Source organism: Nitrospira sp. ND1 (assembly GCF_900170025.1).
In the GTDB taxonomy this organism is placed as follows: Bacteria; Nitrospirota; Nitrospiria; order Nitrospirales; family Nitrospiraceae; genus Nitrospira_A.
Genome location: NZ_FWEX01000003.1, coordinates 1 through 45,972 on the forward strand (window position 1 = coordinate 1; position 45,972 = coordinate 45,972).

Below are 45,972 nucleotides of genomic sequence, written 5' to 3' on the forward strand. Positions count from 1 at the left end.
GTGTCAATCATCAGCCGAAGTTGACCCTTTTATTCTGATGTGAAATTGACCCCTCCCCCGAGTTGAATCTGCATGTGATGGCGCTATGACTCCGACTGGGCCGCGGCACCGACAGGGGACTTGAAGAGCCCCGCCTTCCGCTTCTCTCGCAATCGATAGCTCTCACCTTTAATATTGATCGTGATGGAATGGTGGAGGAGCCGGTCGAGAATCGCCGTGGCGATCACCGGATCGCCAAACACGTCGCCCCAGGCGCCGAGGCTCTGATTGCTGGTGAGCAGGATCGAGCCCTTCTCATAGCGCCGAGAGATGAGCTGGAAGAACAGATTGGCGCCTTGCCGATCAATGGGGATATACCCGATCTCATCAATGATCAAGAGCTGGGGCTGGGCCAGCACCTTGAGCCGGTCCTCCAGCCGGTTTTCGGAGAGCGCTTTGCCGAGCGTCGCGAGGAGCCCCATGGCGGTCGTAAACAAGACGCGGTGGCCCTGTTCACAGGCCGCGATGCCCAGGGCCACGGCCAGATGCGTTTTGCCGACGCCGGGCGGCCCGAGGAACAACGCATTCTCGCCCTGCTCCAGATAGCGCCCGGTGCCGAGTTCACGGATCAGTTTCACATCAATGGAGGGCTGGACCTTAAAGTCGAACGTCTCCAGCGTCTTCTGGAACGGGAACCGCGCCATCGCCAACCGCATCGCCAGATGCTTGTCGGTCTTGGCCTGCACCTCGCGCCGCAGTACCTCCTCTAAAAAGTCGGTATAGGAGCGTTCCGCCTTGGCCGCCTGCTCCAGTAAACTCGGCAGTTCGGCGGCAACTTGATAGAGGCGCAGGCGCTGACAGTGTGCCTGGAGTCGCTCCAGTTGGGGCGTGCTCATGAGGCACCGCCCGGTTCGGCCACGGCGGCATAGAGGGCCAGATCCCGGACCATCACCTCGCCGAGGTCCCCATACCCAGGATCCCACTGGGGCGGCCGGGGCGTGGGGGCGGGTCCGCCCGCGCGCAGCAGCCCGCGATAGTGCGCCCGATCCACGACCACCGCATGGCGCGGGGACTTGGCATGCCGCGCAATGCAGACCCCGCCATGGAAGATTTCATAGTGACGACTGCTCTCCTGCACGTGGACGGTCGTGCCGACATACTCCACCGGCACAGAATAGCGGGCGGCCGCGATGGCGACGAGCGCATCGGCCGGAACGCGGCGCAGACGCACCCGTTCATAGTGATAGGGGGACCGCGAGCCCAGCGGCGTGAGCGTCTCCCGGGCGAACCGCTCGATCGGCCGCTCATGCGTCGTCCCATGGACGCGCTGATCCGCGACCGTCACCGTCCACTCCTGCAGCCAGGCGTTCAAGGCGTCCCACGACGCAAACCGGCGGCCCGCGAGGGCATTGCGCTTCACATATTTCACGCCGCTTTCTACTTTGCCCTTGGTCTGTGCCCGATACGGCTGGCAGGCCCGCGGCGTAAACCCATAGCGCCGCGCAAAATCCTCCCAGACCGGATGCCAGAGCACGCGGCCCTCGCGCCGGCCCAGGACCAGGGTCCGGGGGTTATCGTACAGACACTCCAACGGCACGCCGCCAAAATGCTGGAAGGCCCGCTCATGCCCATCGAGGAGCGCACTGAGCCGTTCATGCGGATAAGCCGACGCCCACAGTCGGCGAGAGTACCCGAGGGTGAACACAAAGATGTGGATGACTTCCAGCCGGTCGCCAATCCAGAGACGGGTTTGGCCAAAATCCACTTGGGCTTGCTGGCCCGGAGTCGTCTCAAACCGCACAGTCGCCACGGTCGCCCAGGCGCGATCGACGCGGAGCGGCTGAATCGCCCGTTGCACTTGTTGGTAGGTCCCCGCGAATCCTAACGTCTGCAGTTCCCGATGGAGCACCCGGCCGTTCCAATTCACTTCGGGGCCGCGGCGTTCCACGAATAGCCGATAGGGATCGATCTGACTGGGGCGGGGTCCCGACGGCCGCGGGCGCCAGCCCCCCAGCCGTTGCCACCGCTTCACGGTATTGCGGGCCACGCCGAGATCCCGCGCAATGGCTTTGATACGCTCGCCGCGCTGTAGTCGCGCCAGCACCTCTCGCACGCCGTCTTCTCGCAGCATCCCATCCTCCTCCGTTCGAGCCGTCTCCCGAGAAGAAGGTAGTGGGGTGCGCACTGGTTCTGCTAGCTCCATGGGTGTCCTCTCCTGGTTGTGGGGGAGGGGTCCATTTCACATGATGACAGGGGTCAATTTGGCATGATTACTGACACAAAGGACTGTACGGTCAGGTCAAGAGCGTGACGGATCCCAATGGTCAAGTCACCCTGATGGAATACGATCGAGTAGGCCGGAAGACGAAAGTTACGGCACCTGACGGGGGCATCACGAGTTTAGCTTACAATTATGGAACTGGATTCAGTGTGGGAACACAGCACGTGATGACCACGCTCTCAGGAGCTGGACTTGTTAGCCCCCTTGCCAGTTGGAACTATTTTGACGGGCTGGGCCGGTCTGTTCGAAAGGAGGCAACCGCACCGGACAACAAAATAACCGTCACCGAAATCCAATATGAGAGCCGTGGAGCCATTCGTCAAAAAAGTTTGCCGTATTTTAAGACCCTTGAGTCAGCCGCAGGCCGCTGGAGCACGAGCAGTCACGATGCGTTGGGCCGTGTCATTCGCCTGGATAGCCCGGACGGCACCAGAAGCTTGGTCTGTTTCAACGATTGGGTCACCGGCACCATCGATGCGGCTGACCATCGCAAGCGCGTGACGAAGGACGCCTATGGGCGAACCGTTCGCGTGGATGAATATCAAGGAACCTTCAGCACATGCACGACAGATGTCGGATCGCCTTATGCGACGACAGTCTATCAATATGATAACCGAGACAATCTCATCGCGGTGACCGATGCCAAAGGCAACGTCACGACGCTCACCTATGATGAGCAGAGCCGAAAAAAGAACATGCGTGATCCAGATATGGGGTACTGGATTTACGGTTATGATGCCAACGGCAATCTCACCGACCAGACGGATGCGAAGGGACAGGTTACCTGGTTTCGTTATGACGCGCTCAACCGGCAGGTGCAAAAGGACTTCACGACCCAAAAGGCGCTTGGGTCGGGCGACATTCGCTACACCTATGACGGCACAACAAACAATCGCAAGGGGCGTCTCCAACAGATTTTGGATGCCTCGGGGACAGTTGTGTTCCAGTACGACAGCATGGGGCGCGTGTTGCGGAGCGACAGAACGCTCGACGGAGTCACCTATACGACCCAGAATACTTATGATGGATTAGGACGGCTCCTGACCGTGACCTATCCCGGCACACCGGTGAAGACCATCGGTTACGCTTACAATGGTCCCGTACTGGACAAGGTGTTCGAGGGCACCACCACCTATATTCAGTACACGAACTACAATCCGCTCGGGCAAGCCGGCACGACCACCTATGGTAACGGCGTCTCGACCACGACGACCTATGCCAATGCCAACAATACCGTCTGCGGCCAGCAAAATTTCCGGCTGTGTACCCTCAAGACCACCGGACCGGGTAGTGGGGGAGGCGGGGGTGGTGGAACCAGTACTACCTACAATGCCGTGGCCGATTTTTCAGGCACCCAAGGTTTCCACGGGTGGTACTATCTGAACTCCAACGGGGGTCAGCTGACCTGGAACGGCAATTTCTGGAGCGGGTCAGACGGGTACATCAGCCTCTGGGATGACGGCGGCCATCCCGGTGACAGTACCGATCTCGTGCGACGTTGGGTGGCCCCGCAAGCAGGCAGTGTGCAGATTACGGGCAACACTTTCGATGGCGACACCGCCTGCGGGGTGGATGGGGTGCAGGTGACCATCAAGAAGAACGGGACCATCCTGTGGCAACAGACCATTGCGGCGGGTGACACCACTGGCTATAGCTTTAATCTCTCCAACACGGTTGCGGTCAGCGACCAACTCGACTTCGTCACCAATAAACTCACCACCTCCTCCTGTGACAGCACGGTGTTGAACCCCACCATCGTGCTCACGACCGCTGGCGGTGGAGGTGGCGGCAGCGGCAGTAGTACGACCTACAGTGCCGTGACGGACTTCTCCGGGGTGCAGGGGCAGCACGGCTGGTACTACCTGAGCTCAACGGGAGCCCAGCTCACCTGGAACGGCAATTTTTGGAGCGGGTCAGATGGGTATATTGGCCTCTGGGATGATGGCGGTCATCCCGGCAACAGCACCGATGCTGTTCGTCGCTGGGTGGCCCCACAGGGGGGGAGCGTTCAAATCACCGGCAATACGTTTGATGGTGATACCTCCTGTGGCGTAGATGGGGTGCAAGTGACCATCAAGAAGAACGGGACCGTCCTCTGGCAACAGACCATTGCGGCGGGCGACACCACTGGCTATAGCTTCAATCTTTCCAACACGGTTGCGGTCAATGACCAACTCGACTTTGTCACCAATAAGCTCACGACATCCTCCTGCGACAACACGGTGTTCACCCCGACCATCGTGCTGACCGCAGGTGGCAGCGGCACGACCTACCAAGACCTGCGCTATGTGTATGCCGCGAACGGCAACGTCAGCGACATCTATGACAACCTGGTCGTGGCCGGAGCCGGCGATCAGCACCTCAGTTATGACAGCCTCGATCGGTTGACCTTGGCCAACGGTCCGTATGGCACCGCGGGGGCCAATGCGTCACTCACCTATACCTATGACGAACTCGGGAATCTCACCTTGAATTCCCAGGTGGGTACCTACACCTATCCCGTGAGTGGCTCAAACAGCGTCCGCCCCCATGCCGTGACGACGGCCGGGAGCAACACGTATAGCTATGACTCCAACGGCAATCTGACCGCCGGTGCGGGCCGGTCGCTCACCTACAATCTCGAAAACAAACCACTGACGATTGCGATTGCGGGTCAAACTACGACGTTCGTGTATGACGGAGATGGCAGGCGGGTGAAGAAAACGGCAGGATCCACTGTTACCCGTTACGTCAGTAAACTCTACGAGTGTGACAATGCCAGTTGCTCACGCATGGTCTTCGCGGAGGGTCAGCGCATTGCCACTGTGGGCGCGAGTGGTTCTGTTTACTACTACCATACTGATCATCTGGGTTCGTCAAGCGTCATGACGGACAGTGTCGGTGCAAAAGTTCAAACCGTCACCTACTTTCCCTACGGCGCTATCCGCATAAACAATTCGAGTGTCTCACCGGCTGTTGATGTCCCCTACAAATATACGGGACAGGAATTCGATGCAACTACCGGGCTCTATGATTACGGAGCCAGACAGTATGATGCATCCTTAGGTCGGTTCATATCGCCTGACAGTCTAGTGCCCGAGCCGGCGAACCCTCAGTCATTGAATCGATACAGCTACGTTAAGAACAATCCGTTCCGCTATATTGATCCGACGGGGCATGAGCCAGATGATATTGGTTGTTGGTGGTGTGCCTATCAATCTGGTCTTGGCTCCATTGGAGATCCAAGTCACTCTTCATCGCAGGCACTATCGACTCTTGGAAATATTTATGCCGATGCAATCGGTCCATCTATGCATGGTGATCTTTCAGGAACAAATTTCATCAATGACCGCTTACTCGGCCTTGAGCAGAATAGGGGCGAGATGCAATGGATCGATCGGATGTTTGCACCCTATGTGACTGCCGCAGATTTGAATGCAGGGGCAGTTCTCTTGTCATTGGGAGGCTCAGCAATCAAGTCTGTCTTCGAAGGAGGATGGAACTTTTTTAGTGGATTGCTCGGATTTGGAGAGCAGCCTGCAGCGGAGAGTCTTTATCACTACGGATTTAGCAGCGACGCTGAAAGCATCATAAAAAATGGATTGCGCCCGGGAATGGATGGCAAAATCTATCTCACTACCACAGACAATCTTAGCCCCTTACAGGCTCAAATAGATCTTGCTCTCGCTCCCAACGCAGGACTCCGTGATGCCGTATTCCAGGTAGATGTGAAGATGTTACGCTCCATGGGAGTTGACATTTCACAACCAGAGCTTGTACCGAGATTATTCAACATGCCTGGTGGTGGGATTCAACATACAATCCAAGGCGCCAATGTTCCGGCGACTGCTATCCAGAGGATCCGATGACCGCGATTGAGATGTTGGAGTGGCTTGAGGAAATGTGGAGTAACAGTCCCGCCCCTGATTCAGGCGAACAATCGTATCGCCATTTGCAATTCCACGTTGAACGGATTGTCAAAAGTCAACGAGAGCCTCTTGTGATTGCGCTACGAAAGTGGATATCACTGCGATCTGAGCCAAGGACGATGGTTGCGGCGGATCTGGCTGCAGATTTCCATTTATCTGAACTTCGACCAGACTTATTTGCGCTTCTTGACGATATCGAGGGAGGGCGGACAAAATTTTTGCCGGGGCTCAAATCACACTATGGAAATCTCGTTGCCGGATGCCTTTCCCGGATTTAATGGCAAAAAACAAATGGGTGATCGAAGGAGTCGAAGTAAGAGCGAGCATAAAATGATGCCCCTGGTTCCGCTTATGCTGCGGCAGAGAATTTTTCAGGTATGCCATGGACGCCCGGGCGTATTGCCATGGGATTCAGCTCGATTGTATTCGACCGAGCAAGCCCGTCGAGAACGGATTCATCGATGAGTGTCTAAACGTGGAAGTGCTCTTCACATTTGAAGATGCACGGGAGAAGTTAGCGCGATGGCAGGAGGACTACAATCATCTACGTCCCCCCAGCGCGTCATGGGGCCGCTCCTCGTTGTAACTCTGCAACCATTCCGCGGTGATCTCCCGGACCTGATCGAGTGACTCGAACACATAGGCATTGAGGACTTCGGTGCGGTATGTTCGATTGAACCGCTCGATGAAGGCATTCTGATCCGGTTTTCCGGGTTGGATGTACCGCAGCTCCATCCCGCGGTCGGCACACCAGGTCATAATGCGCTCTGCGATGAGTTCCGGGCCATTGTCGAGCCGAATGTTTGAACGAGCACTGGTTTCTGACGCTACAAGAAGCCCAGCTTGTGATTGAAGCCTGGCGACGAGAGTACAATGAAGAGCGGACGCACAGTGCCATCGGGAATCTGACACCTATGGAGTTCATCAACCACCATCACAACCAGCCCCAGCCTGCACAGGAGTCAACTTCGTTGGCCGTGGTGTAACAAACGGGGGAAGCAACTGTCTTTGATGTCAAGCATGTTGCACTAGTGGTTCCGCCCGCCATGGGGTCCGATGTTTCACCATCGCATTGAGTATCGTCACCAACTTGCGCATGCAGGCGGTCAACGCGACCTTCTTGGCTTTGCCTGCACGACACAGGCGGTGATAGAAGGCTTTGATCACCGAGTTATAGCGGGTGGCGACCAAGGCCCCCATGTACAGCACCGCCCGGACGTGCGCACGGCCACCCCAGACCGTACGTTTCCCGCGCAGGGTCCCACTATCCCGGTTAAGTGGCGCCACACCGGCCAGCGCGGCAATTTGCTTGCTGGTCAAGGCCCCGAGCTCTGGCAGTTTAGCCAACAAGGTCGTGGTCAACACGGGCCCCACGCCCGGCACACGCCGCAATAGGTCGTCTTTCTCACGCCAGACAGGACTGTTCTGAATGGCCTGTGTCAACTGGACATCCGTCTGTCCGAGTTCTCGTTTCAGCCAGGCGATGTGGGTTGTGAGGCTCTGACGGATCGCCGTCCGGGCTCCACCGAGGCGATTCTTTTCCGCCGTCAACATCTCGATGAGTTGCCGCCGCCGCGCCAGGATTGCCGCCAAGGCCACGCTCTGCTCGTCAGGCAACGGCCGTGGTGCCGGCCGCATCACCTCCGCAAAGCGTGCCAAGAGGTGGGCATCCAGCCTATCCGTCTTGGCCAGCTTCCCGGCGGCTTTCGCAAAATCTCGCACCTGACGGGGGGCACGACCACGACCGGCAAGCCCGCGGCAGCCAGGGCCCCGGTGAGCGGCAGTTCCAGTCCACCAGTCGCCTCCAGCACAATCAGCGTGGGCGCCAGGGGTTGCAGGTACTTAACGACCTGCACAATCCCCGTCTCATCATGTGGCAGCCCGAGGGATCCCTTGGGGCGTACGGCCACGTCCAACTGAGCCTTGGAGACATCAATACCAACACACACCAGTGGCTTCATGGGACTGTCCTCCCTTGTGGCCCGTCCTTGCATAATGCGGGCTCTGTGGCCCACGCAACTGTTCGGGCTCATGGATGGGCAGGGCGCGATGACCCCGCTTCCCCGCGGTCTTCATAAACCTTGGTCACGTCGGTCTATCGCGCCCCAGAGAACGATAAAAGACATCTTTGAGGAAACGGGAATAAGATACAAGGTCTCACCACGACCAGCGGTTGGCGCAGGCGAACCGGAAGCCGCTTCTTGGTCCACCGTGGCAAATTCAGCCGCAACTGACAGTACACCCGCCAGAGGCGCTTATGGTTCCAGGGACGCCCATCCAGCCGGAGTCGATCACAACATTTCCAGAACCCCCCACCGACTCTTGGCCGCGACCAGGGTCGTGAGGGCCGCGGTGACTGGCGCATCCCGCCGCGCCCAATCCACGAGCGGCCGATAGTATGTGGTTCGATTCAATCCCACGGCACGACAGGCCCGCTGAATCGGAAGGCCATTGACCGTCACCAGATGCGTGACGACCTCCCGCCGTTCAGCAGGCCTTAGAGCTTTTTTGCGATGACATCCTTCAGGGCCAGATTCTCTAACGACAGGTCGGCATACATCCGTTTGAGCCGACTGTTTTCGTGCTCCAGATCTTTGAGCCGCTTCACATCGGAGGCCTCCAGCCCACCGTACTTCGCTTTTCACTTGTAGTACGTGGCGGAGCTGATGCCGTAGTGCCGCCAGATCTCATGAACCGGGCGTCCGGCGTCGGCCTCTTTCAGAATCGACACAATCTGCGTTTCGGTGAACTTCGACTGGCGCATCGGAACCTCCTGGCTAGGGTGACGATTGTGCCAGAAAGTTCTCTTTACTGAGTGTCGTGATTTACGGGGAGCTTACATAGTACCCGCCCAACTCGGCCGCGAACTTCCTGTTCCCATCTTTTGAAAATCTTCACGGCGGCTCCTTCAGGGCCAATCTCCCTCCTTTTGAGTCCCTACCACTGGGGAGATTGTCGCCCGGACCTTCTCAGGGTACACATGACAGGGGCTTGCTGACACTGAGTCAGCCCATGCTGGTTGCGGTGAATGACAGCAAAATTATCGGTCCTATGGCTTGCAAAATGGCGTTTTTGGAGACCGCTGTATGCCTCTACCACCCTTGAAATCTTGGTCCGAAACTACGTCTCTGATTCTCGTGCTCACGCTGCTGGCCGGCTGTGCCTCACCCACCGTGCGACGCGCGGAACGCCTGGCCGAAGAGGGCGAGTGGGATAAAGCTGTGGTGGTCTACCGGGACGCCCTCAAAACCGACCCCTTCGATGAAGCGCTCAAAGAGAAACTCGAGGCTGCCAAGCAACAGGCGGCGGTCCCCCACTACACCAATGGGCGTCGAGCATTGGAGGAGCGTCGCATCGCCGATGCCCTGACCGAGTTTAAGGCCGCGCTGGGGCTTGATCCGACCAAAGTCGATCACCATACGGGCATGGCGGATGCGCTGCGGCTGAAGGAAGCGAACGACCAACTGCACACGGCCGATAAGCTGCTCAACCTAGGACGCTCCGAGGAGGCTCTCACGGCCTATGAACGAGCGGTCGAACTCGATCCGCATCTGACGCAGGCCCTGACCCACATTACCGAGATCACGGCACAACAGCGCTCCACGAAGATGTTTGGAGGATCCAGCCAGCCCATTTCGTTACGGTTCCAAAACGCCAAGCTGAAAGAGGTCTTCGAAATCGTTGCGAGGACGGCCGGCCTGAATGTGATCTTCGATAAGGAGGTTCGGGACGAACCGATCACAATCTTCCTCAAGGAGATGGCATTCGACGATGCCTTGAACCTCATCCTCAATACCAATGGCATGGTTGCCCAGCGCGTGGCGCCCGAGACGCTGTTGATCATGCCGAACAACAAGCAAAAGCAGGCGCAGTATCAGGATCTCCTGATGCGGACCTACTATCTCAATAACGCCAAGGCGAAAGACGCGGTGAATTTGCTCAGGACCATGCTGGAGAGCAAGCATATCTATGTTGATGAGAAGGTGAATGCGATCGTCGTGCGTGAGGAACCCGTGAAGTTGCAACTCGCTGAGAAATTACTCTTTGCGATCGATCGCCGGGAACCGGAGGTGGAGCTGGACGTCGAGGTGCTGGAGGTCAATCGCACGAAAAGTCTGAAGTACGGACTGAACTATGCCAAACAAGCCGGAACAGGACTGGTCCCGACGGGCGGATCGGGTGGGATCTCCACGGCCACGACGCAGTTTACGTATCAGCAGCTCACCTCCATTGGTCCACAAAGCTATCTGTTTACCTTGCCAGCGAGCGTCATCTTGGACTTTTTCAAACAAGAATCCGATGCCCAGACCCTGGCCTCTCCCAAGCTCCGAGTGATGAACAACAAGTCTGCCTCCATCAACGTCGGCGACAAGCAGCCGATCTTGTTATCCACGACGAACGTGTTGCCAGGCCAAGCCGCAACCGGGGCGGTGCCAACGACTTCGACCGTGACCTCCATTGAGTTCAAGGACGTGGGCGTCAAATTGACCGTCGAACCGACCATCAATTTGATGAACGAAGTGATGATGAAGATCAAGGTCGAGGTGACGCGGTTGGGCGATCAAGTGACCCTGCAGGCCGCGCCGGAGATCAAACAGTTTAAATTCGGTACGCGGACGGCAGAAACGGTCTTGATGTTGAAGGATGACGAAACGGTGGTGCTCGCCGGCCTCATTCAGGACGAAAAACGCAAGACCAAGTCCACGATTCCCCTCATTGGAGACATCCCGATTCTTGGCGACATCCTGACCTCCAAACAGGATGATCGAGTGTCCACGGAGGTCGTGTTGACGATTACGCCTCGCGTGGTTCGCAACATGGATCTCCCGTCCTCGGCCGCCCAGGCCTTTTGGTCGGGGACCGAAAATACCTTCGCGACATCGCAGCTCTATGCTCCGCAAGCGATCCCTGTCTCGCAGTCACCCGGTCAGAGTCAACGGCCGCATCCTGCTCCCAGTTCATTGGGATCGCGGCCAGATATGCCTGCTGTCCCACCGGGTAGCGGGGCCCCAGCAACCGATACGGGGTTGACTGCTGGAGCAGGATCGCTGCACGAGGCACTTCCGCCATCAGGTCTTCCCACCGTGCCAAACGGGCAGGGCACAGTTCCTGTGACCACTGGCTCAGCTGGAGATCTAGTCGCGCGGGCGACTGGATCGCTGGTGCTCCGGCCGTTGGATCTCTCCGCTGCCGTCGGGCAAGAGTTTCGAGTCGATCTGACGGCGTTGCATCTCGAACAGATCAGCGAGATCTCAGTCACTGTGACGTTTGATCCCAAGCTCTTGGAGTTCCATCGAGTGACACCCGGTATGGTGGCACTGGCGTCTCGCACGGCCGACGGCCAGATCATGCTGACGCTTCGCCGCGACGGTGCCGTGCCGTCAGGCGAAGGGCTCCTTGCCATGCTGTTTTTTCAGGCCAAAGCCCCAGGACAGATTCCTCTGGACCTCCAGATGTTGCCCGGGAAGGCCTCGACGGCAGGGACTGATGTTACGGGCACCAGCCGCGCCATCATTCGTGCGCGATGAGGCCAATAGTGATAGGCACACTCAGACAGGGCAACCGAGGCTTCACCCTCGTCGAACTGATGATGGTGGTGACGATTGTGGGGATTCTCGCGACGTTGGCGATTCCCTCCTTTCAGCGCTCGGTCATCAAGGCACGTGAGGGGACCCTCAAGTATGACTTGGCGACCATGCGTGACGTGCTGGACCAGTATCGGGCCGACAAGGGGGCCTATCCTTCAGCGCTGGGCGAGCTAGTGCAGGTGGGCTATCTCAAGCGGATTCCCGTCGATCCGTTTACCCATTCGGACCAAACCTGGCAGGTGATGGCCGATGAAGGGGAGAGCGGCGGGATCGCCGATATCCACAGTGGCAGTCCGCTCGTCGGACCAGAGGGTACGCCCTATAACACATGGTAGGTGGATGGACCGTCGTTTTCGGACCCTCACAGTTGCCGTCACGCTGATCGCCGGGGGCGTGATACCGGTGGGATGTGCGAGCCAGCGTCAGGACCACCTGACTTCCGTTGATACACGGGAGCAGGTTCTGGCGGTTGCACGGGAGCGCGAGGCGGAGCTCTCGACGCTCCGGTCTGAGATGGCCGCGACGCGGATCGCCGCGGCCAAAAAAGAAGCCGAATTGGTTGAGCTGCGGGCCCTGGTTGCTCAACTTCGACAAGAAAATGCAGACACTCATCAACGGCAGCTTGAACAGAGGCAATCAGTTGAGGTTCGCCAGGCCGAGATAAATGCCCTCAAAGCGGAGCGGGACCAATTGTTGCTTACGAAGAATGACCAGTCGCTCAAGGATCTCAAGGAGGGGCTGCTGGTGCTCACTAAGCAACTCGAAGACGTACGGCAGGACATCGGCCAGAAGGCTTCACGCACTTCGGAGAAAGCTTTTCTGGCGCCGATGGGAAAAAATTATGCACCATCGCGACCAGCGATGATTCCATCGTCCCTGCAAGGGACTCAAGCTCAATTCTTTGACGGTCCGGCTTCCATATCAGCCATCTCGGTGTTGGCCGTCAATACCACCCAGTCTCCATCAAATGTGCTTCGGGTTCGCGTGCAGCCAGGAGACTCCTTGTCGAGCCTGTCGCGTAAGTATCGCACCACCGTGTCAGCGATTCAGGAGCTCAATCATTTGCCGACAGATGTGATCGCCGTCGGTCGAGAATTGCTCGTGCCGGTTCCAAGCCCTTCATCCATTGAACGGGAGCGTTAAACGATGCCGACACTGGTTCGACAGGCGACCCTCCTCGATGTGCTGGTAGGCAGGGGCTCTCTCACGGTAGCCCAGGCCGAACAGGCCTCATCGGGGGTATCCGGCCCGGAACGTCAACTCCACGCGTCCTTAGTGGCCAACGGCGTGATTTCTGACGTGCAGCTGGCCCAAGCGCTGGCTGAGCAATGCGGGGTATCGTACCACTCGCTTCAGGAATTCCGCGTGGACTTTGAGGCCTTCTCATTCATCCCCATCGATGTCATGCGGCAGTTTGAATGTGTCCCGGTTGGAGAAGAAGAGGGAGAACTCCTTCTGGCGCTGGCGGATCCCACTGATGTGCGACGGCTTGATCAGATCGAACGGGCGGTTGGGCGAAGCTGTCGGATCCTCGTGGCGCCTCGTTCTGCCATCGCCGATTCGCTACGAGAGAGCACACGGAATAGCCAGGTGGTGGCCAAGATCAAAGATGAATTCCGTCCCGTTCTGGTCCGCGAAAACGATGACGGCGAAGAAGTGCTCTCTGTGGACAAGGTGCAGCGGGATCTGAGTCCGATTGTCCAACTCGTCGATACGATCATCCTGAACGCGCTGCAGAAGCGGGCCAGTGATATTCATCTCGAGCCTGCGGATGGCGTCACGGAGATTAAGTATCGCATCGACGGTGTGTTGTACCTGGCCATGGAGCCATTGGATCTGCGGTTCCACAATCCACTCGTCTCTCGCATCAAAGTCATGTCGGATCTCGATATTGCGGAGCGTCGGGTCCCGCAAGATGGGCGGTTTAAGCTCAGACTCGATAAACGCACCATCGATTTTCGTATCTCTGTGATTCCGAGCGCGTTCGGGGAATCGGTCGTCATTCGTATTCTCGCCAAGGAAGAATTCGCCGCGAAACGGAATGGCCTTCACCTCGACTCGTTGGGATTGAAGAAGGAAGATTTGGACCGCTTTCGCCGTGCCATCACGGCCTCCTATGGCATGGTGTTGGTGACCGGTCCGACCGGAAGTGGCAAGACGACGACGCTCTATGCCGCCCTGAACGAAGTGAACACGAAAGAAGACAAGATCATTACGATCGAAGATCCCGTCGAATATCAATTGGCGGGCGTCGTGCAAATTCCCGTGAATGAGAAGAAGGGGCTCACATTCGCCAAAGGGTTGCGATCGATTCTTCGTCATGATCCGGACAAGATCATGGTGGGGGAGATTCGTGATGCCGAGACGGCGCAAATTGCGATCCAGTCTGCCCTGACCGGCCACTTAGTCTTCTCAACCGTGCACGCCAATAATGCCTTTGATGTGATCGGCCGGTTCGTGAATATGGGGATCGAACCCTATAACTTTGTCTCCTCCCTCAACTGCATCATGGCCCAACGACTGGTCCGCACCATCTGTGAATTGTGTAAGTCCCCCCACACTGTGTCTCAGGCTCTGTGTGAACAACTGGGGTTTGATTTCGAACTCTTCAAGGACCGTCCCGTGTATGAAGGGAAAGGGTGCCTGGACTGTCATGGACTGGGGTATCGCGGTCGCCATGCCATTACAGAGTTTCTGCCCCTCACAGATCGAATCCGAGAACTGATGTTGGATCGGCGGCCGCCGTCTGAGATCAGGCGAGCGGCGGTCGAGCAGGGGATGACCGATTTGCGTCAAGCCGGCGTGGAGAAGGTACGACGAGGGGAGACCACCATGCGAGAAGTCAATCGGATGACATTTTTGGGATAGCCGTATGAGGCCCACACTCTTTCCCATCCGTCGTCCCCGTGTCGGCATCAGCGTGTCTGCATCCGCACTGAGTCTGGTTGCTCTGCGCCGGCCGTGGTTCCGCAGGCCAATCGTGAAACAGGTATTGGAGCGTCCTTTGCCCAGTGGCTTGCTGAAGGTCTCCGCAACCGAGCCGCACATCACCGATCTGGATGCCTTCGCGCAGGAACTGCGCGCGTTGACCGAAGGGCTCAGCGAGCGGACGATTGCCCTGAGTGTGCCCAATCGCGCGATGCATATGGGGGTGTTTGCGTTCGATCGGTTCCCTGACGATCCCGAAGAGCGAGCAGGCCTGATCAAGTGGCGGTTCCGCGAGGACCTCAACCTGACGATTGGCGACGCTCGGGTGATGATGCAGATCTTCCCCGCCGGGACACGCACCCAGGTGCTGGCTGTGGCGGTGCGTCAGACGATTCTGGATCAATATGAGGACGTCTGTGCACGGGCTGGGCTCATCCCTGTCTCAATGGGATTCTCGCACCTTCAACTCATCGGCCTCTATCGCCGTCTGATGAAGGGCGCTCGACGGCTGTGCGTGATGCACTGGGCAGGGGACGAGTTCATGCTGCTGCTGTTCGATCAGGGGCAGCCAGTGTTTCTTCGCACACGATCAATGACCGGCGGGACGCAGGATCTTCGACGCGAACTGGTCGGAACCCTGCAGTACATGGCGGATCAGGCGACGACTAGCCATGAAACGGGTGAGTCCTCGTTTCCTCTGTACTTGATCGGTAGTCAGTCGAACGCATCGATCACGCAGCTGCTCGGAGGGGAGGCGACGGTGAAGGTGCCGGGCCCTCAGGGTGGATGGCAGATCGAGGTCGTGCCACTGGGATGGGACAGTCTTCCAGCCCATCTCAACAACCAGACGGGATCCTTGAACGGACTCTCGGCGATGGCGGCGGTGGTCGGATGATGAGAAATCCGGTGGGCCTGGCGTGGTTTCCGTTCCTGCGCTCGCCGAGTGCGAGCAGTCCCGTGCCTCACGTCGTATTCTCGGTCACGCCGGCTGCCATTACCATCCTGCGTGTGATGCAGTGGATGGCCGTCGTCGTGTGCTGTACCTCATTGGCAGTGGCGTTCACGTGGTGGAACGACAGTGTGGTGATGGAGGAGACCGCCACACACCTCGATGGAGTGGTGCAGCGGTTGAATCAGGCCAATACCAGCCGTTCAGAGAGCATGACCCGTGATCGACTGACGTTGTCCCTGGATCAGATCGCGACCATCAAGCGCGATGTATTATTCGTCAATCGGCTCGCCGAGAAGCGGGCGTTCTCATGGTCCCGTTTGTTGGCAGATTTGGAGACCACCATTCCCCCACATATGGCCCTTCGTACCGTTCAATTACACTTTCAGGATTCGACGGTGGCGCTTCACGGATCGGCGGCTTCGCTGCAAGACATCCATGCGTTCATGACCAATTTGGAACACCATGCGGCGTTTTGGCATGCGGCGTTGGCCAGTCATCGCCTTGAGCATCAGGAGAGTCAGCAGGCCCGAGCGTCGCAGGCGAGCATGGCTACGCCGGATACCATGCAACCTGGACGAGGGGTAGACTTTCAGTTGACCGTAGGCTATCGACCGTCGTGGTAAGAGGAAGGTATGGCGAACTTGTTCAAACACCTGCAGTGGTCGGGGATGAGCCGATCGCTTCTCCTATCCTGCGTACCGCTCATGAGTGTCACGGTATTGGCTTGTGTGCTTGCCGCGACGAACTATTTTTACAGATTGAGCCCTGCGCAGGAGCATCTTGCTCAGGTCGAAGCGGCCTATCAGACCACCTTGCGGGCGCAGGCCGCACTGCAGGCCAAACGCAAGACACAGGAGGAGATGCGAACGGTCAAGCTGAAACTAGACGAGGTCTGGCGGGGCCTTCCGACCGAGACGGAGTTTGCCTCACTGGCGCTCGCCATTTCTGAACTGGGACGCAGCGAGCGAGTGACCATTCCCGGAATGCAATATGCGGTCGAGCGATCGCACGCCGATGGCATGCCGGTGAAGGCGTCGATCTCGTTTTCCGTGACCGGCGAGTATGCGGCGGTCTATCGGTTCATCCACCGATTGGAATCCGCTGATTCCTATGTGGTCATCGAAAGTCTCAACGCGAGTCGAACCGCGAAAAGTGAGAAGGGAGGGGCGTCTTCAGTGGTGTTTCATGTCACGGTCGCGACGTTCTTGCGGCCGAATCCAACGACGGGGAGTCTGTCATGAGAGTGCCTGGAAAAAACGTGATGCTTGGTGGGCTGATGGGACTGTGGGCGACGGTGGCCGCGGTGCAGGTCAGCAGTCTGCCGGAGTTGAGTGAGGTGCCACTGACCTATACCTCTGGGCAGCCTGTGGCGAAGGCGGCAACATCACATGTCGCGAAGGATGCCCTGGAGCTACGTCCGATGCGGATTGTGGCGGCGCACTTGCCGTCGACGCCGAAACGCAACATTTTCGAAGCAGCTGAGACACCGACATCGGACAAGCGCCTCGTCAGGGCAGCGGTGAACAAGAAAGAGGTGCCATCTCCGATCCCGGTGGTCGCGATGCCGGTGGTGCCACCCGCGCCACCGATGCCCTCTCCGGAAGAAGTGGCCGAACAGGCCGCGCGACTGGCGCGGGAGCGCGCCCGGCAGCAACTGCGTGAAGTGATGGCGCAGTACCGCTATCTTGGGTACCTGACCGGGCAGGGTGAGCAACAGGCGTTTCTCGGCAAGGGCCAGGAGATCTATATCATTCATCTTGGAGATACTCTCGACGGTCAATTTCAGGTGGCCTCCATCACTCCCACGACCGTCAAGATCCTCGCGGCACAAGCCGACGTCGAAACCACGATCCAGCTGAAGACCGAGTCCTCGATCGAACCTTCGTAATTCTTCACGGTCACTCAGGCGCACCGACGAACATCCGTTGCTCGGTCAGGCCTTGGTGGACCAGTCCCCGGGTGCACGAGATTCGCGCTAGGGCCGAACGGGCCTAGCGCGCCGCCACTCGTCCCGGGCCATTTTTGTGCCCTCCAAAAACACGAATCTGTTCGCCAGAAGCCAGATGCCGTGCTAGTTAAGGCTACGTACGCCCGCTCCTCGCGTGCTTCCCGCACCACCTGCTGCTGTTCACCGCTCACAAAGGATCGTCGATGACCCACGCGCGTGTTCGAACCGGCATGATGAATCGCATCATCGGGGCGGGGGGACTGGCTCTTCTGGGCGCCATCCTGCTCTCCGTCACCTCGGCCTTCGCACAATCCGCGACGATCACGCTCGATGCCTATCTCCATGGGAGCGGGGGGACCGCCAATCCCCCGACCTTGACGGCGGACCTCATTCCACCGCTCAGCCTGACAGCCAAGACCAAGGATTCCGCCGGCCTCGCATTCAGTGGCGGCAATCCCTGGGCGACGATCGGGTCCTGGACCCCGCCCGCGGGGATCAATGGCAAAGTCACCCTCACAGCGCTCACCAATGCACGTCTGTGGCTGGGCTTCAAAAGCAGTGGCGATGTCGGCGGCAAAATCGATGTGTTGGTGGACGTACTGGTGAATGGGCAAGTCCTGAGTTCCGGCCTCACGCGCTGCGTGAGTACCCTGACTGCCTCCGCCAGTACGGCCCAAGACATTAGCATCGCGCTGGGCAGCATCCCGACGACCCAACTTGATACGTTGACCCAAACCCTCGCAGTTCGGGTGTCGGCCCGCATGGGGACCACAGCCAGCAATGCTGCCTGCGGCACCAAGGCCAGCGTGACGGGGGTACGCGCCTTTTTCGATGCCCTCACTCGGGCCAGCCGCGTCGGCGTCACGATTGCCCTACCACCGCCGCAGCCGGTCGTACTGCTACCCAATCCCAAAACCATTCAGGCCGGATCGACCAGTCCGATCCTCGCCCTCTTGTTCCCGGTCCCGCTCCAGGCGACGACGCTGTCGGTGGTCAGCACCGCGACCAACGTGGCCACGGTGCCGAGTAGCGTCGCGGTCGGCATCGGCCAAGCGGTGGGCTCCATCCCGGTCACCGGCGTGAGCGCCGGGACGGCCCAGATCAAAGTCACCCTCAATGGTAAGACCATCACCGGCACCGTTCGGGTGGTGGGTGGGACCGCCACCATCAGTAGCCTGGCTCCATCCGCTCTCAGCATCACCCAAGGCGGCAGCGGACAACTGACCGTCTCGCTCAATGCCACTCAGGCGACGAATACGGTCGTCGCCCTCAGCAGTTCCGCCGGCAGTATCGCGGCGGTCCCGGCGACCGTCACGGTGCCGGCCGGTCAGGTGAGTGCCTCCTTCAACGTGGTGGCGAATACGGCGGGTCAAGCCGACATCACGGCGACCCTCAATGGGACCAGTGCGAGCAGCCATATTACGGTCACTCCGGCATTGCCCACCGTGGTCTCGCTCACGCCTCCGGCGAGCCAGCTCACGCTTGGCGCCACGAGTCCATTGACGGTGACGATCTCTGCGGCCCAAGTCGGCCCGACGGTGGTGACCCTGACCAGCACCCCCAGTGGCCTCGTGACGGTCCCGCCGTCCGTGATCATCCCGGCTGGTCAGACGACCGCGTCGTTCACCGTCACGTCAGTCGCGTTGGGCACGGCGATGGTTCGGGCGACCCTCGGCAGTTCATTGGCCGAAGCCGCCATCGATGTCGTGCCACCGGTGGTGGCCCTGGTGGACTTCCAGCCGGCGAGCCAGTCCCTCGTCGTCGGGGCCATCGGTACGTTGACCATCACCCTCAATGCGGCCCAAAGCAGCCCGACCGATATCGCCCTCTCGGTGGACCAACCGACGGTGCTCCAGATTCCCGTTACGCAAAGTGTGACCGTGCCGCCGAACCAGACGCAGGCGACCTTCACGGTCACGGCCTTGGCCACGGGCACCGCGCAGTTGACCGCGACCCTAGGCGCCATCAGTAAGCAGGCGACCGTGACGGTGACGCCGCAGCCGCCGCAAGTGCTCTCAGTCACGCCGAGTCCGCTGGCCGTGGTGCAGGGGGCGACCGGGATGCTCACCGTCACCCTCAATGCCGCGCAAGCCACCGATACGGTGGTCCCGATCACGACCAACAATGCCATGGTGGTGGGCGTGCCGGTCAGTGTGACCGTGCCGGCTGGGCTCACGACGGCGCCGGTCTCGGTGAGTGGTCTGACCATCGGGACGGCGACGGTCACCGCCACGTTGAATGGCACGGCGACGGCCAGCGTGAATATCGTCCCGCCTCCGCCGGTCGTCACCGCGCTTGGGCCGATTCCCCCTGTGACGGCTCCCCTCACCCTGGCTAAGGGCCGCACGGGCGTTTTGCAGGTCACGATCAATCGGGCCCCGACGGATCCGACCGTCATCACGCTTCAGAATAGTGCGACCTCGGTCGTGACGGTCCCGCCGAGCGTGACCGTCCCCGCCGGGCAATTGACGGCGTCATTCCCGGTCACGACCCAGACCGAAGGCCAGGCGACGATTACGGCCTCGTTCAACAGCACCAGCGCCACCGCCCAGGTGGTCGTCACGGCGCCTGAAGTGGAATCGCTCACGCTCGATCCCGCTGCCCCGACGGCCTTCGTCGAGGAGGCGATCGCCTTCACGGCCACCGGCTTGTTCACCGACGGCAGCAGCCAACCGCTGGCGAACGACATCGCCTGGAGCTCGACCAATCAGACGGTCGCGAGCATCAGTACCACCGGGATAGCGAGCGCGCTCGCGGTGGGGACGACGACGATCAAGGCCACCGTCACCACGTCGGTCGGCACGGTGACCGGCGAGACGACGCTCACGGTGCAGCCCGCGCCGGTATTGGTGGTGACGCCGTTGACGACGTCGCTGACGGTCGGCCAGAGCGCGCTGTTTACGGTTGGAACCTCTGTGGCTCCCGCTTCGGCCCTCACGGTCACGTTGGCCATTTCCGGCAGCGGCACGGCGCTCCTGAGCCCCGTCTCGGTAGTCATCTCGGCTGGACAAACCACCTCGCCCACGCCGGTGCAAGTCACCGCGACCGGGATCGGATCGGTGATCCTCACCGCCACCGCGCCGGTGCGGCAACCGGCCAGCAGCACACTCACGATTACCGCCGGCCTCCCGGTAATTACCAGCGTGAGTCCTGCCAGTGGTGTGGTCGGATCGGTGGTGACGCTGAGCGGGTCGAGCTTCAATCCCGTGGCGGTCAACAATCAGGTCCGGTTCGGTGGTGTCCTTGCGACGGTCCTCTCCGTCAGCACGACCGGGAGCTCGCTCACCACCGCCGTGCCCGCCGGGGCCCTCACGGGACCGGTGACGGTCACGACCCCGCTCGGCACCGCGACCAGTCCACTGCCGTTCACCCTCTTCAATAGTGCGCCCGTTCTCTCGCCCATCGGAAACAAGACCCTGTCGTTAGGCAGCACGCTGGCCTTTACGGTGTCCGGGGTCGATCCCAACGGACAACCTGTGACCTATAGTGCGCAGCAGGCCGCGCCCGCGTCGCCGACGTTGCCGGCACATATGACGTTCAATGGCCAGACGGGTGTCTTCACCTTCACGCCCGATGCGACGCAGGTGGGGACGTTTAACCTTGTCTTTGTGGCCTCTGACGGATCGGTCTCCTCGTCGGAAACCATCGCCCTCACCGTGACGGGGGCCGTCCCCGGCGCACCGACCAGCTTGTCTGGCCGAGTGGACGATAGCTCCGGCAATCCCGTCGTCGGCGTGGCTGTGTCCTTGCGCGATGTGCCGACGACGACCACGACGAACACAGCGGGCGAATTCACCCTCGCCTTTGCCGGCCATCCGGCGGGGCGTCAACTCCTCGTCGTGACTGGGCTGCCGGCCGGGTATGCGAACTTAGTGGCGCCGGTCGATCTGATCGCCAATACGGCGAATGTGTTGCCGACTCCCGTCACCACCCCGCCGTTGGATCTGGCGACGGCGGTCACGGTGAATCCAGTCGCGACGACGACACTGACGAGTGCGACCGCCCATGTGACGGTCGTGATTCCACCGGGCCGGGCGAAGAATGCCGATGGCACGCCCTTTACGGGGCAGCTGACGATCAGCCCTGTCCCGGAATACGGGCGCCCAGAATCGCGTCCCGTGGAATTGCGGCCAGGTCTCTCGGTGACGATTCAACCGGCGGGCGTCATCCTCGATCCGCCCGTCCCCATCACCTTTCCGAATGTGGACAACATGCCGCCGGGCAACGAGTTTGACCTGTGGTCGTTGTATCCGGACACCGGCACATTCCTCGTGGTTGGACGGATGCGGGTCAGTGCCGATGGGGCGACCGTGGAGATGATTCCCGGCACCGGAGGGGTTCGCAAGACGGCCTGGCATTTTGCCATGCCTCCGGAATCCAGAGGAGATGTCGCCGAAGTGCCGAGCAAGGACGGGGACTGTGTGGCCTGTCGGACGGGCTCGGAAGCGGACCTCACAGCCGGTGCTCTGGCCCTGGACGAAATCATCCCAGGGATTCGCACGCTGGGGGTGACGCGGGATCTGGCCCTCCACTATCGGTCGACCAATGCGGATGTGCAACGCATTGTCCCGATGAACGCGACGCTTCGAGTGCAGGCGGCCGTGCCGACGACCTTCTCGGCGCGCCTCTCAATCGGCGGGGTCCAGCTCGGACAGGATCGGTATTGGGATAGTCGCGCCTTACCGGAAAATGCGGATTCCGTCTCCCGTCTCGGTGTGCAATTCGACGGCAGTGCCTTGCCCACCGGCCTTTATCCCTCTGAGCTCCTCCTGTTTTCCAACTACCCGCAGTCGAGCATCGGCGGGGTGACCCGCAGTCAGGTCTTGCTCCGGAACGAACAGGCCAGCCCCTTCGGCGCCGGCTGGACCCTGACGGCATTGGATCGTCTCTACCCACAAGCGGACGGATCGGTGGTGTTGGCGAAGGGCACCGGCAGTACGCTGCTGTATGGCGCGGCGGGACGGCCACTGGTGGTGGAGAGTTTCGACCAGGCCCGCAGCCTCACGGTCAGCGGGGTCAACGCCAGTTTTGTCGCGGGGGCGATGCATGCGGCGGCACGCGCCGACCTCTTGAATACTGCCAACTTCGGTGCGCTCGGGACCGTTCGCAGACCGGTCACCTTCCGGAGTGGCCTCAACGTCGTCACCCTCCCGGCATTGGCGGGGGTGGATGTGTTTGTGGTGAATCTGCTGACGACGGAATTGACGGCGACGGAAGTGCAAGTGCTGGAGCAATTTGTGCGCGAAGGGGGGACCGTCCTGGAAATTCGGAATACGGCCGTGACCCGGCCGTTGCTCCTCGGGACCTTGCCCGCGCCGTTCATCGGCGACCTCACGGCGGACGTGACGCCGGAGGGCCTCACGTCGCCGCTGGGCAATGGGCCGTTCGGGACGATCATCAGTCCGCTGCTGACCGGTGGGAACGCGGGCTATGCGACCGCCGGGTTGGCGACCGTCCTGGCCCGGAATGATCTCGGCCCGAATGTCCTCCTGCTGCCGCCCGGGACGGTCTTCTCCGGCGCGGGCCGGGCGGTCTTGATCGGGGATGAAGAGATCGTGGCCTCCGGCTATACGGGTGGTGCGGGGTCGAACCGCTATACGGAAGGGTCGAATCGCACCTTCTTTTTGAACGCGATCGGCTACCTGGCTGGCGCTCCCGGCTATCGACCGGTACTCCCGGCGGGCCCGACCGCCATCACGCTGCAAGGTCCCCCGGATGAATATGCGGTCTTGGTGCGACAGGTGGATGGCACCTATACCCGAACCGCCAAAGACGGCACGGTATCCCAATTCAGCCCGCAGGGCCTGTGCACGAGTCTGCGTGATCGGAACGGGAACCAGACCACCTATGCCTATGACGGCAGCGGGCGACTGGTGACGATCACGGACCCGACCGGGCAGGTGACCACGCTCGCGTATAGTGGCACCACGGTGCAGAGCATCACGGACCCGGCGGGCCGCGTGACGCAATTGGAGTATGACGCGGCGGGCAACCTCCAGCGGCTTCGCGGCGCCGATGGGACGGCAGTGACGTTCGCCTATGATGCACAGCATCGGCTGATTCGTCGGACAGACGCCCGGAATCAGGTCACGCAATACACCTATGATGCCAGCGGTCGATTTGCCCAGGCGACCTCGCCGGACGGGGCGACTCGCGCGGTCACCCCCAGTCACACCATTGCGGTGCCCAATTTCGCTGCGGGGCAGGGAACGGCCGGCAACCCGGCGCCCGTGAGTGCCACGAGCGTCAACCGGGCGACGTTTACGGATGCCACCAATCACACCACGACCTTTGAACTGGACGCGCTGAGCCGTATCACTAAGCAGACCGATGCGTTGAACCGCGTGACCACCATCACGCGGGACGCCCGGGGCAATCCCACACAGATCGTCCGTCCCAATGGCGCGGTCACCGCCATGACCTACGACGCGAACGGTAATTTGCTCACGAGCACGGAGCAGGCCATTGCGGCGACGACGACCTTTACGTACGAGCCGACCTTCAACCAGGTGACCAGCATCCGCGACCCCAAAGGCAACCTGACGCAGATTGCGTACGATGCCAAGGGCAACCCGCTGACGATCACCGACGCGCTGAACCAGGTGACCACGTTCACGTACAATCCTCAGGGTCTCCTGCTCAACACCCAGGACGCGCTGAATCAGACCACCACCTTTACCTATGACGCGCTGGGCCGACTGCTGACCACGACCGATCCGCTGAATCGCACGACCACGCTGACCTACGATGCGGCGGGCAACGTCGCGACCTCGAAAGATGCGCTGAACCGCATCACGACGTTCGTGTACGATGCCAAGAACCGGCTCACCCAGGTCACCGATCCCAACACGGGTGTCACGGCCTATGCCTACGACGGCACCGGCAATCTGCTGACCGTCACGGATGCGAAGAACCAGATGACCACCTTTGCCTACGATAGCCGGAACCGGCTCCTCAGCACCACCGATCCCCTTGGCAAGATCGAGCGGTATACCTATGACGGGAACGACAATCTGCTCACGCGAATCACGCCCAAGAACGAGACCATCAGCTTCGCCTACGATGCCGTGAACCAATTGCTCAGTAAGACCCTGCCGGGCAGCCAGGTGACGAGCTACCTCTATGATCTCGCCGGCAACTTGACCAACGTGACCGATCCGGATAGCGTACTGGCCATGACCTACGACCTGGCCAATCGGTTGCTCAACGTCACCACCGCCGGTTCGCCCCATCAACCGACGGTCTCCCTCGGCTATGCCTATGATGCGAACGGCAATCGGCTGACCCTGGCCGACGGGATCAAGACAACCAGCTATCACTATGACGGGCTGAATCGCTTGACCGGATTGGGCGATGGCGTAACCCTGCCGCCGCCGACGGCGAGCTTGGTAGCCTGGTGGACAGGCGATGGCACGGCGGCCGATGCCCAAGGGACCAACTCCGGGATCTTGCGCAACGGGATGGCGTCGCGGCCGGCTTGGCCGGACAGGCCTTTCAGTTCGACGGGGTGGACGACGAGATCGGCTTCACCAGCACGGTGGGTCGATTCGGGTTTCAGGCCACGGTGGATCTGTGGATCAAGACCACCTCGACGCGCCGCGAGACCATCATGAGCGACCGGCTGACCTGTACCGTCACGTCTCCGGCCAACGCGGCCTCCTGGGAGCTGCAGCTCCAACCGAACGGCACGGCCAGCGTTGCCGTGGCCGGACCGGACGCGGGGGCGGGGACGACGTTGGTGAGCGTCAGCGTGGCGACGACGCAGCGGGTCAATGATGGGCAATGGCATCGGCTCGGGGTGGTCCGCAATGGCACCGAACTCCGGCTCTATCGCGACGGCCAGCTGGAAGGCTTTTGGAATTTTCTCAACGGGCCGCCGCTCTTGACGAGCCTGCCGGCGGGCGGCCTGCGCATCGGCACCGGCGGCTGTGGTACCAACCCATTCACCGGTCAGCTCGATGAGATCACCATGGCGGATCGGGCCTGGACGGTGGCCGAGCTCCAAGCGCCCCGGACGCAAGAGCAGCCCGTGGCAAGTTATGTCTATGACGCGCTCTCGCGCCGGATCGCCACGACCCTGTCGAATGGGACGCAGACGACCTACAGCTATGATCCGGCTTCACAGGTCACCCAGATCCTGCATCAGCTCACCGCCAGCAGCAGCCAGATCAATAAAGCCGATTACCTGTACAACGGCGTGGGGAATCGAACGAGTCTGACGGACAGAAGAGGCCCGCAGACCTTCGGCTACGATCCGCTGGATCGGTTGACGAGTGCCAGCCATCCGCTCCTCGCGACGCCGCAGAGCTTCGCGTACGATCCGGTGGGCAATCGCACGACGAACAACAGCACCGTCAACGCGGGGAACCAGCTCACGGCGGATGCGACGCATGCGTATCAGTACGACGACAATGGGAACCTCACGCGGAAAACCCTGCTCGCCACCGGCAACTACACGCAGTACACGTATGATGCCGAGAATCGGTTGACCAAGGTGGAAGACTTCGCCGCAGGGAATGCCACGCCCGCGTTCACGAGCACGTATCGGTATGACGGATTAGGCCGACGTATCGAGAAAATCGCCAATGGCCAGACGAAGCGGTATATCTACGATGGGGACGATATTCTGCTGGAGTACGACGGCAGTAACGTGTTGCAAGCCCGTTACAACCACGGCCCAGGCATCGATGAGCCGATTGCGGTCACGAAAGCAGGGAGCACGTTCTTCTATCATCAGGATGCGTTGGGTTCAGTCACGGATTTGACTGACAGTGCCGGAGTAACAGCCAAGAGCTACGCCTATGATGCGTATGGGAATATCTTAGATAGCCCGGGCACCGTGGAGCAGCCCTTCACGTACACGGGCCGGGAGTTCGATGCGGAAAGTGGGTTGTATTACTACAGAGCGAGAAACTACGATCCAATGACAGGACGGTTCTTGCAAGCAGATCCATTCGGAATTGCTGCCGGTGTGAACCTGTATTCTTATGTGAACAATGATCCTCTGAATCTCATCGACCCTAGCGGTCTATCGCCTGTTGGATGGATTGTGAAGCTGGGGGACAAGTGCATGAAGAAAGTAAAGGCATTATTCTCCGATGAGGAGATGCGTCAGGCCCGCAAACAAGGAGAAAACGTTTTGGTCAATGGCACCCGGCAGAAAGCACATCAGGTTGAAAACGGTGCAAGTAATGGTAGCACCATCGTGAAGCATTCAGGACATGATTTTGGAGGAGGGGCTAGGGGCCGCCCGCACTTTCAAACGCCTGGCCGTTCAGGACATACTTTCTGGTCTGGAGCCGCAGCTGCGATAGGGAGTCTGATTGATCCATTTGATGCATCGGCCACAGCTGGCCGAGAAGATGACATGATCATTCCAGCTTGCGACAAATGTGAAGTGGAGGACTAATGGCTGCATCAATATCCGTCTGTGATAACGATGAAGATCTTTAAGGTTCTTATCGAAGGTAGAAACTGTTGGGCCAACCTTGATGGAACATGCAGAAGACTGGGATTCGTGGCGATTAGAGCAGCCAAAGGTATTGATAGAGATCGGGCCACGGCTGTTGCCGTACAAGAGCTTAAAGAAGAGTTGCGTTCCATCCTCCTCAATAAACCGGAGGATATTCCAGAGTTCACTACTGGTGAAATTTCGGAAATAGATAAAGAAACTGCTCGTGAGATTCCTAGCACGGGGTGCACCTGGTATCCAGATGATTGCCCTTCCCCAAACTGAGAATTTCAAGGCCACCTTAACCTGCGACGAACTCGCAATGAGGTTACGCTATGATCCCGCGTCGCAGGTGACGAACATTCTCCACCAGCTCACCGCCAGCAGCACGCCGATCAACAAAGCCGACTATCTCTACAACGGCGTGGGGAATCGAACGAGCCTGACGGATCGCCGTGGCAGCCAGACCTTTGGCTACGACTCTCTGGACCGGCTCACGAGTGCGAGCCATCCGTTGCCGGGGACGCCGCAGAGCTTCGCCTACGATGCGGTGGGCAATCGCACGACGGCAGGGAATACGACGAATGCCGGGAATCAGCTCACCGCCGATGCGACGCGTAGCTACCAATACGACGACAACGGCAACCTGACGCGCAAGACGCTCCTCGCCACCGGCAACTACACGCAGTACACGTATGATGCCGAGAATCGGCTGACGAAGGTGGAAGACTTTGTGGCGGGCAATTCCACGCCCGCGTTCACGAGCACGTACCGGTATGATGGGCTTGGCCGTCGGATTGAGAAAGTCGCCAACGGCCAGACGAAGCGCTACATCTATGATGGCGAAGATATCCTGCTGGAGTACGATGGCAGCAATGTGCTTCAGGCGAGATATACCCATGGACCTGGGATTGGTGAGCCGATTGCGGTGACGAAGGGAGCCGACACGTTCTTCTATCATCAAGACGGCCTCGGTTCAGTCACGGACTTGACGGATTCAGCAGGCGTCACCACAAAAAGTTATGCCTATGATTCGTACGGAAATGTTTTAGAGAGTCCCGGCACGCCGGACCAGCTCTACAGCTATACGGGACGAGAATTCGATACGGAGAGCGGGTTGTACTACTTGCGTGCGCGTTATTATGACCCGACTACCGGAAGGTTTTTGCAAGAAGATCCAATTGGGTTTGCTGGTGGGGACATCAATGTGTACCGGTATGTGTATAACAATCCAAGCACCTATTTCGATCCTAATGGCTTGGGTCCCACGGGCGCTGCAGGGGGGGCGGCCATAGGGACCGCAGTCGGCGCCGTTGCTGGGGGGGCGTTTCTCGGAGGTGTTGGCGCTGCTGGCGGAACCTTAGCGCTCCCCGGTGGTGGAACAATTGGAGGTGCTGCAGCTGGTTTAAATGCTGGTGCTGCGCTTGGAGCTATAGCGGGTGCAGCGATCGGTGCTGCTATTGGTAGCACTGTCGAGGATTTGCTCCTTCAAATGTCTTCAGTTGGAAATGTGGGGGATACAGAAATTGAAGCAGATTGGGCAAAGGCTCAGAGCGACGCGCGCCTAAGAAACTGTCCAATCTCAGATCGTTGTAGTTGGTTAGAGGATCAGGCTAAGGCTGGAAAGTATTCACCAGAAAGAATTAAGCGTCAGGCGAAGAAGTGGGGGTGCAGAGGATCGCGTTTCTCTAAGGGAGGCAGGCCGAGGTAACCCGATGATAGATGACAAGGACGCCTCGGACTCAACGCTTAGATTAATCCTGTGGAAGGCGCTGATAAAATACAGCACCAAAAAGCTGTGCGCGCTGCTCTGCGATGAGGACGCTATTGTTAGAACCTCAGCAGCGAAGCAACTGCACCTTCGTGGAACTCAAGCAGTTTATGAGAAGGGAGCAGAATTATGTCAATGCCAGGAGGGTTATCTTCGAGAGATAGGCGTCTTTTTATTGGGGCAACTGGGCACTCCGAGGCGGCCGTTTCGCAAAAATTCGATTCCAATTGCGATTTACTTGTTAGCAAATGATGCTTCCCATGAAGTTAGAGCCGCCGCCGCTGCCGCCTTGGGACATCTTGGAGCATCAGAAGCAAGTAACGAATTGATAAAAGGTGCCGGAGACTCTAGCTCGGAGGTGAGAACCTGCGTTGCGTTCGCTCTGGGTGCCATGACACCTTCTCAAGAGGTCAAAGCAGCGTTGCATAAATTGACTAACGACAAGGATCAAGAAGTCAGAGACTGGGCGAAATTGAGCATGGAAATACTGCATGATAAGCCGACGAAGAAGCGACGGCGCCCCAAACCGCAGAGTTCGTCACGGGAATGAGAAGAACCGTCATGGAAGAGCGAATGGGTTCATTGCTTAACCGTGTACCACGCTCGACGGTGGGCTGGCGTGAAAGCAGGGCGCACCGTCTTCACGTTTGTAAACATCTCCGTTGCTGCTAGAATCCCATCCCATGCCTGCTAGTCTCTCTTCTTCGCCACGACGACGTGCAGATCAGGACCTGACCTTAACCTATGGCGGACTTGCCGAGGGCTTCAGGTATGATCCGGCTTCACAGGTCACCACCATCCTCCATCAGCTCACCGCGACGAATAGCCAAATCAACGAGGCGGATTATCTGTACAACGGGGTGGGGAATCGCACTCAACTGACGGACAGGAGAGGCGCCCAAACGTTTGGCTACGACACGCTGGATCGATTGACCTCCGCCAGCCATCCGCTGTTAGGAACGCCGCAAGCGTTCGCCTACGATGCGGTGGGCAATCGCACCACCGGCGGCAGCGTCGTCAACGCGGGCAACCAACTCACCGCCGAGGCGACGCATGCGTATCAGTACGACGACAACGGGAATCACACGCGGAAGACGTTGCTCGCCACCCGGAGGAAAAATGGGGTCAGGCATGAGTATGGACTTACGGCAACGGCAATCTGCTCACGGTGAAGGACGCCAAGAATCAGACCACCACCTTTGCCTACGACAGCCGGAACCGGCTCCTCAGCACCACCGATCCCCTTGGCAAGATCGAGCGGTACACCTATGACGGCAATGATAACTTGCTCACGCGAATCACGCCCAAGAACGAGACCATCAGCTTCGCCTACGATGCCGTGAACCAATTGCTCAGTAAGACCCTGCCGGGCAGCCAGGTGACGAGCTACCTCTATGATCTCGCCGGCAACTTGACCACCGTGATGGATCCGGATAGCGTGCTGACCATGACCTACGACCAGGCCAAGCGGTTGCTCAACGTCACCACCGCCGGTTCGCCCCATCAACCGACGGTCTCCCTCGGCTATGCCTATGATGCGAACGGCAATCGGCTGACCCTGGCCGACGGGATCAAGACAACCAGCTATCACTATGACGGGCTGAATCGCTTGACCGGATTGGGCGATGGCGTAACCCTGCCGCCGCCGACGGCGAGCTTGGTAGCCTGGTGGACAGGCGACGGCACGGCGGCCGATGCCCAAGGGACCAACTCCGGGATCTTGCGCAACGGGGTGGCGTTCGCGGCAGGCTTGGCGGGCCAAGCCTTTCAGTTCGACGGGGTGGACGACGAGATCGGCTTCACCAGCACGGTGGGTCGATTCGGGTTTCAGGCCACGGTGGATCTGTGGATCAAGACCACTTCGACGCGTCGTGAGACCATCATGAGCGACCGGCTCACCTGCACGGTCACGTCTCCGGCCAACGCGGCCTCCTGGGAGCTGCAGCTGCAACCGAACGGCACGGCCAGCGTTGCCGTGGCCGGACCCGACGCGGGGGCGGGGACGACGTTCGTGAGCGGCGGCGTGGCGACGACGCAGCGGGTCAACGATGGACAGTGGCATCGGCTCGGGGTGGTCCGCAATGGCACCGAACTCCGGCTCTATCGCGACGGCCAGCTGGAAGGCTTTTGGAACTTTCTCAACGGGCCGCCGCTCTTGACGAGCCTGCCGGCGGGCGGCCTGCGCATCGGCAGCGGGGGCTGTGGGACCAGTCCGTTCACTGGTCAGCTCGATGAGATCACGATGGCGGATCGGGCCTGGACGGTGGCCGAGCTCCAAGCGCCCCGGACGCAAGAGCAGCCGGTGGCAAGTTATGTCTATGATGCGCTCTCGCGCCGGATCGCCACGACCCTGTCGAATGGGACGCAGACGACCTACAGCTATGATCCCGCTTCGCAGGTCACGAATATCCTCCACCAACTCACAGCCACGAGTGCGCAGATTAACAAGGCGGACTACCTCTACAATGGGGTGGGGAATCGCACGAGTCTGACGGACCGGAGGGGAAGTCAGACGTTCGGCTACGACAACCTGGATCGGCTGACGAGTGCCTCGCATCCGTTACTGGGCACGCCGCAGAACTTCGCCTATGATCCGGTCGGCAATAGAACAACCGGTGGGACGGTGGTGAACGCCGGCAATCAGCTCACGGCAGATACGAACCATACCTATCAATATGACGACAACGGGAATCTCACGAGAAAGACCTTGCTCGCCACAGGGAACTATACTCAGTACACGTATGATGTGGAAAATCGGCTGACGCAGGTTCAAGAATTCGCCGCCGGCAATCCCACGGCTGTCACGACGTCAACGTACCGGTACGATGGCTTGGGCCGTCGGATTGAGAAGGTCGCCAACGGCCAGACGAAGCGGTACGTGTATGACGGCGAGGACATCTTGCTGGAGTACGACGGCGCGAACACCCTCCAAGCCAAATACACCCACGGGCCTGGGATTGATGCGCCGATCGCGGTGACGAAGGGAGCCGACACGTTCTTCTATCACCAAGATGGGCTGGGTTCCGTGACAGATCTCTCCGATGCTGCTGGTGCAACTGCGAAGTCGTATTCATATGACTCCTACGGGAACATTCTCGAATCGCCGGGCACGCTGGAGCAGCCCTATACGTTCACAGGAAGGGAGTTCGATGCAGAAAGCGGGCTCTCTTACTACAGAGCGAGATATTATGACCCGGCCAGTGGACGCTTCTTACAACAAGATCCTGGGTCGGCTGGAATAAACTCTGCTCGACTTCCGCGCCATCCGCTTGATCTGGTTTCGCAATATGTCTACGCGGCCGACAATCCGATTCAGCTGATTGATTCGTTCGGTAATGAACCACAAGAACCAGGTGGGGTGGGTGTCGAAGCGTGCAAATACTACGATGATGTAGCAAGAGTGAATAGGTGCAAGTATCATCCTTATGCGCGTGAGTATTGTGAGAATCCTAAGCAAAACCCGTGCATACGGTCTTTGGCCTCAGCAGGAACAATCAGCGTTATTCGTCAAGAGCTCATCATTGAAGATCAAAAAGCGCGCATCGATCGCTCAACGGAGGCATGTGACAGGCCGGGCTGTGCAACAGCTGAGGCCGTTACTGCGTATCACAAGAAAGTGTTTGCCGCGCATGGTATCCCTGAGTGGTGCTTCCCGTCTTGGTGGTTGTCAGCAAGAGGGACGGGAGATCGGTGAGAAAGCCGACAACGACTCATCTCGTGGCATGGGTGTGGCTACTCCTTGCTGTCGCCTTCGCAGCACAGGCAGGGCGTTATACATACCTGACATTTTATCAGGGAGGTCCCGATGAACTCTTGCGCAGCAAGATTATAGGTTTGGCAGACGGAATTCCTCTTGCGCTGCTCTGCCTCAGCAATTTCTTTTTGCAGAGAAAGACGGCACTTGAAAGTCTAGTTATACAGATTCTCATGACTGTAACGGTTGGTCTCGGACTGTGCTTTTTGGGGGTAGGCCTCTTTGACATTTTTGATTCGTGGCCAGATCCTGAAAAATCATTCCAGCCTGGCTCTCTTCTACTGATAACACTCGGTTTTGTCGGCTACCCGCTCGGGGTTGTGCTAGTTGCCCATCGCTACTGGAGACGTAGCGCCACAATGACGCTTCCTGGAGTGACGCTTCTGCCATTTTCGATCTGCATCGGTCTCCATATCTTGGAATTTCTTGTGTGGTGGTTTTGGCCATTCGGGTCGGCTTCTCTATATGGATCAGCCTCACTCGCTCTCTTTTTTGCTGCGACAAATTTCTCGCTCCTAACAAGTCCTACTGACCTACGACCATGAGATCCAAAGTGGGCTTATCATACGATCCCGCTTCGCAGGTCACCAGCATCCTGCATCAATTGACCGCGAATTCGACTCAAATCAACAAGGCCGACTATCTCTACAACGGGGTGGGGAATCGCACGAGTCTGACGGACCGGAGGGGAAGTCAGACGTTCGGCTACGACAACCTCGATCGCTTGACGAGCGCCTCCCATCCCATGTTAGCGACGCCGCAGAGCTTTGCATACGATCCGGTGGGCAATCGCACGACGAACAACAGCACCGTCAACGCCGGGAACCAGCTCACGGCGGACGCCACGCATAACTATGCGTATGATGACAATGGCAACCTCACGCGGAAGACCCTGCTGGCCACCGGCAATTACACACAATACACGTACGACGCCGAAAACAAATTGACCAAGGTCGAGGAGTTTGCGGCGGGGAATCCCACGGCGATCACGACGAGCAGCTATCGCTATGACGGCTTGGGTCGTCGAATTGAAAAGGTCGCCAATGGCCAGACCAAACGGTATGTCTACGACGGGGAGGATATTCTCTTCGAATATGACGGCAGCAATCTGCTCGAAGCGCGATATACGCACGGGCCTGGGATTGACGAACCGATTGCCGTCACCAAAGGCAGCTCCACGTACTTCTATCATCAAGATGGTCTCGGGAGCGTCACCGATCTGACCGACAGTGCTGGCGCGACGGCTAAAAGCTATGCCTACGATGCGTACGGAAATGTCCTCGAATCGCCGGGCACGATTGACCAGCCGTATACGTATACGGGGCGAGAGCTCGATCAAGAGACGGGGCTGTATTACTATCGGGCGAGATACTACGATTCGACGACGGGGAGGTTTTTGCAGAAGGATCCAGTGGGATTGAAAGCTGGCCCCAATGGGTATTGGTATGCCAATGCGAATCCAGTGTTCTTTGTAGACCCATTTGGGCTGATGAGCAGGGCTCAATGTGATGAGCTTCGGGCTCGAATTTTTCGGAAGGTTGGAGATCTCATCGATGACTTAATCAGGTATGACCCAGTCGCGGATGGGATTGGCGGTCATCCAACCCGCGGCGGTAAGAAAACGTCACCAGGTGGTCATCACAACGAGATCCAGCAGAGACAAAGAGGGATCGGTAAAGACCTTGCGAAGTACGCAAAGGAATGCACCAAACGTTGCAATGATGGGCCTCCGCCTCCGCCTCTTCCGGAGTGGGTTGAAGAGGTTGCCACCAGACCCATTCCCGATGTGGTGTATCCGGTCCCACAGGGCCCGATGCTCATGGGGCCGGTTGATTCCGTACCATTTCCTGAGCTGCCTGAGTTCATGGTGCGACCAACGTTCCCGCGGCCTCTAATAATACCTTGATGCGCGAGGGAGCTGAAGGATGAGCGTTGATAACGAGAAGGAGTCTGTAAGAAGCTTGCTACGACGTGCTTTTTTGTCTTGGCGTGGTGATTCGAACTCTCCGGCACTTGATCATGACGGATGCCTTGAAATGAGGGCAAAGCTTTTTACAGTTAGGCCCGAAGATATTGAGTACTTTCTTCCGCAAGTCTTAGAAGATCTGTTGGACACTCATACAAACAATGCGGGCGATTCGCAAGATGCTGAGACTGTCGTAGATTTTCTTGATGTTCCTACTCTAGAACTTGATGCAGAATTTATTCGAGAGAAATGGGGCAGAGAGACCCTCGCCAAATTTCGAAGTGATGCGAAGAATCTTCGCTCTGCAAAGCAGGCTGCGCTTGCCGGTGTGACTCGTGATCAAGCTCAGGCCATCTGCCAATGGCTCAAGTATGCTCGAACTTGGGGCGATCTGGAGTGGAACATGGACTCGGTCGAGTCCGCTCTGTCCTATTGGTCAAAACGCGTTGCGTCACATTTGTCCGTGTGAATCCACGGCTCAGCACCACCTTTGCCTACGATGGCCGCAACCGGCTGCTGAGCACCACCGATCCCCTCGGCAAGATCGAAACCTATACCTATGACGGCAACGACAATCTGCTCACGAGAATCACGCCCAAGAACGAGACCATCAGCTTCGCCTACGATGCCGTGAACCAATTGCTCAGTAAGACCCTGCCGGGCAGCCAGGTCACGAGCTACCTCTATGACCAAGTCGGCAACTTGACCACTGTGACGGATCCGGATAGCGTGCTGGCCATGACGTATGACCAGGCCAATCGTCTGACCACGGTCAAGACCGACGGCTCCCCGAATCAACCCGCCGTCACCCTGGCCTACAGCTATGACCCCACCGGAAACCGGCTGAGTTTGACCGATCCGGTCCAGGTGGCGCAGTACCACTACGATGCCTTGAATCGTCTGCAGTCCTTGACACAACCCAGCACGCCCGCGACCCAGTTGCCGAATCTGCTGGCCGCTTGGCCTGGTGACGGCAGCGCGGCCGATCCGGTTGGTGGGCAGAGCGGGACGCTGCAACTCGGCACGACCTTCAGGCCGGGGGTGCGACAACAGGCCTTTGCCTTCGATGGCGTGGATGACTATGTGAACATTCCGGATTCGCCCGTCCTCGATAACCTCAGCACCACTGCCACGCTGGAGGCCTGGATCAAGCCGGAGGTCCCCGTGGGAGCCGAAGCCTGGCTCTTCGCAAGACGAGATCCGTTTGTCAGCGAAGGGTTCTCGGTGGCGCTTTTGCAGGATGGCAAAATCCAACTGACCGTGCGGACGACCACCAGTCCCACCGGCTCGGTGTCCCGTCCGCCTGTCCGCCGTCTGGTTTTGTACCACGTGGTGCGGATTTTCCTTGTCAACGAGTCTCGTGCCCGTGCGTGAACGAGATTATTCTCTCGTTTGCTGACAGATTGTTCGTGGCTTCGACATGCTTGGCGGCTCGAGGCGCCTCTGCCGACAGACAGCAGGCACACTCCACCGGACACTCTCAGTTCACTCCATTGTGTTCTGCTCTGTTCTCGTCGCCTAGCTCGAACGTGCTTTCAACACATCGATTCCCGCCCAGACTTCAGCTGGCGTTCGGCCCTGCAGATGGTCGTGCGGGCGGTCGTGGTTGTACCACAGCCGTATGCTGGTGAGTTTCGCCTCGAAGTCCTTGTCGCTTGTCAGCGGTTCTTCCTTCAGCCCTCGCTTGACCGTCCCAATAAACCGTTCGACCGCGGCCGTTCTGCCACGGGCAGCCGGGTTCCGTTCGCTGATGACGGATACCCAGCAGGCGTAGTCCCCCTGTGAACCACCCTGATGTGAACACCGCCTCGTTGTCCGTGCGGAGGTATTGAGGCCTCCCGTACTGCTTCACAGCCTGACTCAGTTCCTGCAGCAGCCTCCACGATGACTTCTCCGAGAGCCGCTGCAATCGTAGGCAGGCGCGGGTGGCATGGTCCACGATGGCCAATCCAAGATGCATGGTACCCTGCTGATCTGCCCTCGTCAGCAAATCGCAGGCCCAGACACGATTGCGCGGCATCGGTTGCGGGACACGATGTTTGAGCTTCCGGCGTGCTTCGAGGACGAGGTACTGGTGCTTCCGCAGCGTCATCGCCACATAGCTTTTACCTACCGTTACCTGTCTTCTGCTTGCCCAGCGGCGATTGAAGTGATGGGCTACGGTGCGGCAGCCGGCGTGGGGCATGAGGGCTTTGAATCGGATCACTTCATTGCGCACCCATGTCGGCTTCGGTGGCGAAAAAACCTGGCCTTTCGCCTTGGGTTGGACTCGGGCTCGCTGGTGGGATCGTGCGGGAGACCATACCCACCATAGTAGCCAGCGGAATCTGTGAAGGCAGCGGTACAGCATTCGAATCAGCCAGTGTCGCATGGGGGGCCTCCTCAAGCGTGAACGTGCGCCCGTGTTATCGAGGACTGAGGAGGGGCGGGGCACATCGTGTTTGGCGATGGTGAAACTTCCGTGTTCGTGTGCGATCCGGTGCTGTGGTTTCTTGGAGCGTCGTGCGATGCCCCGGCTACACAGTGGCCGAAAGATCATCGTCTCTGCTGGTATCCTGTCTTATCTGCTTTATGGTGCTATCTGTAGGGCCAACTGGCCCTGGTGGTAGTTTTTTGGCCCTAGCACAATTTTTGGGGGAAAATGGCCATATTTTTGTTATCGGGCGCAGAGGCATTCGACTCAGTGTCATGGCCGTTCGCCCTAGTGCGGTCTCGTAGTCCGTTCTCATAGACCTGCGATTCTCTGCATCCAGAGCGGTGTTTGCCGACATTGACGATCCGCGTGCAGGGCTGTCAACGTTTTTGCATATCCCTCGTTTCATTTCCATCTCTCCTCACACGCATCCTGTCCTGATACACAAGTTTTGTCCCTTACTGTCCCCTCCTGTCCCCTAGTGTCCCCGAACAGGCTCTTTCACCACTCACGCGCCGTTGCGTATGGTTCGGCCATACCTCGTGCGTCGTAACGAAAAGGAGATGTGATGGAGCACACCTGGTTGACCGTCGATGAGTTGGCCGCGGTCCTCAAAGTGAATCCCAAGTCGATTCGCCGAGCTTACCGCAAGGGTGAGATTCCCGTGGATCGATTCTGTCGTTTTGTGCGGTTCAACCTGGAGCGTGTGAAAGAAGCCCTCCAGGCGAAGGGGCATCATTCGTCCTTGCTTCTGCCTCAGAAGAAGGAGGGACAGCGCAGCGCGACCGGCGGCGCCAGCCGGCGGCGCGCGCAGCGGACCAGCCCCCGACTTGGTAAGACGGGGGCGTCTATCGCACAGAAGCCAAGGGGGAAGAAATGACGGGTTCCGGAGGGTTCACCCAAACCATCGATTGGCTCGCCTTTACGTTGCCAAAAGCTGAAGTTGCGGACGTGATTACGCTGATTGGTGGGGATTGGTTCCAGAGTGAGACGGGCTTTCGCGGCTATCCCGTGGCGCAGCTTATGACGGAAGGCAAAACGGGCGTCGGGAAACTGGGGACTGGTGCTCCTCGCAACCCAAAGGAAGTGCATGTGGATCTGTCAGCGGGGATTGTCTCCCAGTGGGACGAGACCAAACTGAAAGCGGTTCTCGCGTGGATCTTTGCCCAGAAAGGTCATGTCACTCGCATCGATGTGGCGCTGGACGACCGGGAGGCGTCTGTCGCAGTGGAGACCGTCCGGCTGGCCGTGGAGGCCGGACAAGTGGTCAGCCGGTCCAAGCAGTTCAAAGTCATTCAAGCCTCGAATCATCGTGAGGGCGTTCGGACCGGAGAGACGCTCTACTTTGGGAGTCGAGAAAGCCAGACCATGCTGCGGGTCTATGACAAGCGGCTCGAACTTCAGGCCAGAGGCCGAGAAGACGCGGGATTGTACGGCGTCCGCTGGGAAATGGAATTCAAACAGGATCGGGCGCAAGCCTGCGCCAAAGCGCTGCTTACCCTCGATGCCGAAGATTGGCGGGCCTTTTTGGTCGGAGTGCTGCGTTCCTATGTCGATTTCCGAGAGACGACGCGAGAGGCCGAATCGTACGAGAAGTATCGCGCGCCGCTCTTGGCTTGGTGGGAAGGCTTAACCGAAGGCTTCAGGCGCTGTCGGCTCGTGGTCGAACGCATTCAACAGCGGCTGGATGATGTCGTCGCGTGGTTCGCCAACGCTCTCAGCCCCATGCTCGCCGTGGTCGTGGCCTGTCGCGGTGATCAGTTTCTGACGGAGATGATTTATGCGGGCACGAAACGATGGAACCAGAAGCACTATGCCCTGTTGAAGCAACGCAAGAAGGTGGTGACGCCCTATGTGCTTCATCTCAAACCTCGGACATAACGTGGTGTACGTCCGTGCCTGTCCAGATCCGGATTGTAAGGCCGCCGGAGCCTGGGGTGAGTTTCGGAAGGGAAAGTTGTTTGTGATTTGCACAACCTGTCGTTTCCAATTTCAGTTGCTGCCGAAAGTCCGGCTTGCGGGCCGGGGCGTGTGGGTCAGGCGCAGAGCTGATCCGAGTGTCTTTTCTCAACAAGGAGGGTTGACCAATGCAAGTCAAAGCGGAGGGAGCCGTGCAGGGGTATGTGGAGCGGAGGAGCCGGGAGGGCAAGGTGTTTCGGTCGGTGGATCTCTATGTGAAGGGCAAAGATCCGGGGGTGCTGCGATTGGGGATTCCGGAGGATCAGATGCCGTTGATTGACGCCTGCAAGCAGGCCGAAGGGAAACAGGCTCGCGCGTCGATCGAAGTGCGGAAGTTCGAGCAGACCGGACGCACGTTTTTCGATCTCACTGGCTTGGACGTGCAGAAGTAACGGCAGAGGGAGGAAGGCCGGTGGATCTGACGATTATTCTCGTGGCGGTCCTGTTACTGGCCTTCCTCACCGGCTTGGGAGTCGGACGATTGTGAAACTGCTGTCTTTAACCAGTTATCTGACGTTCATCTGGAGACTCTTGTTCTCCATCTGCCTGACGCCAGGCGAATCCTTAGGGCAAACAGCGACGCAGTATTCGCGAGTGGTCGCCCAGGCCGAACGCATTGCCTATCTGGCGGCGCAACGATCGGCGCTGGCCTCCCAAGTCGCCGCAGCGGCCTTGGCCCCCTCGGCCACCTCCTTGGCCGTTCGCATGGTGGCGGGCCCTGTTGGTTGGGCGGCCCTCGGAGTCAGTGCAGGCCTGGTGTTGGCGCAAATGTACTATTCGCAGCCGGATCTGGTCGCCATCAAACAGACGGCGTCTCCCCCGACAGGCAACTGGACCTATTCGTATAACGGGCAGACCTATACCATTCCGAATCACAACATCGCGGGCAGTCCGACACCCGCAGCGATCTGTCCTGGCGGGCTCATGTTCGGCTATTTGGGCAGTCCGACGCCAGGCATGACCTCCGCCGGGCCCACGAACTGGTGGTGTCCGCCCTCTCCTGCACAACAAACCACCGGCACGCCCACATCAACCGACATTCAGCAATATCTTTTGGGGCAATCGCCCACCGACCCGAATGCCATCGAACAACATACGATCCCGGTTGGCACCACTGGCACGACGCAGCCAGCGGACAATACCGTTTCGCAGCCCGTCAGTCCGACTGAAATGCCGACGACCGTCAAGCCCAAGCCGATCCCTGCCGGGGATATCGTGGTGGCCGATAACGTGCCGCCTCCGGCTAGCACGCCGCAGCAGAATACTCAGCAACAGACCACCACCACGACGACGACAACCACGCAGAACCCGGATGGCTCGACAACCGAGCAAGAAGAGACCCAAGCCACCACGTCCTGTACAGTCGGCGCGCATGAGAGCCGGACCTTTGGGACGGTCCTCCAGGAACATCAGACCCGCTGGGGCGCGAGTAGCCTGCTTGGCACGCTGAACCTGCTCAAGTCGCTGACCTGGCCCTCGACCTTACCGGTAATTGCGTTGCCTTCAGTCTTCTTTGGGAGCCAGCAAGTCGATTTCAACCAATGGGCCTGGTTCTTCACCGTGCTACGGACCTTGGTGATCGCCACAGCCTCGATTGCCGCCTATCGCATCATCTTCGTGGGTGGAGGCCAGACCACATGACCGCCATTCTGACGCTCATCTATTGCTGGCTGCAGGAGTTCTTCTTTTCGCTTACCGATTGGGGGCTAAACATCTGGGACTCTCTGCTCTCCGTGGCGGACAGCACGCTCGCCACCATCGGCACGGCAGGGCTCACCCTGCCAGTGATTCCAGATCAATATGCGTGGGTGCTGGGCGCGACGGGCATGAGCCAGGCGCTGGCCATTGTGGCGAGCGCCATGGGGACTCGATTCATTCTCCAAACCATTCCTTTTGTCCGGTGGGGATCATGAATCAACTGGTGATGGGGTGGGCCTATGCGTGGACGGTGATTTTAGCGCTCTGGATTTGGGTCTATCTGAGGAGCCTTCGATGATCGAGCTGTATGAAGGGGTACCAGGCTCAGGCAAGTCGTACCATGCGATCTGCGAGAAGTTTTTGCCCTGGGTGAAACAGGGCCGACGGCTCTATATCGCGGTCGATGGCATCTATCTGGACCGACTTTCATTGTTCACGGGCATCGACCTTGAAACGCTCGAACAGCAGATCACGATCTGGAAAGACTCCGTCGAAGTTCTCCAGGCCTTTCCCCATGTCGAGCCTGGTTCAGCGGTGATTATCGACGAAGCCCAGACCGTCTTTCGGTCGATGCAGAAGGTCGAACCAGGCCTGCTCCGTTGGCTCGAAACCCATCGGCATTACGGCGTGGATATTCTGCTCATGAGCCAGGATTTTCGTCAGATGTCACAGGGCGTCACCCGATTGATTGAAGCGACCGTGAAGTTTCGAAAACTCGCCTTTGTTGGCCTGTCGAAGAAGTATCAGGGCAAAGTGCGTGGGAACCCGGAAGATAACGAAGTGATTCGCGCCTTCGTGGGGACCTATTCGCCAGCCATCTACGCCTACTATTCGAGTTATGCGTCGGCGGCGATCCGGGAGGGGAAGCGCAGTCATACGGTCTTCAAGTCGGCACGGGTCGCCATCGGCATTGCGGCGGGCCTGTTTGCCATTGGCCTTATATTCTGGCGGCCTTGGTCGTCGTTGAGCAGCACGAAAGGAACTCCCACAAGTGCAGTGAGTGGCACTTCGAGCTTGCCTCCGCTTCCATCTGCATCGGCGCCGGGCAGTCTGCTGAATCCGTTCGGTGCGTCTGTCCCATCGACAGCGAGCCCGCAATTTCCCAAGCGAACGGTGCGCATCCTCGGCGGGGCCGGTTCCTCGGCGAATCGTCAAGGTTGGCGCTATCTCTTGGACAGCGGCGAGATCCTGACAGCGGCACAAATTACCGGACGGTATGGCCTGCTGGTCTCGGAAGTTTATGAGGATGGATCGATGCGGCTCATTGGCGAAGGAGTCTTCTATGGACCTGCCGGCGATTGAGGCCATGACCTATTTCACGGCCATCTTCTGGCTCGGCGGGTTTGCCGTGGGGCTGATTATCAAACTGATCCTGCCTCAGACTCACTGAGGCGCTCGTCCGCCGGCGAGTCATCCGGTGGCGTGGGTGGACGGAACCACCAATAGCACAAGGAGGTGCCGTATGAAGGGATGGGGTTGGGTGAAAGGGCTTGGGGGGTTGCTCATGGCGTTCGTGTTCGCCTTGGGTGTGCCGGCGCTGTCGCAGGCGCAATTGTTTCCAGTCTCGGCAGATGTGGCCACGGTACGGGCCGATCTGCTCTTGTGGGCCACGGCCTTGATTGGCGTGGCCTTGGCGATCTACGCCTTTAAGCGCGTGCGCGCGATTGTGGGCTGAGTGAGCCCATCGAGGCAGGCTGACAGCAGCCTGCCTCCTTTTCATCCAAAGAATAGAACACGTGATGGATATGATGAAGGAGAGGGAGCATGACGGCGCAACAAATTCAAACCATTGGCAATGCACTGGCTGCCGACCTGGTCGCCTGGGGCAAGGCGGCGATTGGGCTCGCCCTCGTAGCCGCTGGCGCAGCCTGGGTGTTGCGGCTTCTGCGCTAAGCGCCAGGCCAGCCCTGATCGGCGAAGCTGTAGTAGCGTTCTTCGGCGAGGATGAGATGGTCCAGCAGCGGAATGCCGAACAGATCAGCCGCCTCGCGCAGCCGTTTGGTCAGGGCGCGGTCTTCGAGGCTCGGCGTGATGTCATTGGAGGGGTGATTGTGGGCGCAGATCCAGGCACCGGCATTCATCAGGATCAGGGGCTTGAAGACCTCGCGAGGATGGACGATGGTCAGATTGAGCGAGCCGGTGGAGACGACATTGATCCCGATCAGACCATGTTTCGCATCGAGACCACAGATGAGGAACTGTTCCCGGTCCAACCCGGAAAACAACGGCCGGAGGATCGCCGCAGCGCCTTCCGACGTATGCACCGATTCCGCAGCCGGAATGGCACGGCCCTCACGGACCAGCGTGACACGATACCGGGGGATGCCGTATTTCCGAACCGGTTTCAGTGGCCGTCCACCGTTCGAGGAACCGAGAGAGCTATCAACGGACATGTCCGCCTCCTTCTGAAATTATGTTCTAGCCCCACCCTTCACCAACCAAGGGTGGGGCGTAACGAAGGAGGCGGCACGGGGCTCTCGCAGCGGGCAGGCCTGGACGAACGGAGACCGAGAAGGCCTGTCCCCTGCTCCCCAGCCACGAGACGCACCCACTGAGGGGCCGGATTCTTTGAGCCATTCCTCTGGTGACATGGAGTACATAACTTGTTCAAATTTGTTCTGAATTCAGTTGGGGAGAATCATGAGCAAGCTTTTGACAATGGATGAGGCATCGGAGTATCTAGGCATATCCAAATTGACACTCTACGGCTGGGTGTCTGCTAGAAAGCTGGGGTTCGTAAAAGTTGGTCGCCTTGTGAAGTTTAAACAGGAACATTTGGATAAGTGGATTGAGCAACACACGGTAAAGGCGCGAGTTCAAATGCAGAAGTTTGCAGTAAGTGGCTCTAAGCAAAACGGGGAACGATTCGCTTCCGGACAGGTACTTGTAGAACCGGAGTAGAGAGCGTGGGACTGACCAAACGATCTGACAGCTACTATGTTGAGTTCCGCGTCATTGACAGTGATGACGGAAAGTCCTTGATGTTAGCGAGTGGCGTGCCGGGGGCGAGAAAAAAACGCTGGAAGGTCGGATGTCTCAACAAGACCATCGCCAAGGAGATGGAAGCTGCAATCAAGACCCGTATTCTGCTTGGACAGGAGACCACAGAGCGCGCGAAGCCAGTGCTTTTCAAAGAATGGGCGCAGACCTACCTTGCTCTTGAGGAAGTGAAATCTCTCCGTTCTTTCGTCGGACGTTCTCACAGCGTCGAGACGCACCTCATCCCTTACTTTGGGGGAAAGTTACTCGCTGAAATTAAGCCGCAAGATATCGAAGCGTTCAGAGCGCAACGAAAGAAAGCCAACGGCAAATCGGCCAGTGTTCAAACCATCAACCATGATCACATAGCCCTCAAGCATTGTCTGAACGTCGCCATTCGCCGAGGTCTGCTCCAAAGCAACCCCGCTTCCAAAGTTCCTCTGCCGAACCCTCACAACGAACGGGATCGAGTGTTGACCGATGAAGAGTGGGGGAGGTTGTACCGAGGCGCGAAGAGCCATCTCAAACCGGTTCTGCTAACTGCGTATCAACTTGGACAGCGTTTCAGTGAAATCGTCGGCCTCACGTGGGACCGTGTCGATGTGAAACGCGGATTCATCACCCTCCGTTCCCTGGACACAAAGACTAAGACCGCTCGGCAGGTTCCCATGACTCCGGATGTCAAGATGACCTTACAGCGACTGGCTCGAACGCGCAGTCTTGTCACAAGGCATGTCTTCACGTATAAAGGCCGACCTCTTCAACGCGTCAGCCGTTCTTTCAAGACGGCCCTCGTTGAGGCAGGTATCAAGGATTTTCGGTTTCACGACCTGCGCCATTGTGCTTCAACGAACCTTCGTCGAGCAGGGGTGGATACGGCAACAGCGATGAAAATCGTGGGGCATAAGTCTGAGAAAATGTGGAAACGCTACAACGCGATCGAGGAGCGAGACTTGACTCATGCTGCCCAAAAGGTTCACAGATACCTCCAAGAGAACACGCCCGGAACACTAGGCGAAGGATCTGCCGAATACTCAACTCGTAAGTGATTGAAAATAAAGGTAGCGCCCGTAGCTCAGTCGGATAGAGCATCAGCCTTCTAAGCTGAGGGTCGTTGGTTCGATTCCAACCGGGCGCACCACAAAATCAACAGGTTGTGAAGCAGCTCCTCCAAGGTTACCTAGACCACTCCCGGTTTTACTCCCGGTTCGCGCTTCGACCTGACTTTCTAGACGCGAAGCAAACAAGCTGCCCTTGGCCACGGTCTCCTGCATGAAGCCGGGCGTCAGATGGCTGTACCTCGCCGTCGTTTTGATATCGCGGTGTCCTAAAAGCTGCTGCACGCCGTAGAGACTCGCGCCGGATAATACCCGTCGGGTGGCTGCCGTATGCCTCAGGGAATGCCAGCTTGCGCCGACGATTCCGGCTCGGCGTAGCGCTGGGTCAAAGTGCCATCGGACAAATGAGCGTGCGTCCAGGGGTTTCAGAGGGTCTTTCCCGGGAAATACGAAAGGGGACTTCGTGAATGAATCCCACCCGGAGAGTAGCGCACATACCCCGTCGGTCAATGGCACATAACGGCTTTTCGAACCTTTGGGCATCGGTAAGCTGAGTACTCGATTCTCCATGTCGATCTGCGACCATCGGAGATTAAACTGTTCCGATCGCCGCAACCCTGTTTCAATCGCGAATGCGACCATTTCCCAAACTCGCGGCTCCATCAAGTCGCGGAGTCGAGCAATTTCGTCGTCAGTTAGAAACCGGGTTTTGATGGCCTCTGGAAAGAATTTCACGCCGCTCATAGGGTTGCGGTCAATCTTGCCGTCATTCACCGCCAACGTGAGGACATGCCTTAGATAGGAGAAATATCTATTGATAGTCGGTGGAGCCTTGCGCCTGGTTCCGTTAGCCTTCTTCAAGTCGTAACGTGCCTTCAGTTGTGCCTGAATCCGCCGTAGGTCTTCCGTAGTGATGTCCCGCAGGGTTCGATTCCCCAGCAACAGTGACCAAAAACGGCCATGCCGTCGTGAATTAGCCACGCTTCGATTCGAACAACCCTCAAGATGGCGAGCAATCCATGCTCGTAACGTGACTTGTTTTGTTTTCTTATACTTCTCTGGGAAGTACGTTTCTTCTCGCGCTTCGGCCTTGAGTCGACCATACAGCGCTTTCGCTTGGCTCTTGTTAGTGGCACGGAACCATTTTTCCCGGCCGTTCATGGTGAGCCGTACCCACCACTTCCCTGATCCCGCCGGCTTTTCGACGATGCCTGTCAGCGGTCATCCAATAATCCCCAGGTGTGGTCATTGAATTCTCCCCACCCTCTACCAGAAGGAGGCGGGAGATGGGACTTGACGAGACGAGCGAGACGACGATCATGCGCGTCCAGGTGGACCA

Annotated in this window: 38 protein-coding genes, 1 tRNA gene and 5 pseudogenes; 34 read left to right on the forward strand and 10 right to left on the reverse strand. The window is 58.7% G+C overall.

The window, feature by feature from the left end:
- Nucleotides 1–83 precede the first annotated feature (83 nt).
- On the reverse strand, nucleotides 84–875 hold the full coding sequence (istB, locus tag NSND_RS00040) for an IS21-like element helper ATPase IstB (protein ID WP_080877024.1): 792 nt from the start codon (nucleotides 873–875) through the stop codon (nucleotides 84–86).
- The gene (istA, locus tag NSND_RS00045) at nucleotides 872–2,110 is read right to left on the reverse strand and encodes an IS21 family transposase (RefSeq protein ID WP_159450537.1); all 1,239 of its coding nucleotides are present in this window, start codon (nucleotides 2,108–2,110) and stop codon (nucleotides 872–874) included. The genes istB and istA overlap by 4 nt, the downstream gene beginning before the upstream one ends.
- Nucleotides 2,111–2,265: 155 nt before the next feature.
- Here istA and NSND_RS21940 point away from each other — a divergent pair.
- The 4 genes and pseudogenes from NSND_RS21940 to NSND_RS21945 form a co-directional block, all read left to right on the forward strand.
- Nucleotides 2,266–2,370, forward strand: a pseudogene (locus NSND_RS21940) (RHS repeat domain-containing protein); the annotation flags it as partial.
- A gap of 57 nt (nucleotides 2,371–2,427) precedes the next feature.
- On the forward strand, nucleotides 2,428–6,108 hold the full coding sequence (locus tag NSND_RS00050; RefSeq protein WP_235000117.1) for an RHS repeat domain-containing protein: 3,681 nt from the start codon (nucleotides 2,428–2,430) through the stop codon (nucleotides 6,106–6,108).
- The gene (locus NSND_RS00055; RefSeq protein WP_080877027.1) at nucleotides 6,105–6,446 is read left to right on the forward strand and encodes a hypothetical protein; all 342 of its coding nucleotides are present in this window, start codon (nucleotides 6,105–6,107) and stop codon (nucleotides 6,444–6,446) included. The genes NSND_RS00050 and NSND_RS00055 overlap by 4 nt, the downstream gene beginning before the upstream one ends.
- Nucleotides 6,447–6,550: 104 nt before the next feature.
- Entirely contained in the window at nucleotides 6,551–6,754 is a 204-nt protein-coding gene (locus NSND_RS21945) for an integrase core domain-containing protein (RefSeq protein WP_080877028.1), read from the forward strand.
- Here NSND_RS21945 and NSND_RS21090 read toward each other — a convergent pair.
- Nucleotides 6,721–6,969: pseudogene (locus tag NSND_RS21090) on the reverse strand (integrase core domain-containing protein); the annotation flags it as partial. The gene NSND_RS21945 and the pseudogene NSND_RS21090 overlap by 34 nt on opposite strands.
- Nucleotides 6,970–6,971: 2 nt before the next feature.
- Here NSND_RS21090 and NSND_RS00070 point away from each other — a divergent pair.
- On the forward strand, nucleotides 6,972–7,154 hold the full coding sequence (locus NSND_RS00070; protein WP_080877029.1) for an integrase core domain-containing protein: 183 nt from the start codon (nucleotides 6,972–6,974) through the stop codon (nucleotides 7,152–7,154).
- 28 nt (nucleotides 7,155–7,182) lie between these two features.
- Here NSND_RS00070 and NSND_RS00075 read toward each other — a convergent pair.
- Nucleotides 7,183–8,129 (reverse strand): annotated as a pseudogene (locus NSND_RS00075) (IS110 family transposase).
- Nucleotides 8,130–8,665: 536 nt separating this feature from the next.
- A pseudogene (locus tag NSND_RS21950) lies at nucleotides 8,666–8,932 on the reverse strand (transposase).
- 322 nt (nucleotides 8,933–9,254) lie between these two features.
- On the opposite strand from NSND_RS21950, the gene NSND_RS00085 reads away from it, so the two are divergent.
- The 18 genes from NSND_RS00085 to NSND_RS00165 all read left to right on the forward strand — a co-directional run bounded on the left by NSND_RS00085 (nucleotide 9,255) and on the right by NSND_RS00165 (nucleotide 35,900).
- On the forward strand, nucleotides 9,255–11,696 hold the full coding sequence (locus tag NSND_RS00085; RefSeq protein WP_080877031.1) for a secretin N-terminal domain-containing protein: 2,442 nt from the start codon (nucleotides 9,255–9,257) through the stop codon (nucleotides 11,694–11,696).
- Between the two features lie 8 nt (nucleotides 11,697–11,704).
- The gene (locus NSND_RS00090; RefSeq protein ID WP_235000115.1) at nucleotides 11,705–12,091 is read left to right on the forward strand and encodes a prepilin-type N-terminal cleavage/methylation domain-containing protein; all 387 of its coding nucleotides are present in this window, start codon (nucleotides 11,705–11,707) and stop codon (nucleotides 12,089–12,091) included.
- A 4-nt stretch (nucleotides 12,092–12,095) separates the two neighbouring features.
- The gene (locus NSND_RS00095; RefSeq protein ID WP_159450540.1) at nucleotides 12,096–12,899 is read left to right on the forward strand and encodes a LysM peptidoglycan-binding domain-containing protein; all 804 of its coding nucleotides are present in this window, start codon (nucleotides 12,096–12,098) and stop codon (nucleotides 12,897–12,899) included.
- A 3-nt stretch (nucleotides 12,900–12,902) separates the two neighbouring features.
- Nucleotides 12,903–14,624, forward strand: a complete 1,722-nt coding sequence (locus tag NSND_RS00100; RefSeq protein ID WP_080877034.1) for a GspE/PulE family protein — start codon at nucleotides 12,903–12,905, stop codon at nucleotides 14,622–14,624.
- Nucleotides 14,625–14,628: 4 nt separating this feature from the next.
- Nucleotides 14,629–15,579, forward strand: a complete 951-nt coding sequence (pilM, locus tag NSND_RS00105; protein WP_080877035.1) for a type IV pilus biogenesis protein PilM — start codon at nucleotides 14,629–14,631, stop codon at nucleotides 15,577–15,579.
- A 62-nt stretch (nucleotides 15,580–15,641) separates the two neighbouring features.
- Nucleotides 15,642–16,259, forward strand: coding sequence for a PilN domain-containing protein (locus tag NSND_RS00110; protein WP_159450541.1), 618 nt, complete (start codon nucleotides 15,642–15,644; stop codon nucleotides 16,257–16,259).
- A 9-nt stretch (nucleotides 16,260–16,268) separates the two neighbouring features.
- Nucleotides 16,269–16,877, forward strand: a complete 609-nt coding sequence (gene pilO / locus NSND_RS00115; RefSeq protein ID WP_080877037.1) for a type 4a pilus biogenesis protein PilO — start codon at nucleotides 16,269–16,271, stop codon at nucleotides 16,875–16,877.
- Nucleotides 16,874–17,524 carry a hypothetical protein gene (locus NSND_RS00120; protein WP_080877038.1) on the forward strand — a complete coding sequence of 217 codons (651 nt, stop codon included), beginning with the start codon at nucleotides 16,874–16,876 and terminating at the stop codon, nucleotides 17,522–17,524. Before pilO ends, NSND_RS00120 begins: the two co-directional genes overlap by 4 nt.
- A gap of 263 nt (nucleotides 17,525–17,787) precedes the next feature.
- Nucleotides 17,788–25,197 carry an Ig-like domain-containing protein gene (locus tag NSND_RS21550; RefSeq protein WP_080877039.1) on the forward strand — a complete coding sequence of 2,470 codons (7,410 nt, stop codon included), beginning with the start codon at nucleotides 17,788–17,790 and terminating at the stop codon, nucleotides 25,195–25,197.
- A complete protein-coding gene (locus NSND_RS00130) occupies nucleotides 25,194–26,993 on the forward strand; it encodes an RHS repeat-associated core domain-containing protein (RefSeq protein ID WP_235000118.1) in 1,800 nt (599 codons plus the stop codon). The genes NSND_RS21550 and NSND_RS00130 overlap by 4 nt, the downstream gene beginning before the upstream one ends.
- 30 nt (nucleotides 26,994–27,023) lie before the next feature.
- Complete coding sequence (locus NSND_RS20790; RefSeq protein WP_143833329.1) at nucleotides 27,024–27,320, forward strand: hypothetical protein; 297 nt, start codon at nucleotides 27,024–27,026, stop codon at nucleotides 27,318–27,320.
- Nucleotides 27,298–28,746, forward strand: coding sequence for an RHS repeat-associated core domain-containing protein (locus NSND_RS00135; protein WP_080877041.1), 1,449 nt, complete (start codon nucleotides 27,298–27,300; stop codon nucleotides 28,744–28,746). The genes NSND_RS20790 and NSND_RS00135 overlap by 23 nt, the downstream gene beginning before the upstream one ends.
- A gap of 4 nt (nucleotides 28,747–28,750) precedes the next feature.
- Entirely contained in the window at nucleotides 28,751–29,356 is a 606-nt protein-coding gene (locus tag NSND_RS00140; protein ID WP_080877042.1) for a HEAT repeat domain-containing protein, read from the forward strand.
- A 133-nt stretch (nucleotides 29,357–29,489) separates the two neighbouring features.
- Nucleotides 29,490–29,978 (forward strand): hypothetical protein, encoded by a 489-nt coding sequence (locus tag NSND_RS00145; RefSeq protein WP_080877043.1) that lies wholly within the window; start codon nucleotides 29,490–29,492, stop codon nucleotides 29,976–29,978.
- Nucleotides 29,975–32,500 (forward strand): RHS repeat-associated core domain-containing protein, encoded by a 2,526-nt coding sequence (locus NSND_RS00150; RefSeq protein WP_080877044.1) that lies wholly within the window; start codon nucleotides 29,975–29,977, stop codon nucleotides 32,498–32,500. Before NSND_RS00145 ends, NSND_RS00150 begins: the two co-directional genes overlap by 4 nt.
- A 601-nt stretch (nucleotides 32,501–33,101) precedes the next feature.
- Nucleotides 33,102–34,466: an RHS repeat domain-containing protein gene (locus NSND_RS00160; protein ID WP_080877046.1), complete on the forward strand. Its 1,365-nt coding sequence runs from the start codon at nucleotides 33,102–33,104 to the stop codon at nucleotides 34,464–34,466.
- A 19-nt stretch (nucleotides 34,467–34,485) separates the two neighbouring features.
- Nucleotides 34,486–34,995: a hypothetical protein gene (locus NSND_RS20795; RefSeq protein ID WP_143833330.1), complete on the forward strand. Its 510-nt coding sequence runs from the start codon at nucleotides 34,486–34,488 to the stop codon at nucleotides 34,993–34,995.
- On the forward strand, nucleotides 34,992–35,900 hold the full coding sequence (locus tag NSND_RS00165) for a LamG-like jellyroll fold domain-containing protein (RefSeq protein ID WP_159450542.1): 909 nt from the start codon (nucleotides 34,992–34,994) through the stop codon (nucleotides 35,898–35,900). Before NSND_RS20795 ends, NSND_RS00165 begins: the two co-directional genes overlap by 4 nt.
- 144 nt (nucleotides 35,901–36,044) lie before the next feature.
- Here the strand turns inward: NSND_RS00165 and NSND_RS21955 are convergent, their stop codons facing one another.
- Both NSND_RS21955 and NSND_RS21960 read right to left on the reverse strand, forming a co-directional pair.
- Nucleotides 36,045–36,278, reverse strand: coding sequence for an integrase core domain-containing protein (locus tag NSND_RS21955; RefSeq protein WP_369974225.1), 234 nt, complete (start codon nucleotides 36,276–36,278; stop codon nucleotides 36,045–36,047).
- Nucleotides 36,265–37,065, reverse strand: a pseudogene (locus NSND_RS21960) (DDE-type integrase/transposase/recombinase); the annotation flags it as partial. The gene NSND_RS21955 and the pseudogene NSND_RS21960, both read right to left, overlap by 14 nt.
- Before the next feature lie 442 nt (nucleotides 37,066–37,507).
- Here NSND_RS21960 and NSND_RS00175 point away from each other — a divergent pair.
- From NSND_RS00175 to NSND_RS21775, 8 genes are all read left to right on the forward strand, one after another.
- The gene (locus NSND_RS00175) at nucleotides 37,508–37,819 is read left to right on the forward strand and encodes a helix-turn-helix domain-containing protein (protein ID WP_080877049.1); all 312 of its coding nucleotides are present in this window, start codon (nucleotides 37,508–37,510) and stop codon (nucleotides 37,817–37,819) included.
- Nucleotides 37,816–38,820 (forward strand): replication initiation factor domain-containing protein, encoded by a 1,005-nt coding sequence (locus NSND_RS00180; RefSeq protein ID WP_080877050.1) that lies wholly within the window; start codon nucleotides 37,816–37,818, stop codon nucleotides 38,818–38,820. Before NSND_RS00175 ends, NSND_RS00180 begins: the two co-directional genes overlap by 4 nt.
- A 206-nt stretch (nucleotides 38,821–39,026) precedes the next feature.
- On the forward strand, nucleotides 39,027–39,290 hold the full coding sequence (locus NSND_RS00185; protein ID WP_080877051.1) for a hypothetical protein: 264 nt from the start codon (nucleotides 39,027–39,029) through the stop codon (nucleotides 39,288–39,290).
- 91 nt (nucleotides 39,291–39,381) lie between these two features.
- Entirely contained in the window at nucleotides 39,382–40,539 is a 1,158-nt protein-coding gene (locus NSND_RS00190; RefSeq protein WP_080877052.1) for a hypothetical protein, read from the forward strand.
- Nucleotides 40,536–40,811 carry a DUF2523 family protein gene (locus NSND_RS00195; RefSeq protein WP_080877053.1) on the forward strand — a complete coding sequence of 92 codons (276 nt, stop codon included), beginning with the start codon at nucleotides 40,536–40,538 and terminating at the stop codon, nucleotides 40,809–40,811. Before NSND_RS00190 ends, NSND_RS00195 begins: the two co-directional genes overlap by 4 nt.
- 79 nt (nucleotides 40,812–40,890) lie before the next feature.
- A complete protein-coding gene (locus tag NSND_RS00200; RefSeq protein WP_080877054.1) occupies nucleotides 40,891–41,898 on the forward strand; it encodes a zonular occludens toxin domain-containing protein in 1,008 nt (335 codons plus the stop codon).
- Between the two features lie 160 nt (nucleotides 41,899–42,058).
- Nucleotides 42,059–42,271: a hypothetical protein gene (locus tag NSND_RS00205; protein ID WP_080877055.1), complete on the forward strand. Its 213-nt coding sequence runs from the start codon at nucleotides 42,059–42,061 to the stop codon at nucleotides 42,269–42,271.
- An 89-nt stretch (nucleotides 42,272–42,360) separates the two neighbouring features.
- Nucleotides 42,361–42,489, forward strand: coding sequence for a hypothetical protein (locus tag NSND_RS21775; protein ID WP_255373802.1), 129 nt, complete (start codon nucleotides 42,361–42,363; stop codon nucleotides 42,487–42,489).
- Here the strand turns inward: NSND_RS21775 and NSND_RS00210 are convergent.
- Entirely contained in the window at nucleotides 42,486–42,989 is a 504-nt protein-coding gene (locus NSND_RS00210; protein ID WP_080877056.1) for a JAB domain-containing protein, read from the reverse strand. The genes NSND_RS21775 and NSND_RS00210 overlap by 4 nt on opposite strands.
- Before the next feature lie 247 nt (nucleotides 42,990–43,236).
- Here NSND_RS00210 and NSND_RS00215 point away from each other — a divergent pair, with 247 nt between their 5' ends.
- The 3 genes from NSND_RS00215 (at nucleotide 43,237) to NSND_RS00225 (ending at nucleotide 44,716) form a co-directional block, all read left to right on the forward strand.
- The gene (locus tag NSND_RS00215) at nucleotides 43,237–43,497 is read left to right on the forward strand and encodes a helix-turn-helix domain-containing protein (RefSeq protein WP_080877057.1); all 261 of its coding nucleotides are present in this window, start codon (nucleotides 43,237–43,239) and stop codon (nucleotides 43,495–43,497) included.
- Nucleotides 43,498–43,502: 5 nt separating this feature from the next.
- Nucleotides 43,503–44,624, forward strand: a complete 1,122-nt coding sequence (locus NSND_RS00220) for a tyrosine-type recombinase/integrase (RefSeq protein ID WP_080877058.1) — start codon at nucleotides 43,503–43,505, stop codon at nucleotides 44,622–44,624.
- A 15-nt stretch (nucleotides 44,625–44,639) separates the two neighbouring features.
- Nucleotides 44,640–44,716, forward strand: a tRNA-Arg gene (locus NSND_RS00225).
- On the opposite strand, the gene NSND_RS21965 is transcribed toward NSND_RS00225, so the two are convergent.
- Together NSND_RS21965 and NSND_RS21555 are read right to left on the reverse strand one after the other, a co-directional pair.
- Nucleotides 44,667–45,794 (reverse strand): tyrosine-type recombinase/integrase, encoded by a 1,128-nt coding sequence (locus tag NSND_RS21965; protein WP_080877060.1) that lies wholly within the window; start codon nucleotides 45,792–45,794, stop codon nucleotides 44,667–44,669. The genes NSND_RS00225 and NSND_RS21965 overlap by 50 nt on opposite strands.
- On the reverse strand, nucleotides 45,760–45,972 hold a 213-nt coding region (locus tag NSND_RS21555; protein ID WP_235000116.1), incomplete at its 5' end, for a hypothetical protein. The genes NSND_RS21555 and NSND_RS21965, both read right to left, overlap by 35 nt.

Coding starts and splice junctions, on each gene's coding strand:
- istB (WP_080877024.1), bottom strand. CDS start 875: ATGAGCACGCCCCAACTGGAGCGACTCCAGGCACACTGTCAGCGCCTG.
- istA (WP_159450537.1), bottom strand. CDS start 2,110: ATGCTGCGAGAAGACGGCGTGCGAGAGGTGCTGGCGCGACTACAGCGC.
- NSND_RS00050 (WP_235000117.1), top strand. CDS start 2,428: ATGACCACGCTCTCAGGAGCTGGACTTGTTAGCCCCCTTGCCAGTTGG.
- NSND_RS00055 (WP_080877027.1), top strand. CDS start 6,105: ATGACCGCGATTGAGATGTTGGAGTGGCTTGAGGAAATGTGGAGTAAC.
- NSND_RS21945 (WP_080877028.1), top strand. CDS start 6,551: ATGGACGCCCGGGCGTATTGCCATGGGATTCAGCTCGATTGTATTCGA.
- NSND_RS00085 (WP_080877031.1), top strand. CDS start 9,255: ATGCCTCTACCACCCTTGAAATCTTGGTCCGAAACTACGTCTCTGATT.
- NSND_RS00095 (WP_159450540.1), top strand. CDS start 12,096: ATGGACCGTCGTTTTCGGACCCTCACAGTTGCCGTCACGCTGATCGCC.
- NSND_RS00100 (WP_080877034.1), top strand. CDS start 12,903: ATGCCGACACTGGTTCGACAGGCGACCCTCCTCGATGTGCTGGTAGGC.
- pilM (WP_080877035.1), top strand. CDS start 14,629: ATGAGGCCCACACTCTTTCCCATCCGTCGTCCCCGTGTCGGCATCAGC.
- pilO (WP_080877037.1), top strand. CDS start 16,269: ATGGCGAACTTGTTCAAACACCTGCAGTGGTCGGGGATGAGCCGATCG.
- NSND_RS00120 (WP_080877038.1), top strand. CDS start 16,874: ATGAGAGTGCCTGGAAAAAACGTGATGCTTGGTGGGCTGATGGGACTG.
- NSND_RS21550 (WP_080877039.1), top strand. CDS start 17,788: ATGACCCACGCGCGTGTTCGAACCGGCATGATGAATCGCATCATCGGG.
- NSND_RS00130 (WP_235000118.1), top strand. CDS start 25,194: ATGAGCGACCGGCTGACCTGTACCGTCACGTCTCCGGCCAACGCGGCC.
- NSND_RS20790 (WP_143833329.1), top strand. CDS start 27,024: ATGAAGATCTTTAAGGTTCTTATCGAAGGTAGAAACTGTTGGGCCAAC.
- NSND_RS00135 (WP_080877041.1), top strand. CDS start 27,298: ATGATTGCCCTTCCCCAAACTGAGAATTTCAAGGCCACCTTAACCTGC.
- NSND_RS00140 (WP_080877042.1), top strand. CDS start 28,751: ATGATAGATGACAAGGACGCCTCGGACTCAACGCTTAGATTAATCCTG.
- NSND_RS00145 (WP_080877043.1), top strand. CDS start 29,490: ATGCCTGCTAGTCTCTCTTCTTCGCCACGACGACGTGCAGATCAGGAC.
- NSND_RS00160 (WP_080877046.1), top strand. CDS start 33,102: ATGAGATCCAAAGTGGGCTTATCATACGATCCCGCTTCGCAGGTCACC.
- NSND_RS20795 (WP_143833330.1), top strand. CDS start 34,486: ATGAGCGTTGATAACGAGAAGGAGTCTGTAAGAAGCTTGCTACGACGT.
- NSND_RS00175 (WP_080877049.1), top strand. CDS start 37,508: ATGGAGCACACCTGGTTGACCGTCGATGAGTTGGCCGCGGTCCTCAAA.
- NSND_RS00180 (WP_080877050.1), top strand. CDS start 37,816: ATGACGGGTTCCGGAGGGTTCACCCAAACCATCGATTGGCTCGCCTTT.
- NSND_RS00185 (WP_080877051.1), top strand. CDS start 39,027: ATGCAAGTCAAAGCGGAGGGAGCCGTGCAGGGGTATGTGGAGCGGAGG.
- NSND_RS00195 (WP_080877053.1), top strand. CDS start 40,536: ATGACCGCCATTCTGACGCTCATCTATTGCTGGCTGCAGGAGTTCTTC.
- NSND_RS00200 (WP_080877054.1), top strand. CDS start 40,891: ATGATCGAGCTGTATGAAGGGGTACCAGGCTCAGGCAAGTCGTACCAT.
- NSND_RS00205 (WP_080877055.1), top strand. CDS start 42,059: ATGAAGGGATGGGGTTGGGTGAAAGGGCTTGGGGGGTTGCTCATGGCG.
- NSND_RS21775 (WP_255373802.1), top strand. CDS start 42,361: ATGACGGCGCAACAAATTCAAACCATTGGCAATGCACTGGCTGCCGAC.
- NSND_RS00210 (WP_080877056.1), bottom strand. CDS start 42,989: ATGTCCGTTGATAGCTCTCTCGGTTCCTCGAACGGTGGACGGCCACTG.
- NSND_RS00215 (WP_080877057.1), top strand. CDS start 43,237: ATGAGCAAGCTTTTGACAATGGATGAGGCATCGGAGTATCTAGGCATA.
- NSND_RS21965 (WP_080877060.1), bottom strand. CDS start 45,794: ATGAACGGCCGGGAAAAATGGTTCCGTGCCACTAACAAGAGCCAAGCG.